The organism is Xanthomonas melonis (assembly GCF_020783655.1).
Classification (GTDB): domain Bacteria; phylum Pseudomonadota; class Gammaproteobacteria; order Xanthomonadales; family Xanthomonadaceae; genus Xanthomonas; species Xanthomonas melonis.
Map to the genome: position 1 here is coordinate 57,672 of NZ_JAJGQH010000016.1, position 56,182 is coordinate 113,853.

At 66.4% G+C, this 56,182-nt stretch carries 55 protein-coding genes and 1 pseudogene (2 of these 56 only partly in view); 18 read left to right on the forward strand and 38 right to left on the reverse strand.

The features are described 5' to 3' along the window. The 4 genes from miaA to rlmE form a co-directional block, all read right to left on the reverse strand. Positions 1-650 carry the 5' portion of a tRNA (adenosine(37)-N6)-dimethylallyltransferase MiaA gene (gene miaA / locus LL964_RS16190; RefSeq protein WP_104588317.1) on the reverse strand. Its footprint begins 334 nt before the window's first position, so 650 of the gene's 984 nt are visible here — the first part of the coding sequence; it begins with the start codon at positions 648-650; the stop codon falls past the left edge of the window. Further along, positions 650-1,552, reverse strand: a complete 903-nt coding sequence (gene folP / locus LL964_RS16195) for a dihydropteroate synthase (protein WP_104588316.1) — start codon at positions 1,550-1,552, stop codon at positions 650-652. Before folP ends, miaA begins: the two co-directional genes overlap by 1 nt. 345 nt (positions 1,553-1,897) lie before the next feature. Then, positions 1,898-3,838, reverse strand: a complete 1,941-nt coding sequence (gene ftsH, locus LL964_RS16200; RefSeq protein ID WP_167395399.1) for an ATP-dependent zinc metalloprotease FtsH — start codon at positions 3,836-3,838, stop codon at positions 1,898-1,900. 60 nt (positions 3,839-3,898) lie between these two features. After that, positions 3,899-4,531 (reverse strand): 23S rRNA (uridine(2552)-2'-O)-methyltransferase RlmE, encoded by a 633-nt coding sequence (rlmE, locus tag LL964_RS16205; RefSeq protein ID WP_104588314.1) that lies wholly within the window; start codon positions 4,529-4,531, stop codon positions 3,899-3,901. Positions 4,532-4,596: 65 nt separating this feature from the next. Between rlmE and yhbY the strand changes: the two genes are divergently transcribed. Next, a complete protein-coding gene (yhbY, locus tag LL964_RS16210) occupies positions 4,597-4,902 on the forward strand; it encodes a ribosome assembly RNA-binding protein YhbY (protein ID WP_104588313.1) in 306 nt (101 codons plus the stop codon). A 16-nt stretch (positions 4,903-4,918) separates the two neighbouring features. Then, positions 4,919-5,299 (forward strand): Mth938-like domain-containing protein, encoded by a 381-nt coding sequence (locus LL964_RS16215; RefSeq protein WP_104588312.1) that lies wholly within the window; start codon positions 4,919-4,921, stop codon positions 5,297-5,299. Between the two features lie 150 nt (positions 5,300-5,449). Here LL964_RS16215 and LL964_RS16220 read toward each other — a convergent pair whose 3' ends face one another. The 4 genes from LL964_RS16220 to surE are packed head-to-tail and all read right to left on the reverse strand — an operon-like array spanning position 5,450 to position 8,309. Continuing rightward, complete coding sequence (locus LL964_RS16220) at positions 5,450-6,226, reverse strand: peptidoglycan DD-metalloendopeptidase family protein (protein ID WP_167395398.1); 777 nt, start codon at positions 6,224-6,226, stop codon at positions 5,450-5,452. Then, positions 6,223-6,837: a YqaA family protein gene (locus LL964_RS16225; RefSeq protein ID WP_104588310.1), complete on the reverse strand. Its 615-nt coding sequence runs from the start codon at positions 6,835-6,837 to the stop codon at positions 6,223-6,225. Before LL964_RS16225 ends, LL964_RS16220 begins: the two co-directional genes overlap by 4 nt. A gap of 18 nt (positions 6,838-6,855) precedes the next feature. Next, a complete protein-coding gene (locus LL964_RS16230; protein WP_104588309.1) occupies positions 6,856-7,533 on the reverse strand; it encodes a protein-L-isoaspartate(D-aspartate) O-methyltransferase in 678 nt (225 codons plus the stop codon). After that, entirely contained in the window at positions 7,530-8,309 is a 780-nt protein-coding gene (surE, locus tag LL964_RS16235) for a 5'/3'-nucleotidase SurE (RefSeq protein WP_104588308.1), read from the reverse strand. The genes LL964_RS16230 and surE overlap by 4 nt, the downstream gene beginning before the upstream one ends. Before the next feature lie 99 nt (positions 8,310-8,408). Between surE and LL964_RS16240 the strand changes: the two genes are divergently transcribed. Then, complete coding sequence (locus LL964_RS16240) at positions 8,409-8,948, forward strand: Smr/MutS family protein (protein ID WP_104588307.1); 540 nt, start codon at positions 8,409-8,411, stop codon at positions 8,946-8,948. 267 nt (positions 8,949-9,215) lie between these two features. Here the strand turns inward: LL964_RS16240 and truD are convergent, their stop codons facing one another. The 9 genes from truD to LL964_RS16285 all read right to left on the reverse strand — a co-directional run bounded on the left by truD (position 9,216) and on the right by LL964_RS16285 (position 17,048). Beyond that, positions 9,216-10,319 carry a tRNA pseudouridine(13) synthase TruD gene (gene truD / locus LL964_RS16245; protein WP_104588306.1) on the reverse strand — a complete coding sequence of 368 codons (1,104 nt, stop codon included), beginning with the start codon at positions 10,317-10,319 and terminating at the stop codon, positions 9,216-9,218. Between the two features lie 117 nt (positions 10,320-10,436). After that, the gene (gene ispF / locus LL964_RS16250; protein ID WP_104588305.1) at positions 10,437-10,928 is read right to left on the reverse strand and encodes a 2-C-methyl-D-erythritol 2,4-cyclodiphosphate synthase; all 492 of its coding nucleotides are present in this window, start codon (positions 10,926-10,928) and stop codon (positions 10,437-10,439) included. A gap of 3 nt (positions 10,929-10,931) precedes the next feature. Continuing rightward, on the reverse strand, positions 10,932-11,732 hold the full coding sequence (gene ispD, locus LL964_RS16255; protein ID WP_104588304.1) for a 2-C-methyl-D-erythritol 4-phosphate cytidylyltransferase: 801 nt from the start codon (positions 11,730-11,732) through the stop codon (positions 10,932-10,934). Beyond that, complete coding sequence (gene ftsB, locus LL964_RS16260; RefSeq protein ID WP_104588303.1) at positions 11,729-12,091, reverse strand: cell division protein FtsB; 363 nt, start codon at positions 12,089-12,091, stop codon at positions 11,729-11,731. Before ftsB ends, ispD begins: the two co-directional genes overlap by 4 nt. Before the next feature lie 3 nt (positions 12,092-12,094). Continuing rightward, on the reverse strand, positions 12,095-13,387 hold the full coding sequence (eno, locus tag LL964_RS16265; protein ID WP_104588302.1) for a phosphopyruvate hydratase: 1,293 nt from the start codon (positions 13,385-13,387) through the stop codon (positions 12,095-12,097). Between the two features lie 111 nt (positions 13,388-13,498). Further along, on the reverse strand, positions 13,499-13,786 hold the full coding sequence (locus tag LL964_RS16270) for a hypothetical protein (protein WP_323132952.1): 288 nt from the start codon (positions 13,784-13,786) through the stop codon (positions 13,499-13,501). Positions 13,787-13,833: 47 nt separating this feature from the next. Next, positions 13,834-14,664, reverse strand: a complete 831-nt coding sequence (gene kdsA / locus LL964_RS16275; protein ID WP_104588300.1) for a 3-deoxy-8-phosphooctulonate synthase — start codon at positions 14,662-14,664, stop codon at positions 13,834-13,836. 304 nt (positions 14,665-14,968) lie between these two features. Next, entirely contained in the window at positions 14,969-16,633 is a 1,665-nt protein-coding gene (pyrG, locus tag LL964_RS16280; RefSeq protein WP_104588299.1) for a CTP synthase, read from the reverse strand. 172 nt (positions 16,634-16,805) lie between these two features. Further along, positions 16,806-17,048: a hypothetical protein gene (locus tag LL964_RS16285; protein ID WP_104588361.1), complete on the reverse strand. Its 243-nt coding sequence runs from the start codon at positions 17,046-17,048 to the stop codon at positions 16,806-16,808. A 161-nt stretch (positions 17,049-17,209) separates the two neighbouring features. Between LL964_RS16285 and parE the strand changes: the two genes are divergently transcribed. Together parE and LL964_RS16295 are read left to right on the forward strand one after the other, a co-directional pair. After that, entirely contained in the window at positions 17,210-19,099 is a 1,890-nt protein-coding gene (gene parE / locus LL964_RS16290) for a DNA topoisomerase IV subunit B (protein WP_104588298.1), read from the forward strand. Positions 19,100-19,458: 359 nt separating this feature from the next. Next, positions 19,459-20,970, forward strand: coding sequence for a S10 family peptidase (locus tag LL964_RS16295; RefSeq protein ID WP_104588297.1), 1,512 nt, complete (start codon positions 19,459-19,461; stop codon positions 20,968-20,970). A 194-nt stretch (positions 20,971-21,164) separates the two neighbouring features. Here LL964_RS16295 and LL964_RS16300 read toward each other — a convergent pair whose 3' ends face one another. The 3 genes from LL964_RS16300 to LL964_RS16310 all read right to left on the reverse strand — a co-directional run bounded on the left by LL964_RS16300 (position 21,165) and on the right by LL964_RS16310 (position 23,799). After that, positions 21,165-21,926, reverse strand: coding sequence for a YdcF family protein (locus LL964_RS16300; protein WP_104588296.1), 762 nt, complete (start codon positions 21,924-21,926; stop codon positions 21,165-21,167). Between the two features lie 109 nt (positions 21,927-22,035). Then, positions 22,036-23,163, reverse strand: a complete 1,128-nt coding sequence (locus LL964_RS16305) for an inorganic phosphate transporter (RefSeq protein WP_104588295.1) — start codon at positions 23,161-23,163, stop codon at positions 22,036-22,038. A 9-nt stretch (positions 23,164-23,172) separates the two neighbouring features. Next, positions 23,173-23,799 (reverse strand): DUF47 domain-containing protein, encoded by a 627-nt coding sequence (locus LL964_RS16310; protein WP_104588294.1) that lies wholly within the window; start codon positions 23,797-23,799, stop codon positions 23,173-23,175. Between the two features lie 272 nt (positions 23,800-24,071). Here LL964_RS16310 and LL964_RS16315 point away from each other — a divergent pair, with 272 nt between their 5' ends. Further along, entirely contained in the window at positions 24,072-25,412 is a 1,341-nt protein-coding gene (locus LL964_RS16315; RefSeq protein ID WP_104588293.1) for a hemolysin family protein, read from the forward strand. Beyond that, entirely contained in the window at positions 25,396-26,067 is a 672-nt protein-coding gene (locus LL964_RS16320; protein WP_167395397.1) for an exopolysaccharide biosynthesis protein, read from the forward strand. Before LL964_RS16315 ends, LL964_RS16320 begins: the two co-directional genes overlap by 17 nt. Before the next feature lie 307 nt (positions 26,068-26,374). Here the strand turns inward: LL964_RS16320 and LL964_RS16325 are convergent, their stop codons facing one another. Together LL964_RS16325 and LL964_RS16330 are read right to left on the reverse strand one after the other, a co-directional pair. Next, complete coding sequence (locus LL964_RS16325; protein WP_104588291.1) at positions 26,375-26,875, reverse strand: pyridoxamine 5'-phosphate oxidase family protein; 501 nt, start codon at positions 26,873-26,875, stop codon at positions 26,375-26,377. A 60-nt stretch (positions 26,876-26,935) separates the two neighbouring features. After that, complete coding sequence (locus LL964_RS16330) at positions 26,936-27,937, reverse strand: LLM class flavin-dependent oxidoreductase (protein WP_104588290.1); 1,002 nt, start codon at positions 27,935-27,937, stop codon at positions 26,936-26,938. 288 nt (positions 27,938-28,225) lie between these two features. Between LL964_RS16330 and LL964_RS16335 the strand changes: the two genes are divergently transcribed. Beyond that, positions 28,226-29,635, forward strand: a complete 1,410-nt coding sequence (locus LL964_RS16335) for an MFS transporter (RefSeq protein ID WP_146092411.1) — start codon at positions 28,226-28,228, stop codon at positions 29,633-29,635. Between the two features lie 24 nt (positions 29,636-29,659). On the opposite strand, the gene LL964_RS16340 is transcribed toward LL964_RS16335, so the two are convergent. Together LL964_RS16340 and LL964_RS16345 are read right to left on the reverse strand one after the other, a co-directional pair. Then, positions 29,660-31,384: an ATP-binding cassette domain-containing protein gene (locus tag LL964_RS16340; RefSeq protein ID WP_104588289.1), complete on the reverse strand. Its 1,725-nt coding sequence runs from the start codon at positions 31,382-31,384 to the stop codon at positions 29,660-29,662. A gap of 58 nt (positions 31,385-31,442) precedes the next feature. Next, positions 31,443-32,498 carry a phosphoenolpyruvate carboxykinase (ATP) gene (locus LL964_RS16345; RefSeq protein ID WP_104588288.1) on the reverse strand — a complete coding sequence of 352 codons (1,056 nt, stop codon included), beginning with the start codon at positions 32,496-32,498 and terminating at the stop codon, positions 31,443-31,445. A gap of 155 nt (positions 32,499-32,653) precedes the next feature. Here LL964_RS16345 and LL964_RS16350 point away from each other — a divergent pair. Further along, positions 32,654-34,205: pseudogene (locus LL964_RS16350) on the forward strand (B12-binding domain-containing radical SAM protein). A gap of 106 nt (positions 34,206-34,311) precedes the next feature. Then, complete coding sequence (locus LL964_RS16355) at positions 34,312-35,526, forward strand: nucleotidyltransferase family protein (protein WP_104588286.1); 1,215 nt, start codon at positions 34,312-34,314, stop codon at positions 35,524-35,526. Between the two features lie 294 nt (positions 35,527-35,820). On the opposite strand, the gene LL964_RS16360 is transcribed toward LL964_RS16355, so the two are convergent. The 14 genes from LL964_RS16360 to LL964_RS16425 form a co-directional block, all read right to left on the reverse strand. After that, complete coding sequence (locus tag LL964_RS16360) at positions 35,821-36,933, reverse strand: glycosyltransferase family 4 protein (RefSeq protein WP_104588285.1); 1,113 nt, start codon at positions 36,931-36,933, stop codon at positions 35,821-35,823. Further along, positions 36,930-38,060: a glycosyltransferase family 4 protein gene (locus LL964_RS16365; RefSeq protein WP_104588358.1), complete on the reverse strand. Its 1,131-nt coding sequence runs from the start codon at positions 38,058-38,060 to the stop codon at positions 36,930-36,932. Before LL964_RS16365 ends, LL964_RS16360 begins: the two co-directional genes overlap by 4 nt. 127 nt (positions 38,061-38,187) lie before the next feature. Further along, positions 38,188-38,886 (reverse strand): class I SAM-dependent methyltransferase, encoded by a 699-nt coding sequence (locus LL964_RS16370; RefSeq protein ID WP_167395395.1) that lies wholly within the window; start codon positions 38,884-38,886, stop codon positions 38,188-38,190. Continuing rightward, a complete protein-coding gene (locus tag LL964_RS16375; protein ID WP_104588284.1) occupies positions 38,883-40,103 on the reverse strand; it encodes an amidohydrolase family protein in 1,221 nt (406 codons plus the stop codon). Before LL964_RS16375 ends, LL964_RS16370 begins: the two co-directional genes overlap by 4 nt. Before the next feature lie 11 nt (positions 40,104-40,114). Continuing rightward, a complete protein-coding gene (locus LL964_RS16380) occupies positions 40,115-40,957 on the reverse strand; it encodes a class I SAM-dependent methyltransferase (RefSeq protein WP_104588283.1) in 843 nt (280 codons plus the stop codon). A gap of 266 nt (positions 40,958-41,223) precedes the next feature. After that, complete coding sequence (locus LL964_RS16385; RefSeq protein WP_104588282.1) at positions 41,224-42,075, reverse strand: Wzz/FepE/Etk N-terminal domain-containing protein; 852 nt, start codon at positions 42,073-42,075, stop codon at positions 41,224-41,226. 40 nt (positions 42,076-42,115) lie between these two features. Continuing rightward, complete coding sequence (locus LL964_RS16390) at positions 42,116-43,249, reverse strand: hypothetical protein (RefSeq protein WP_104588281.1); 1,134 nt, start codon at positions 43,247-43,249, stop codon at positions 42,116-42,118. Beyond that, complete coding sequence (locus tag LL964_RS16395; RefSeq protein WP_104588280.1) at positions 43,246-44,196, reverse strand: glycosyltransferase; 951 nt, start codon at positions 44,194-44,196, stop codon at positions 43,246-43,248. Before LL964_RS16395 ends, LL964_RS16390 begins: the two co-directional genes overlap by 4 nt. Then, positions 44,193-45,446, reverse strand: coding sequence for an O-antigen translocase (locus LL964_RS16400; protein ID WP_104588279.1), 1,254 nt, complete (start codon positions 45,444-45,446; stop codon positions 44,193-44,195). The genes LL964_RS16395 and LL964_RS16400 overlap by 4 nt, the downstream gene beginning before the upstream one ends. Next, positions 45,443-46,555 carry a DegT/DnrJ/EryC1/StrS family aminotransferase gene (locus LL964_RS16405; protein WP_104588356.1) on the reverse strand — a complete coding sequence of 371 codons (1,113 nt, stop codon included), beginning with the start codon at positions 46,553-46,555 and terminating at the stop codon, positions 45,443-45,445. The genes LL964_RS16400 and LL964_RS16405 overlap by 4 nt, the downstream gene beginning before the upstream one ends. Next, complete coding sequence (locus LL964_RS16410; RefSeq protein ID WP_104588278.1) at positions 46,555-47,487, reverse strand: GNAT family N-acetyltransferase; 933 nt, start codon at positions 47,485-47,487, stop codon at positions 46,555-46,557. Before LL964_RS16410 ends, LL964_RS16405 begins: the two co-directional genes overlap by 1 nt. Next, the gene (locus tag LL964_RS16415) at positions 47,474-48,427 is read right to left on the reverse strand and encodes a glycoside hydrolase family protein (RefSeq protein ID WP_104588277.1); all 954 of its coding nucleotides are present in this window, start codon (positions 48,425-48,427) and stop codon (positions 47,474-47,476) included. The genes LL964_RS16410 and LL964_RS16415 overlap by 14 nt, the downstream gene beginning before the upstream one ends. Positions 48,428-48,431: 4 nt before the next feature. Next, entirely contained in the window at positions 48,432-49,103 is a 672-nt protein-coding gene (locus LL964_RS16420) for an acetyltransferase (RefSeq protein ID WP_104588276.1), read from the reverse strand. Next, the gene (locus LL964_RS16425) at positions 49,100-49,537 is read right to left on the reverse strand and encodes a sugar 3,4-ketoisomerase (protein ID WP_104588275.1); all 438 of its coding nucleotides are present in this window, start codon (positions 49,535-49,537) and stop codon (positions 49,100-49,102) included. The genes LL964_RS16420 and LL964_RS16425 overlap by 4 nt, the downstream gene beginning before the upstream one ends. Before the next feature lie 308 nt (positions 49,538-49,845). Here LL964_RS16425 and LL964_RS16430 point away from each other — a divergent pair, with 308 nt between their 5' ends. From LL964_RS16430 to LL964_RS16465, 8 genes are all read left to right on the forward strand, one after another. Then, entirely contained in the window at positions 49,846-50,466 is a 621-nt protein-coding gene (locus LL964_RS16430; protein ID WP_146092410.1) for a cytochrome b, read from the forward strand. Positions 50,467-50,528: 62 nt separating this feature from the next. Then, positions 50,529-51,875, forward strand: coding sequence for a cytochrome C (locus LL964_RS16435; protein ID WP_104588273.1), 1,347 nt, complete (start codon positions 50,529-50,531; stop codon positions 51,873-51,875). A gap of 25 nt (positions 51,876-51,900) precedes the next feature. Continuing rightward, positions 51,901-52,290: a c-type cytochrome gene (locus LL964_RS16440; protein ID WP_167395394.1), complete on the forward strand. Its 390-nt coding sequence runs from the start codon at positions 51,901-51,903 to the stop codon at positions 52,288-52,290. Positions 52,291-52,641: 351 nt separating this feature from the next. Next, on the forward strand, positions 52,642-53,361 hold the full coding sequence (locus LL964_RS16445) for a hypothetical protein (RefSeq protein ID WP_425478188.1): 720 nt from the start codon (positions 52,642-52,644) through the stop codon (positions 53,359-53,361). Positions 53,362-53,425: 64 nt separating this feature from the next. Beyond that, the gene (locus LL964_RS16450; protein WP_104588353.1) at positions 53,426-54,007 is read left to right on the forward strand and encodes an RNA polymerase sigma factor; all 582 of its coding nucleotides are present in this window, start codon (positions 53,426-53,428) and stop codon (positions 54,005-54,007) included. Beyond that, a complete protein-coding gene (locus LL964_RS16455; RefSeq protein ID WP_104588272.1) occupies positions 54,004-54,645 on the forward strand; it encodes an anti-sigma factor family protein in 642 nt (213 codons plus the stop codon). Before LL964_RS16450 ends, LL964_RS16455 begins: the two co-directional genes overlap by 4 nt. Continuing rightward, positions 54,642-55,961 carry a S8 family serine peptidase gene (locus tag LL964_RS16460; protein ID WP_104588271.1) on the forward strand — a complete coding sequence of 440 codons (1,320 nt, stop codon included), beginning with the start codon at positions 54,642-54,644 and terminating at the stop codon, positions 55,959-55,961. The genes LL964_RS16455 and LL964_RS16460 overlap by 4 nt, the downstream gene beginning before the upstream one ends. A gap of 10 nt (positions 55,962-55,971) precedes the next feature. Then, on the forward strand, positions 55,972-56,182 hold the 5' portion of the coding sequence (locus LL964_RS16465) for a heme ABC transporter permease (protein ID WP_104588270.1). It continues 548 nt past the right edge of the window; the window shows 211 of its 759 coding nt (coding positions 1-211); it begins with the start codon at positions 55,972-55,974; its stop codon lies off the right edge, out of view.

Genomic DNA, 56,182 nt, shown 5'->3' on the forward strand with positions numbered 1-56,182 from the left:
TCCAACCGCTGTGCGATGCGCGCGTGCAGCACCGCCCGATCCTGCGGGGCCAGGATCAGTTTCATCACCCGCAACGGCAGCCTGGGCTGCGGCGGCAGGCCCTGCCAGTAGCTGATCGGCCGGCCGCTGATGCGGTGTACTTCCAACGCGCGCTGGATGCGCTGTGGGTCGGTGGCATGGATGCGCGCGGCCGCCACCGGATCGATCCGGGCCAGCTGCGCATGCAGGCCGGCCCAACCCACCTGTTCGGCCTCTGCGGCAAGCTCGGCGCGCACCGTCGGATCGGCCTGGGGCAATTGCGACAGGCCCTCGAGCAGCGCCCGGAAGTACAGGCCGGTGCCGCCAGCCAGGATCGGCAGCTTGCCGCGTGCAAGAATGCCATCGATCGCCACGCGCGCGTCGGCGGCGAAGTCGGCGGCCGAGTAGACCTGCCAGGGCTCGCGCAGATCGATCAGATGATGCGGAACCGCCGCGCGCATGGCGGCATCCGGCTTGGCCGCGCCGATGTCCAGTCCCCGATAGACCAACGCGGAGTCGACGCTGACGATTTCGCCGTTCCAGCGCTGCGCCGCCTCCAGCGCCAGCGCGGTCTTGCCGCTGGCGGTCGGCCCCATCACCGCGATCGCCAGCGGACGTCGATCGGCCGGCATCAGTCCTCGTCCGGCCAGCGGAAGGCGGGAGCGGCAGCTGCGGCGACGCGCGGCACCGGGATCGCGGCCATCGCGCTCCAGACCCGCACCGCATCCAGGGTCGCCGCCACGTCATGCACGCGCAGCAGCAGTGCGCCATGCTGGGCGGCAATCAGATGGGCGGCCACCGAACCATGCACGCGCTCGGCGGCGCGCTCGCGTCCGGTCAGCTCGCCGATGCTGCGCTTGCGCGACAGCCCGGCCAGCACCGGCAGGCCAAACTCCTGCAAGCGCTGCAACTGTGCCAGCAAGGTCAGGTTGTGCACGGTGGTCTTGTCGAAGCCGAAGCCCGGATCGAGGATCAGGCGTCGCTTGGCGATGCCGGCCATTTCCGCGGCGAAGATGCGCTCGGCCAGAAACCGGTGCACCTCGCCCACCACATCGTCGTAATGCGGCGCGTCCTGCATCGCGTGCGGCGCGTTGCGCGCATGCATCAGCACCACCGGCACCTGCAGCTCGGCAGCAGCCTGCAACGCGCCCGGCGAACGCAATGCATGGACATCGTTGATCATGCCGGCACCCGCGGCCACTGCCGCGCGCATCACTTCGGGCTTGGAGGTGTCCACGCTGATCGGTATCGCGGTCTGTTGCGCCAGCGCCTGGATCACCGGGATCACGCGCTGCAGTTCGTCTTCCAGCGACACCGGCATCGCCCCCGGGCGGGTCGATTCGCCACCGATGTCCAACACCGCCGCGCCCTCCGCCGCCAGACGCAATCCGTGGGCGATGGCTGCTTCGCAGGTGGCGTGCTGCCCGCCGTCCGAAAACGAGTCCGGCGTGACATTGACGATGCCCATCGCCTGCGGCGCATCCAGCCGCAGCGGGCGACCGGCGCAATCCAGCGTGAGGGCGGTGTCGAACATCGGGAGATCTCCTGGCCAGGTTGCAATGAGTGCGGCATCCGGTTGACGGCGCCTGGGTTGCCGACAGGTGTGCCGCGTAGCCACCGTCGTGACGTGGCGAGCCCACGCGCATCCGGCCACTGCGCAGATCGCCTGCCGGCGCCGCACATTGTCGCCCAGTGCGCATCGTCACGCATCCGATGCGTCCCTGCGCGTCGCTTGCATGCGCGCGACGGGGCGACTGTCCTGCAGTGCAGTCACCACAGCCTTGGCCGATTCACCGTGCACAGTTCCGTACAACGCACCGGGGCCAGGAATCACTTCCTGGCCCCGGTGGAGAGCGCCGCCTGCCATTGTCAATCGGGCTTACAGCTGCTCGGCTGGTCCTGCGATCGGCGGCAGTGGACGCGGGCTACCCTTGTCGTTGTTGTTGCCGCCGTCCTTGTCCGACTTCCCCCAGCCTGCTGGCGGTGGCGGTTCGCGGCCTTCCATGATGGCGTCGATCTGCGGCACATCGATGGTTTCGTACTGCAGCAGCAACTGCGACATGGCGTGCAGCTTGTCCAGATTCTCGGTCAGGATGGTCTTGGTCTTGCTGTAGGCCTTGTCCAGGATCGAGCGCACCACTTCGTCGATCTTGCGCGCGGTCTCGTCGGACACGTTCTTGTGCTGGGTCACCGAACGGCCCAGGAACACCTCGTCTTCCTCTTCGCCGTACGCAACCGGGCCCAGTTCGTCGGACAGGCCCCACTTGGTGACCATGTTGCGAGCCATCTTGGTCGCACGCTCGATATCGTTCGACGCGCCGGTGGTGACCTTGTCGCCGCCGAAGATCAGCTCCTCGGCAACACGACCACCGTAGAGCGAGCACAGCTGCGATTCGATCGCAACGCGATTCATCGAGTAGCGGTCGCCTTCCGGCAGATACATGGTGACACCCAGCGCGCGACCGCGCGGAATGATCGTGACCTTGTAGACCGGGTCGTGCTCCGGCACCAGGCGACCGACGATTGCATGACCCGCCTCGTGGTACGCGGTCAGGGTCTTCTCGTCCTCGCTCATGGCCATCGAACGGCGTTCGGCGCCCATCAGGATCTTGTCGCGGGCACGGTCGAAGTGATCCATGCGCACTTCCTTCTCGCCGCCGCGCGCGGCGAACAGCGCTGCCTCGTTGCACAGGTTGGCCAGATCCGCACCCGAGAAGCCGGGGGTTCCGCGCGCGATCACCATCGGCACCACGTCCTCGGCCAGCGGCAGCTTGCGCATGTGCACGCGCAGGATCTGCTCGCGGCCCTTGACGTCGGGCAGGCCCACCACAACCTGGCGGTCGAAGCGGCCCGGGCGCAGCAAGGCCGGATCCAGCACGTCGGGACGGTTGGTGGCCGCGATCACGATCACCCCTTCGCCGCCCTCGAAACCGTCCATCTCCACCAGCAGCTGGTTCAAGGTCTGCTCGCGCTCGTCATGCCCGCCGCCCAGACCGGCGCCACGGTGACGGCCCACCGCATCGATTTCGTCGATGAAGATGATGCACGGCGCATGCTTCTTGGCCTGTTCGAACATGTCGCGCACGCGGCTGGCGCCCACGCCGACGAACATTTCCACGAAATCGGAGCCGGAGATGCTGAAGAACGGCACCTTGGCTTCGCCGGCAATGGCCTTGGCCAGCAGCGTCTTGCCGGTACCCGGAGGACCCACCATCAACACGCCGCGCGGAATCTTGCCGCCCAGCTTGGTGAACTTGGTGGGGTCGCGCAGGAAGTCGACGAGCTCGCCGACCTCTTCCTTGGCCTCGTCGCAACCTGCCACGTCGGCAAAGGTGATCTTGATCTGGTCCTCGCCCTGCAGCTTGGCGCGCGATTTGCCGAAACTCATCGCACCCTTCGCGCCGCCACCACCACCCTGCATCTGGCGCATGATGAACAGCCAGAAGCCGATGATCAGGATGACGGGGAGGAAATTCAGTACCAACGACCAGAAGCCAGGGCCGGTGGATGGCTTCTGGCGGGTCATTTCGATGTTCTTGCTGTACAGCACGTCGACCAGCTTGTCGTCGCGCGGACCGTAGACGGTCGCCTCGGTGCCATCGGTCCGCTTGAAGCGGATCGCGTTGACGGCCAGGTTGGTCTCATCGGTGTAATCCACCGACTTGACCCGACCGCTGTCCACTTCCTTCAGGAACTGGGTGTAGGTGATCGAGTCGGAGCCGACGCCGCCTGCCATCCGCGGCGAGAAGCTCTGGAAGACGACCATCAGCACAACCGCGACGACCACCCACAGCAGCAAATTCTTGGTCAAGTCGTTCATCCTCATTGGCTCCGGTGCCCTCTACTCTTCTATTCTTGATACACGACGGTCATTGGCAGCTTACTTGATCTGGACCCGCTTGCCCTGACCGAGTGCATAAACTTCCGGGGAGCGCTTGCGCGAGGCCGCCGGCTTGCGAATCGTCACCTTCTCATAGCGGCGGCGCAGCTCGCGGATGTAGTCGTCCGACCCCACACCCTGAAATAGTTTGATCAGGAATGCGCCACCCGGCTTGAGGTGGTGGTCGGCGAACTCCATCGCCAGCTCGGCCAGATGCATCATCCGCGGCTGGTCGACCGCATCCATGCCACTCTTATTGGGGGCCATATCCGACAGCACAAGGTCTACCGGCACATCGCCCAGCATCGCCTCGAACTGCGATAGGACGTCCTGCTCCCTGAAGTCGCCGTGAAGGAATTCCACGCCCGCCAGTGCCGGCATGTCCAGGATGTCCAGGGCCAGTACCCGGCCGCTGTCGCCCAGCGACTTGCGCACCTGCTGCGACCAGCCGCCCGGGGCGGCGCCCAGATCGACCACCACCATGCCGGGTTTGAGCAGACGATCGCGCTGCAGCAACTCCTCCAGCTTGTAGGCCGCGCGCGAGCGCATGCCCTCGGCCTGGGCCTTTTTCACGTAAGGGTCGGCGAAGTGTTCCTTGAGCCAGCGCTGGCTGCTTTTACTGCGGGAAGGCATTGGCGAAGGGGTCCGAACGGGCCGCCATGATACCCTGAACACCCTTTGCTGCCCCTCGATCCTGCATGTCCATTGTCCTCACCTCCGCCCAGAACCGTTTCCTGCGCGGCCAGGCCCACGATCTCAAGGCGCTGCTGCAGACCGGCGGCAAGGGGGTCACGCCGGCGTTCCTGGCCGAACTCGAGGAAGTGCTCGAACGCCACGAACTGGTCAAGGTGAAGGTGACCTCCGAGGACCGTGAGACCCGCGATGCGTTGATCGCCGAACTGGTCGAGCAGACCGGCTGCGCCCTGGTGCAGCGGATCGGCCATGTCGCCATCCTGTACCGCCCGAGCAAGGAAAAGCGCCAGATCGTGCTGCCGCGCGGCTGACCCAACGAGTCCCTTCATGCCTTTGAGCCAGGAACATCCCGATTACGCGTACGCCTTGCGGGCGGCCGATGGCCATCATGCCAAGGTGAACGAGCAGATTCTGCAGCAGAGTTTCATCCTGACGCCGGACGAGCTGGTGGAGGGCTGGCCGGTGCAGGACCTGGCGCAGCTGCAGGCCGGGCACATGGACGCGGTGCTGGCGCTGGCCCCGGCGGTGATCCTGCTGGGCACCGGCGACCGCCAGCAGTTCCCCGATGCACAGGTACTGGCCGCCTGCCTGACCCGGGGCATCGGGCTGGAAGCGATGACCAACGCCGCTGCCGCACGCACCTTCAACGTGCTGGCGAGCGAAGGCCGGCGGGTGGCGTTGGCGATGATTTTGCCGGGACGGGATTAGGGAGTCGGGATTAGGGATTCGTAAGAGCGGGCTGCCGCAGCGTTTCCCGCTCAAGCGTGCAGCAAGGCCGACTGCCGATGACTCACGCTGATCGGCCGAACACCGCACGGAGCGCCAGACCCAGCGCTATTGCGAATCCCGAATCCCGAATCACTTCCTCGGCAAGTACAACAACGGATCCACCGGCTTGCCGTTGTAGCGGATCTCGAAGTGCAGCATGTCGCGGGCGGCGCCGCTGCGGCCCATCTCGGCGATCTGTTGACCGGCCTTGACGCTCTGGCCTTCGTTGAGCAGCCGCTTGCGGTTGTGTCCGTAGGCCGACAGCCACTGGTCGTTGTGCTTGATGATGATCAGTTCGCCATAGCCCACCAGCCCGGCACCCGAATACACCACCACGCCGTCGGCCGCCGCGCGAACCGCCTGCCCGCTGGCGCCGGCGATATCCACGCCCTGCTTGGTGGTCTCGCCGCTCACGAACGTCCCCACCACCACGCCATCGGCGGGCCAGCGCCATGCGAAGCCGCTGCTGACCGGGGCGGCCACCGGTGCGGCCGGACGCGCCGGCGCGGCGTTACCTGCCACCGGTGCGCTGGCGCCGGGCTTGCTCGCACTTCCTGGGTACAGCTTGAGCGTTTGGCCGGGATAGATCGTGTTCGGCGAGGACAGGCCGTTCCAGGCTGCCAGGTCCGCTGCGGTGATGTTGGTGCGGCGCGAGATCGCATACAGGGTATCGCCGCGCTGCACGGTCACCGTTGCACCGGGGCGCGGCACCGATGGCCGCGGCGCTGCGGCGGGTCGCGAAGACGCGGAACCGCCACCGGCGCCAGGCGAGCGCACCACCGTGGCACTGCTGCAGGCGGTCAGCCCAATGGCGACCATGAGCACGACTGCTGTCTTGCGTACCGAATTCATCTGCGCCCTGCTCATCCGTTCGTTGTCTTCCACAGCAACCAGGCCGCGCCTGCCGCCAATACCGCCATCGCCACCCAGCCCAGCGGCTCGATCCACTTGTGCAGGGCGGCCTCGGCACGCGCCCCGCCCAGGCGGATCGCACCGGCGACCAGATAGACGCGCTTGCCGCGCCCGACCAGCATGCTGGCGAGGAAGGGCAGCAACGGCACGCCGACCACGCCGGAGGCCCAGGTGAAGATCTTCAGTGGGATCGGCGTGAAGCCCACCAGCACCAATGCCCAGAATGCCTTCCACGGCGACTCCGCCACCAGCACGCGCAGGGTCTCGATCTGGGCCTGGATCTTCGCGCTCCAGCCCAGCCATTCGATCAGCGGCTGCAGGGCGGCGAAGGCGAAATGCCCCAGCAGATATCCGACCATTGCACCGCACAGCGAGCCGATCAGGCTCAAGGTCGCGAACCAGAGCGCGCGCTTGGGCGCGGCCAACGACATCGGCGCCAGCATCACTTCCGGCGGCACCGGAAAGATGAAGCCCTCCACGAAGCTGAGGCCGGTCAACAACGCAGGTGCGCGGCGGTGGCGCGACCAACGGATGGCCACGTCGTACAACGGCCCGAAAATCTTCATCGAGACACTCTCATGGGATCAATCCAGCATGCCCGACAACAGCGGGACGAACGTGACCGGCGCCAGAACCTGATGATCGATCGCACCGTCGGCGTCACGGGTGAGCTGCACCAGCGACTGCGAAGACGCGCCACCGACCGGTGCGACCAGGCGCCCGCCGGCTGCCAGCTGATCGACCAGCGCATCGACCAGCGCCGGCGCGGCCGCGGTGACCACGATGGCGTCGTAGGGGCCGTGTTCGGGCCAGCCGATGCGGCCGTCGTCGTGCTTGCTGCGCACGTTCATGCCCAGATGCCGAAAACGCTTGCGTGCCTGCCGCAGCAGGTCGCCGATGCGTTCGACGGTGTAGACCTCCAGCCCCAGCGCGGCCAGGATCGCGCCCTGGTAGCCGGAGCCGGTGCCCACCTCCAGCACCTTGGTCGGCGCCACCTGCAGCACCGCCTCGGTCATGCGCGCCACCACCCATGGCTGGGAGATGGTCTGGCCATGGCCGATCGGCAGTGCGGTGTCTTCGTAGGCGCGCGAAGCCAGCGCCTCGTCGATGAACAGATGCCGCGGCACGGTGCGCATCGCATTGAGCGTGGCTTCGTCCTGGATGCCGGCCTCGCGCAGACGTTCGACCAGGCGGTCGCGCACGCGTTGGGAGGTCATGCCGATCCCCACCGATTCCGGTTGCAGGCGCAGCCTCGGCGTCATGCCGGCCCGTCCAGCGCAGCGGTCAGCCCGCCCACCCAACCGGCCACCGTCTCCAGCGCCTGATAGCGGGTGAGATCGACATGGATCGGGGTGATCGAAATCCGCCCGGTGCGCACGGCATGAAAATCGGTACCGGGGCCGGCGTCCTGCTCGGGACCGGCCGGTCCGATCCAGTACACGGTGCGGCCGCGCGGGTCGCGCTGCGGCACACAGGGTTCGGAGCGGTGCCGGTTGCCCAGCCGGGTGACCTCGAAACCGAGCACATCCGACCAGGCCAGATCCGGCACGTTGACGTTGAGGATGGTGTCGGCAGGCAACGGGTCGGCCTTCAGCCGCGCCACGATTTCCACCGCCGCGCGTGCGGCGGTCTGGTAGTTGTGCGCCTCGTGGTGATGGGTGACCAGCGAGACCGCAACGGCGGGCAAGCCCAGGAAACGGCCTTCCATCGCAGCGGAGACGGTGCCCGAATAGATCACGTCGTCGCCCAGGTTGGCCGAGTTGTTGATGCCTGAGACCACGATGTCCGGGTCGTAGTCCAGCATGCCGGTGAGCGCCAGATGCACGCAGTCGGTAGGGGTACCAGCCACCGCGCAGGTCTGCGCGTCGATGCGGCGGGTGCGGATGGGCACGTCCAGCGTCAGCGAATTGCTGGCGCCGGAGCGATCGCGATCGGGCGCGACCACCATCACTTCGTGACCGGCATCGCGCAGCGCATCGGCCAGGATCTGGATGCCGGGGGCGTCGACACCATCGTCGTTGCTAACCAGTACGCGCATGGGACTCCTCGGAAAACCCGGCCATGATACCGGATGCGTCCACAGGCTTCGCGCTTGATCTTCGCGTGCGTCTGCGCTTGGACCGGTTACCCTGTCCGCATGTCGCATCCCGAACACGAAGACGACGGCGCGCTGTTTCGCGCAGCGATCGGTGCGGTCACGCCGCTGCGTGAGGTCGCGCCCCCGGCCAACGCCAAGCCGCGTCCGAAACCGCGCGCGCGCATGGCCGAACGCGACGACGCCGAAGCGCACACCGAATTCGCCCGCCTGTTACGCGACAGCGCCCCACTGGAGGCCGGCGATACCGCCAGCTATCGGCGCGAGAATCTGCCCCCACGGCTGTTTCAACGGCTCAAGCGCGGCCAGTTTTCGATCCAGGACGAACTGGACCTGCACGGTGCCACTGCGGCGCAGGCAGAAGCGCTGCTACGCCAGTTCCTGAGCGAGGCGCATGCGCACGAACATGGCTGCGTGCGCATCATCCACGGCAAGGGACTGCAATCGGACACCGGCGCTCCGGTGTTGAAGAACCTGATGGACCGCCTGCTGCGCCAGCGCAACGACGTGCTGGCGTTTCATTCCGCGCCGCCCACGCAAGGCGGGACCGGTGCGTTGCTGGTGCTGCTGGCGCCGCGCTGACACGCTGCAGTGGGTTGCCACGCGGCGCCATGGACGCGCACGAACAGGAGCGGTGCGGATGCCTTGAGCAGGGATTCGCCATTGCAGGGCGCTGTCGACGCAACCGGACCCCACACCAGGACAGCAGCATGCGGCACGGCGACCCGGGACGTACGCCGGTGCGGGACGGACAATCGCGCGACTGCAGCACCGCGTTCGCCGCCGGGAAGGCGGCAATCCGCATCGCTCCCGGATCGATCGCCAGCGCGCTGCGGCGATGACCGCACGTCACTCGGCAGGCGTCGCCCCGGATTGGGCGGCATCGGTGACCTCGCCCAGCTCCCACAACACGGCGGTCGCATAGCAGCCCGGCGGCAATGCGAATTCCACCCGCAGCGTGTGCGGGTCGTGCCAGGCATGGACGAGATTATGCGGACGCAGCCGCAAGGCACGGCGCTCCTGCTTCAGCCCAGCGGCCTCCAGCCCCTGCCGCAAGGCCTGCGATTGCGGATCCGATAGTGCGCCCTGCTCCAGCGCAGCTGCGTGGCCGGTCGGACGCGGCTCGCCAGCGCCCCACAGCGGGCCACTGGGATGGATGTCGAAACGCGCCAGGCGCTCGGCCAGCACCTCGCTCCACGACTCGGGACCGAACACGCTGCGCGAGCCATCCAGCATCCAGGCTTCGCCCTCCAGCGCGCTGTCCCAACTACCCTGCTGCACGCGCGCGGCCAGCACACGATTGAACAGCGCCGAACGCGCTGCCGACAGCAGGATCGAGCGCTGATCGTTGCGCAGGCGCCGCTTCGATGGCGGCACCTGCGCCAGCGTGCCGTCGGCCTGTTGCACATGGCCGAACATCGCCAGCGCCGCCGCCACGTTGCCGCCATCGCGTCCGAAGCGCTGCTCGCCGAACCAGTTGGGAATGCCGCGCGTGGCGATCGCATGCAGGCGCCGGTCGATCGCCTCGCGCTCGCCCTGCACATCGCGCAGCGTCAGCACGAACCGGTTGCCCAGCAACGCGCCGCGCTGCAGTTTGCGGTTGTGCCAGGTACTGTCGATCACCTGCAGTTGCGCATCGTCGAGCGTGGCCAGGTCCGGGGCGACGCGCTTGGGCAGATGCACGCTGAAACGTTGCGTGGTCACTGCATGGCGATCCTTCAGCCCGGCGTAGCTGACGCCCATGTCAGCGATGCCGGCCCAGCGCGCCAGCATCCTGGCGACATAGGCCGTGTTCTGACCACGCTTGCGGATGGTGAGCAGCAGATGCTCGCCTTCGCCGGAGGGCTCGAAGGCCGGCAACTCTTCGACCTGGAAGTCCTCCGGCGTGCAACGCATCGCCGCGCGTAGCACCGAATCGCCGTGCGCGCGTGAAAGAACCGGGGATTCGCTCATGGTGTCGCTTGCCTTCGCGCCGACGCATCGTGCGCTGTATGCCGACGCTACGGCGCCGAATGTGATGTCGCAGGATGCGATCTTGCAGGCGGACCGATCCGGCCCGAGGGTGGCGTTCTAGGCGGAAATCCTGCCCAGCAGCACCGCCGCCTGCGCGGCGATGCCTTCGCCACGCCCGGTGAACCCGAGTCTTTCGCTGGTGGTGGCCTTGACGCTGACCGCGTCGAGCTCGATCGCCAGCAGGCTGGCGATGCGTTCGCGCATCGCCAGCGCGTGCGGGCCGACCTTGGGCCGCTCGCAGATCACGGTGATGTCGGCATTGCCGACCCGCCAGCCGCGCTCGCGCAGCAATTGATCACAGTGCTGCAGGAATTGCGCGCTATCGGCGTCCTTCCAGCGTGCATCGCTGGGCGGGAAATGCTGGCCGATATCGCCCAGCGCCAGCGCACCGAGCATGGCATCGCACAGCGCGTGCAGCACCACGTCGCCGTCGCTGTGCGCGAGCACGCCATGGCTATGCGCCACGCGCACGCCGCCGAGCATCACATGATCGCCAGCACCGAACGCGTGCACGTCGTACCCCTGGCCGATGCGGAAATCGATGGACATGAATCAAACCTCTTCGGGACCGGGGACCCGGGACCCGGGACTGGGGGAAACCGAGGCCAGAACGGACGACTGGGGATGTGCGCTTTCCGGGTCCCGGGTCCCGGGTACCGGGCCCCGGCTGGCCAGTTCGAACTGGAAACGCGCCAGATCCGCCGGCGTGGTGACCTTGAAGTTGTCCTCGGCCCCTTCCACCAGCAAGGGGCGCAAGCCCATCCGCTCCATCGCCATCGCCTCGTCGGTCACCTCGACGCCGGCCGCCGATGCTTCGGTGAGGCCGCGGATCAGTTGATGCCGCCGGAACAGTTGCGGAGTGAGCGCGCGCCACAGGCGTTCGCGCGGTTCGGTACCGTCGATGCCGCCATCGTCGCCGGCACGCTTGAGCGTGTCGCGCACCGGCGCCGCCAGGATCGCGCCCACCGGATCGCCGCGACCGATCTCCAGCAGCCGATCCAGATCGACCAGCGCCAGGTTCGGGCGCGCGGCATCGTGCACCAGCACGAAATCGTCGGCGCGCACGCTGTCTGGCAAGGCCAGCAGGCCCGCAAGCACGGATGCGGCGCGCGTAGCGCCCCCCACGCACGTGAGTATCGGCTTGGACTGCACCGCGCTCCAGCCCGGCCAATCGGCATCGTCGGCAGCGATCGCCACCAGGATGCCGGCCACTGCCGGGTGCGCCGCAAGCGCCGCCAGGGTGTAGGCCATCAACGGCTGCCCGGCCGCATGCAGATACTGCTTGGGCGTGTGCCCGCCGAATCGCGTGCCACGGCCAGCGGCCGGCACGATCGCCCAGACCGAACCGGTCATGGATGATCCACGGGGTCGGTGGATGCGGGCGCTTGCGGCGCCGGTGCCGCAACCTCACTCGATCCAGGCGGCAGCGACGCATCCTCGACCACGCGGTAGAACGTTTCGCCCGGCTTGATCATGCCCAGCTCGCTGCGCGCGCGTTCCTCGATTGCCGCTTCGCCATCCTTCAAATCCTTCACCTCTGCGGCCAACGCCTGGTTACGCTGGCGCAGGCCCTCGTTGTCCTGTGTCTGATGCGCGACCTGGGCCTCCAGCATCATCACCTCGCCGGAATTCCCAGGCCCGAACCAGAAGCGGTACTGCAGCCAAGCCAGCAGCACCGCCAGCACCAGCAGTAGCCAGCGCCAGTTGCGCACGGCTTAGCGCTTGAGCGACACGAACGCGTCGCGGCCGGCGTAGCGCGCACCGGAACCCAACGCCTGTTCGATGCGCAGCAGCTGGTTGTACTTGGCCACGCGGTCGCTGCGGCACAGCGAGCCGGTCTTGATCTGCGTGGCGGTGGTGGCCACGGCGATGTCGGCAATGGTGGTGTCTTCGGTTTCGCCCGAACGGTGCGAGACGATGGAGGCGTAATTGGCTGCGTGCGCCATCGCGATGGCTTCCAGCGTTTCGGTCAGCGTGCCGATCTGGTTGACCTTGATCAGGATCGCGTTGGCGGTGCCCGAGTCGATGCCCTGCTTGAAGATCTTCGGGTTGGTGACGAAGAGGTCGTCGCCGACCAGCTGCACCTTCTTGCCGACGCGATCGGTCAGCAGCTTCCAGCCGGCCCAATCGTCCTCGGCCAGGCCGTCCTCGATGCTGATGATCGGGTACTGCGCCACCCAGTCGGCCAGGAAATCGACGAACTGCTCGCTGGTCAGGCGCTTGTTCTCACCGACCAGATTGTACTTGCCGTTGTCGTAGAACTCCGAGGAGGCCACGTCCAGGCCCAGCAGGATGTCTTCACCGGCGGTGTAGCCTGCCTTGCCGATCGCTTCGAGAATGGTGTCCAGCGCTTCGACATTGCTGCGGAAATCCGGCGCAAAGCCGCCTTCGTCGCCGACCGCGGTGCTCAGGCCGTGGCCCTTGAGCACCGACTTGAGCGAATGGAAGATCTCGGTGCCGGCGCGCAGCGCTTCGGAGAACGAGCCGCAGCCGACCGGCAGCACCATGAATTCCTGGAAGTCGACGTTGTTGTCGGCATGCGCACCGCCGTTGATGATGTTCATCATCGGCACCGGCAGCGCCACGTCCGACTCGGTGATGGTGGACAGGTACTGCCACAGCGGCTGCTTGCGCGAGGCCGCCACCGCATGCGCAGCGGCCAGCGAAACACCCAGCAGCGCATTGGCACCCAGGCGGCCCTTGTTCTCGGTGCCGTCCAGATCGATCAGGCGACGGTCCAGGCCCTGCTGATCGGCGGCGTCGAAGTTCTTCAGCGTCTCGGCGATGGTGCCGTTGACGTTGTCCACCGCGTGGCGCACGCCCTTGCCCAGGTAGCGGGTCTTGTCGCCGTCGCGCAGTTCCACCGCTTCCTTGGTGCCGGTCGAGGCGCCCGAGGGCACGGCCGCGCGGCCGAACGAGCCGTCTGCCAGCGTGACTTCCGCCTCCAGCGTGGGATTGCCGCGGGAGTCGAGGATTTCGCGGGCGAGGATCTTGGCGATAGTGGTCATAGGTCCGTTCGGTTACCAGTAAGGGGGGAAGTACACCGGAAACAAGCCGCCGGATTATCGCCGCACACTGCCCCATTGCCAAATCGCAGGGCCACGGCGTAAGCACCGGCGCTAGATGCGCAGGCCCAGCAGCGTCAGACCGAACAGCACGAGCACGCTCACCAGCAAGGCGAGCGCGATCGCTCCGGCCGCCGGCTGGCGCTGCCAGCGCAATGCGGCAGGACTGGCGATCAGACAACACAGCGTCGTCGTGGCGGCGACCGCCAGCACCAGCAGCCCCGCAGACCATGTGGATTGCAGCGCATGGCTGCCGTCGCCCGGCATGCCGATACTGGCGGTGAACACTACCGCCAGCAGTGCCGCGCAGACCCACGTCGCCAGCGACGACCCCAGCGCCATCCAACCCCAGGGCCAGTGATGCCAGTGGCGACGCACCGCCGCAGGCCTCATGCGAAGCGCGCGAACCCGTGTTTCTTGGTCACCGCATCCAGTTCCATCAACGTTTCCAGCAGCTCTTCCATGCGATCCAGCGGCCACGCATTGGGACCATCGGACAGGGCCTTGGAGGGATCGGGATGGGTTTCGGCGAACAAACCGGAGATACCGACCGCCACCGCTGCGCGCGCCAGTACCGGCACGAACTCACGCTGGCCGCCGGAGCTGCTGCCCTGCCCGCCCGGCAACTGCACCGAGTGGGTGGCATCGAACACCACCGGGCAGCCGGTATCGCGCATGACGCTCAGCGAGCGCATGTCGCTGACCAGGTTGTTGTAGCCGAACGAGGCACCACGTTCGCAGACCATGATCTGCTCGTTGCCGGTGGACTTGGCCTTGTCCACCACCGGCTTCATGTCCCACGGCGCCAGGAACTGGCCCTTCTTGATGTTGACCGGCTTGCCGGCGGCGCAGACGTTCTTGATGAAGTCGGTCTGGCGCACCAGAAAGGCCGGGGTCTGCAGCACGTCGACGACGGCGGCGACCTCGTTCATCGGCGTGTATTCATGCACGTCGGTGAGCACCGGCACGCCGATCTGCCGCTTCACCGCATCCAGCACCTTCAGGCCTTCTTCCAGGCCCGGACCGCGGAAACTGGTGCCGGAGGTGCGGTTGGCCTTGTCGAAGCTGGACTTGAAGATGAAGTTGATCCCCAGCCTGCCGGTGATTTCCTTGAGCTTGCCGGCGACATCGAGCTGCAGCTGCATCGACTCGATCACGCAGGGCCCGGCAATCAGGAACAGCGGCTGGTCGAGGCCGACGTCGAAGTCACACAGTTTCATCAGGTCACCTAATTGAGTAAGCCCCTCTCCCACCGGAAGAGGGGTTGGGGTGAGGGTAAGGTTTGCAAGCGCTTATAAGGCCAGATGGTTTGCCCTGGCTGGCGCGTGGCGACGCGTTCATCATGACTTCAATCTTTTCAATGTGTCGCGGCGCCCCTCATCCGCCCCTACGGGGCGCCTTCTCCCGGTGGGAGAAGGGAGTTAACCACGAGCGACGCGTTCGTCATGGCTGCCATCTTCCAATGTGTTGCGGCGCCCCCAAATCCGCCCATTCAGGGCACCTTTTTCCGACGGGAAAAGGAACTCACGCACGCGCTTCCTTGAGCAACTTGCCGCCTGCCTTCTTCTCGCGCGCAGCGCGCAAGAAGCCGATGAACAGCGGATGCCCGTCGCGCGGAGTGGACAGGAACTCCGGGTGCGCCTGGCAGGCCAGGAACCACGGATGCGCATCGCGCGGCAACTCCACCACTTCCACCAGCGTGTCGTCCATCGACTTGCCGGAAATCACCAGGCCGGCATCTTCCAGCTGGGTGCGGTAGCGGTTGTTGAACTCGTAGCGGTGACGGTGACGCTCGGCCACCACGTCCTTGCCGTAGACCTCGCGCGCCAGCGTGCCCGGCTTCAGCCGCTGCTCCTGCAGGCCCAGACGCATGGTGCCGCCCAGGTCGGACTTCTCGTCGCGTTTTTCGACTTCGCCGGTGGCGGTGCGCCACTCGGTGATCAGGCCGATCACCGGATGCGGCGACTGGCGGTCGTTCTCGGTGCTGTTGGCCGCGTCCAGCTCGGCCACGTGGCGCGCGTAGTCCACCACGGCGGCCTGCATGCCGTAGCAGATGCCGAAATACGGCACCTTGTGCTCACGCGCATATTTGGAGGTGAGCACCTTGCCTTCGAAGCCACGGTCGCCGAAGCCGCCCGGCACCAGAATGCCGTCGACATCCTGCAGGGCAGCCATGTCGCTGCCTTCCAGGTCCTGCGCTTCCAGCCACTTCAGGTTGACCTTGGTGCGCTGGCGCAGACCGCCATGACGCAGCGCTTCGGCCACCGACTTGTAGGCATCCTGGTGATCGACGTACTTGCCGACCACCGCGATGGTGACTTCGTCCAGCGGGTGCTTGACCGCGTCCACCACCGCCGCCCATTCGGACAGATCGGCCGCGGCGACCTTGTCGCGCAACTTGAACTGCTCGATGACCACCTCGTCCAGACCCTGGCGCAGCAGTTCCAGCGGCATGCCATAGAGCACGTCGATGTCCGGGCAGCTGATCACCGCGCGCTCGGAAACATTGGTGAACAGCGCGATCTTGCGCCGCTCCGAATCCGGCACGGCCTGTTCGGAACGGCACAGCAGCACGTCTGGCTGGATGCCGATCGAGCGCAGTTCCTTGACCGAATGTTGGGTCGGCTTGGTCTTCAGCTCACCGGCCGCGGCGATGTACGGCACCAGGGTGAGGTGCATGAACATCGCCTTCTCGGCGCCGCGCTCGGTACGCACCTGGCGAATGGCTTCCAGGAACGGCAACGATTCGATGTCGCCCACCGTGCCGCCGATCTCGATCAGCGCTACGTCGAAGCCGGCCGTGGCCTCATCGATGCAACGGCGGATCTCGTCGGTGATATGCGGGATCACCTGCACGGTGGCGCCCAGGTAGTCGCCACGACGCTCCTTGCGGATCACGTTCTCGTAGATCCGGCCGGTGGTGACCGAGTTCTTGCGCGATAGCCGCGTGCGCACGTAGCGCTCGTAGTGGCCAAGGTCCAGGTCGGTTTCGGCGCCGTCGTCAGTGACGTAGACCTCGCCATGCTGGAACGGGCTCATCGTGCCCGGGTCCACATTGATGTACGGGTCCAGCTTCATCATCGTGACCTTCAGGCCACGCGCTTCGAGAATGGACGCAAGCGAAGCAGCGGCGATGCCCTTGCCTAGCGAGGACACTACACCGCCTGTTACGAAAATCAGGGGAGTCATGGGGCTCAAGGCCTCCCGGAAAGCCATAGTTTAACGGGTGACGGGCGAATGCCCAAGGGCTGCGTGATGACGAGGTCATCCCGCGCGGCAAAAGTGGCTGCAACCATGCGCAAATGCAGACGCCCCGGCCTGAGCCGGGGCGTCCATGGTGCGAGGTGCCAGTGCGCGAGGATCAGCGCGCCGGCTTTTCCTCTTCTTCTTCCTCGCGCGGGGCGCTGTCGGCCTTGGGCTTCTGCGCGGCTGCGGCAGCGCGGCGTTCGGCCTTGCGCTCGGCTTCGGTCTTGGCCTTGGCATCGTCGGCCTTTTGCGCGGTGGCGCCCTGCCCGGACTGCTGCGGGGCGGCCTGGGCCAGCGCCGGCAATGCCGCCACGGCGGCCGCACCCAGGGTGAGCATCAGAATGTGTTTGAACTTCATGGTGTCCTCCGGTTCGGTCACATCCTCAGGTGGGGACGTTCGGTTCCGAAACCAACGCTAGGGTAGCCAGGCGCACCCAGCCCTGCACTGAACGCCTGCCGCGTGCAAAAAGTCGCCCCAGCCCGCACACTTGCGCGTCGTTTCACGTGCCAACGAGATGCATGAACACCCGTTATAACGCCGCCGATATTGAAGTGCTGTCGGGCCTGGACCCGGTCAAACGCCGCCCTGGCATGTACACCGACACCGCGCGCCCGAACCATCTGGCGCAGGAAGTGATCGACAACTCCGTCGACGAGGCGCTGGCTGGCCACGCCAGGCAAGTGGAAGTCACCTTATACAAGGATGGCAGCTGCGAGGTGTCCGACGACGGCCGCGGCATGCCGGTGGACATCCATCCGGAAGAGAAGATTCCAGGTGTGGAACTGATCCTGACCCGGCTGCATGCCGGCGGCAAATTCAGCAACCGCAACTACACCTTCTCCGGCGGCCTGCACGGCGTAGGCGTGAGCGTGGTCAACGCGCTCTCGACCAAGGTCGAGCTGTTCATCAAGCGCGAAGGCAGCGAGCACCGCATGGAGTTCCGCGACGGCAACGCCGCCTCCAAGCTGGAAGTGGTGGGCACGGTGGGCAAGAAGAACACCGGCACGCGGCTGCGCTTCTGGGCCGACCCAAAGTATTTCGACACGCCCAAGTTCAATGTGCGTGCATTGCGCCATCTGCTGCGCGCCAAGGCCGTGCTGTGCCCGGGGTTGACCGTCAAGCTGCACGACGAGGCCACCGGCGAACAGGACAGCTGGTATTTCGAGAACGGCCTGCGCGACTATCTCAAGGGCGAGATGGCCCAGCACGAGCTGCTGCCGGCCGAGCTGTTCGTCGGCGGCCTGAAGAAGGATACCGAGGTCGTCGACTGGGCCGCGGCCTGGGTACCGGAAGGCGAGCTGGTGCAGGAAAGCTACGTCAACCTGATCCCCACCGCGCAGCACGGCACCCACGTCAACGGCCTGCGTTCGGGCCTGACCGATGCGCTGCGCGAGTTCTGCGATTTCCGCAATCTGCTGCCGCGCGGGGTCAAGCTGGCGCCGGAAGACGTGTGGGACCGGGTCACCTTCGTGCTCAGTCTGAAGATGACCGACCCGCAATTCTCCGGGCAGACCAAGGAGCGGCTGTCCTCGCGCCAGGCCGCCGGCTTCATCGAAGGCGCCGCGCACGATGCCTTCAGCCTGTATCTCAACCAGAACGTGGAGATCGGCGAGAAGATCGCGCAGATCGCCATCGACCGCGCCAGCGCGCGGCTGAAGACCGAAAAGCAGATCGTCCGCAAGAAGGTCACCCAGGGCCCGGCCCTGCCCGGCAAGCTGGCCGACTGCATCAGCCAGGATCTGTCGCGCACCGAACTGTTCCTGGTGGAAGGCGATTCGGCCGGCGGCTCGGCCAAGCAGGCGCGCGACAAGGATTTCCAGGCGATCCTGCCGTTGCGCGGCAAGATCCTCAATACCTGGGAAGTGGCTTCCGGCAGCGTGCTGGCCTCCGAAGAAGTGCATAACCTGGCGATCGCGATCGGCTGCGACCCGGGCAAGGACGACATCACCGGTCTGCGCTACGGCAAGGTGGTGATCCTGGCCGACGCCGACTCCGATGGCCTGCATATCGCCACGCTGCTGACCGCGCTGTTCCTGCAGCATTTCCCCGCATTGGTCGCTGCCGGCCACGTGTTCGTGGCGATGCCGCCGCTGTTCCGCGTGGACGTGGGCAAGCAGGTGTTCTACGCGCTGGACGAAGAAGAAAAGACCACGCTGCTGGACAAGATCGCGCGCGAGAAGATGAAGGGCCAGATCAGCGTCACCCGGTTCAAGGGCCTGGGCGAGATGAATCCGCAGCAGCTACGCGAATCCACCATCCATCCGGATACGCGCCGGCTGGTGCAGCTGACCATCGACGACGGCGAGCAGACGCGTTCGCTGATGGACATGCTGCTGGCCAAGAAGCGCGCAAGCGACCGCAAACAGTGGCTGGAGACCAAGGGCGACCTGGCTTCGCTGGAAGTTTGAAAACCCGGACGCTTCGAAAGCCCCTCTCCCCTAGGGAGAGGGGTTGGGGTGAGGTTACGGGCGAAGCCTCGTGCAGTGAACATTGCGAGAGCTTCGCCTGCATCCTCATCCGCCCCTACGGGGCACCTTCTCCCGAGGGGAGAAGGAACCAAACTCGATTTTCCGGCGTAAGCTTCAAGATGCGAAAGCAACAGTTGTCCGGTGAATCACTCAAAGCCACCTGCCCACCGCACACGCACCGCACAAGCAAGCAAGCGCGCGACCCGCATCGGTCAGCGCGACATCCGTGCCTTCCTGCACATTCACCGGGCTCTGCAGAAGCCTAGCATCGGCACTCTCCTGTTCCGGCGTCGACGCTCATGCCCTTGTTTTTCCGTGCCAGCCTATTGGCCTGCCTCCTGCTAAGCGGCGCGGCGCTGGCAGCTGCATCAGACAAAGACGACCGTAAAAGCGACTCCAACGGCGATGCGAAACCCGATGCGGCCGCGGCCAGGCAGGCGCCGTTACCGGGCGATGTCAGCGTGCGTCAGAGCACGCGCGTTGCCGGCCGCTCGCTCAGTTACACCGCCACCGTCGGCACGCTGCCGGTGCGCGATGCGCAGGGCAAGACCACCGGCGAGGTGGTATTCACCGCCTATACCGTCGATGGCAAGGAGCGCCCGGTGACGTTCGCATTGAACGGCGGCCCGGGCGCGGCATCGGTGTATCTCAACCTGGGCGCGATCGGGCCGAAGGTGGTCAGCTTCGGCGCCGAAGGCGACAGTGCGTCGGCACCGGCCACCCTGCGCGACAATCCGGGCACCTGGCTGGACTTCACCGACCTGGTGTTCATCGACCCTGTGGGCACCGGCTTCAGCCGTTCGCTGATCGAAGACGACGAGGCCAAGAAGCAGTTCTATAACCCACAGGCGGACGTGGAGTATCTCTCGCGCGTGATCTACGACTGGCTGCTCAAGAACCGTCGGCTGCAGGCGCGCAAGTATCTGGTGGGCGAGAGCTACGGCGGCTTCCGCGGGCCGCGCATCACCCAGTTCCTGCAGACCCGGCTCGGAGTGGCGATGAATGGCGTGGTGCTGGTGTCGCCGTTTCTGAATCCGACCCTGGACGACAATGCCGATGTGTCGCCGCTGGCGTGGATGATGACGCTACCGTCGATCGCTGCCGCGCACCTGGAACGCCAGGGTCAGCTCAATGAACCGGCAATGCGCCAGGTCATCGACTACACGCGCGGCGACTATGCGGTGGCGCTGATGAAGGGCCGCTCCGATCCGAAGGCCCAGGAGGCCATGTTGCAGCAGGTCACCCGCATGACGGGGCTGGATCCGGCCTACGTGCGCCGCTCCGGCGGCCGGCTGGAGACCCAGGCCTACCTGCGAGAAGTGTTTCGCGACAAGGGTGAGCTGGGCAGCCGCTACGATTCCAACGTGACCGCGTTCGACCCGTTTCCCAACGATCCGGCGCAGCGCGCCAACGACCCGCTGCTGGACAGCATCATCGCGCCCACCACCACGGCGATGGTGGATTTCGTCACCCGGATCGTGGGCTGGAGGGTCGATGCCCGCTATCAGGCAATCAATTACGAGGTCAACACGGCCTGGGACTGGGGCGATGAACTGCGCAAGGGCGCGGTGACGCAGTTACACCAGTCGGTGGCGATCGACCCCAAGCTGCGCGTGCTGATCGCGCACGGCTGGAACGACCTCTCCTGCCCGTTCATGGGTTCGGTGCTCACGGTGGACCAGATGCCGGCGATGGGTGATCCCACCCGCGTGCAGGTGCGCGAGTATCCAGGCGGCCACATGTTCTACAACCGTGCCGACAGCCAGGCCGCGTTCCGCAACGACGTCAAGGCCATGTACGAAACGCGCTGAGCGCAGCCATCGCCGGCCTCCCGCAGCGGCTGGCGATGCATCACCCACCCCAACGGCGCGCAAGCACGCCGCGAACGCCACGCAGATGCGTGGCTGCCATCCATCTGGAAGTGGCAGGCATTATCGGAAGCAGATCAGCCGTGCAACTCAGGAGGTGCATCAGCTGTTGCGAATCCCGAATCCCGACTCCCGACTCACACCGCCCCAGGCTCGCTGGCCTTCACGTTCCAGCCCAGCCATTGGTAGAGCTCGTAGCGCGCGATGCCCAGGTATTCGTGCAGGGCCAGATCGGCCAGGGTGAAGTTGTAGCTCTGCGGCAGGACCGACCACGAGGCGGTCAGCCAGTCGGCGCGCACCGGGACGGCATCGATGCCGAAGTGGCGGAAATACAGTTCGGCACGGCGCAGATGCGTGGCCGAAGACACCAGCACGATGCGCTCGGGCCGATAGGCGCGCAGCAACGGCTGACTGAACTGCGCGTTCTGCCAAGTGTTCATGCTGGACGGCTCCATGATCAGATCCGCGCGCCCGATGCCCAGCCCGATCAGCACGCGCTGGTAGACCACCGCCTCGGACAGGCCCAGACCGCGCGCGTCGCCGCCGCTGATTTCGATCTTGCACTCGCCGCCGCTGCGACGGCACTGCTGGTACAGCCGTGCCGCCTCGACAATGCGGCCATAGGCGAACATGTTGGCCTCGGCCACTGCATCCCTGCCCTCCGGACGCACGGTGCCGGCGCCCAGCAAGACGATGACGTTGCGCGCGCCCCATCCATCGAAGTCGTTGTGCCCGGTGCGCTGCAGGTGCTGCAGCATCCACGACGGCAACGGCCCGCAGCCCACCGCCAGCACCAGCGCCAGGCTGATCGCACCCAGGGTGCGGGAAAATCGCCGTAGGCCGCGGCGGTCGATCAGCCAGGCGAACCCGAACAACACGCACACCAGTGCCAGCATCATCGAAGAAGAGTCTCGCTCAGGATGCGCCGACCGCCGCGCTGCATGCGAACGGCCAAACGCCAGTGGCATTGCATCGTGATCACGGTGCGTGACCGCACCGCGACACCGCTCATGTCCAGCCGAACAGTTCGAAGGCGCGCAGGATCAGATACGCCACGCCACCGGCAGCCGGAATGGTCAGGATCCACGCCCAGACGATGCGCTCGATCACTCCGATCCGCAGCGAGCGCGGATTCTTCGCAAAGCCCACGCCCATGATGGCGGTGGAGATGCTGTGGGTGGTGGAGACCGGCATACCGAAGTGCGCGGCCAGGGTCAGTACGGTGGCCGAACTGGTTTCAGCAGCGAAGCCGTGGATGGGATGCAGCTTGACCATCTTGTGACCGAGCGTCTTGATGATCTTCCAGCCGCCAGAGGCCGTACCGGCCGCCATCACCACCGCGCAGGTCAGCACGATCCACATCGGGATGCCGTCGCCGGCCGCCAGCCCGGTGCCCGGATGCAGGAAGGCCAGCCAGCCAGGCAGATCGTCCAGCGCGCCGGCCGACTGCGCGCCGATCAGGGTCATGGCGATGATGCCCATGGTCTTCTGCGCGTCGTTGTGCCCGTGCGCATAGCCCATGTACGCGGCCGAGGCGATCTGCGCCTTGCCGAAGAAGGCATTGACCCAACGCGGCCGCGCCAGCCGACCGATCCGGCCGCCGAGCCGCGACATGCCGGCGATGAGTGCCCACAGCAGCACCATCACCACGATGCCGAGCAGGAAACCGGCGATCGGCGAGGTGATCATCGGCACGAATACCTTCCACAACAGGCCCTTGTTCTTGGCCCAGTTGCCGATGTTCTCCGACCAGATCAAGGCGTCCCAGTTGTTGTGCGCGGCAGCCAGGCCGGCGCCGCACAGCCCGCCGATCAACGCATGCGACGAGGAGGACGGCAGGCCCTTCCACCAGGTGATCAGGTTCCAGATGATGCCGCCCAGCAAGGCGCACAGGATCACCTGCGGGGTGACATCCACCACGTCGGTATTGAGCAGACCCGAGGCGATGGTCAGCGCCACCGCCGTGCCGGTGAGTGCGCCGATCAGGTTCATGCCGGCGGCCAGCATCACCGCCCAACCCGGTGAGAGCACCTTGGTGGCGACGACGGTGGCGATGGAGTTGGCGGTGTCGTGGAAGCCGTTGATGAACTCGAACACCAACGCAGCCAGGATCACCACCAGAACAAGGGTAAGCACGCGGCGGCCTCAGCTGTTCTTCAACACGATCTGGTACACCACCACGCCCGCCTCGCGGCAGCGGTCAATGGCTTTTTCCAGGATCTCGAAGAACTCCTTGAGCAGAAACATCTGCAGCGTATCCAGGCGGCCGGAATAGATATCGCGGTACAGTTCCAGCATCAGCCGGTCGGCTTCGTTCTCGAGCATGCGCAGCTTGTCGTTGAGCGCGGTCATGCGATCGATGTTCATGCGCGGCAGCTCGTCGACCATTTCCACCACCACGGCCGCGGCCTGTTCCAGCATCGCCGCGCGCGGGGCGAAGTCGATGTGTTCCAGGTGCTTGGTCGCCAGCGAATAGCGATCGGCGAATTTCTCCACCTGCTTGGGAATCTTGTACAGCGCCGAGCCCAGCGCCTCGATGTCTTCGCGCTCGATCGGGGTCATGAAGCTGTCCACCAGTGCCTGGCCGATCTTGTCGGAGGCGGCGCGTTCGCGCAGGCGGGCGAGCTTGAAGGCGTCCAGCGCGGGCTGCCGATCGGACTCGCGCATCATGGCGTGCAAGGCCTTGGTGCTGTCGTAGGCGGCCTGCGCCGCTTCGTTCAGGAGCGAATAGAACTGCTTGCCGGAACCGAAGATGGTCTGCAACGAGAACATGGGTGAAGAACTTCCTGCCGTCGAGGGAGAGACGGCACCAGGGGCGAATTATGACCGCTCCATGACCTGTCTGGGTATATGGACGCTGCCGGGGCCTTCACATCGGCATTTCCCGGCTCGAACCACCCTGTGGTTTGCTACCATGCCCCCGCGCCTTCGGGCGCACCCTATGGAAGACGACCCTATCTCCCCCGCCTGCCGTCCCGCCTCTGCGCGCGTCGGCCATCGCTGCGCAACCCCGCCCTCCCCTTCACTGACCGGGGAAGACGCCCGTGGTTGAGTTTCTGATCGTCATTGCCCTGATCGTATTGAACGGCTTCTTCGCGATGTCGGAGATGTCGTTGATGACCTCGCGCAAGAGCCGCTTGAAGCAGATGGCTGGCTCCAGCAAGCGCGCGGCCCGGGCGCTGGCCCTGGCCGAGAGTCCCGAGAACTTCCTGTCCACGGTCCAGATCGGTATTACCCTGATCGGCATCCTGACCGGCGTGTTCGGCGGCGAGGCGATCGGCGAGGCGATCAGCAACTGGCTGCAGCAGCTGTTTCCGGCACTCTCGGCCTCGTTCGAACTGGTCGGAACGCCCCGGCCCTATTCGGTGGTGATCGGCAATACCCTCGCAGTGGCACTGATCACCTTCCTGACGCTGATTTTCGGCGAACTGGTACCGAAGCGGCTGGCCTTGCGCAACTCCGAGCACATCGCCGGCTTCGTCGCCGTGCCGATGACCTGGCTGGCGAAGATCGCCGCGCCCGGCGTGTGGGTACTGGCGCGCTCCACCCGCCTGGTCCTGCGCGTGCTGGGCATGGGCAAGGACGAATCGGCATCGGTGACCGAAGAGGAGATCCGCATGCTGGTGGCCGAGAGCCACGAGGCCGGGGTGATCGATGCGCACGAACGCGACATGATGAACCGGGTGATGCGGCTGGGCGACCGCACCGCCGACAGCCTGATGACGCCGCGCAATCGCATCGCCTGGCTGGACGCCAATGCCGAGCCGGAACGCAATCTGGCGATCATGCGCGAGCACGAATTCTCGCGGTACCCGGTGTACCGCGGCAGCGACCAGGACATCGCCGGCGTGCTGGAGGTCAAATCGCTGGTCACCCGCATGGATGGGCACGGCGCGCAGCTGTTCCAGGCCCTGCGCGACACGGTGTTCGTGTCCGAATCCACCCATGCGATGAAGCTGCTGGAGATCTTCCGCGAAGAACAGCAGTCGATGGCGCTGGTGGTGGACGAGTACGGCGAGATCCGCGGGCTGGTGACCATCAGTGACCTGATGGGCGCGGTGGTGGGCCGCCTGCAGGCAGTGGAAAACACCGACGAAGATGCGCTGGTGGTGACGCGCGCCGATGGTTCGTTGCTGATCGACGGTTCGCTGCCGGTGGAAGAACTGCGCGAAGTGCTGGGCGCCGAATTGCCGGATGCCGACGAAGGCGATTACCACACCCTGGCCGGGCTGTGCATCTACTATTTCGGGCGGATTCCGCAGGCTGGCGAATTCTTCGACTGGGCCGGCTGGCGCATCGAGATCGTGGACCTGGACGGCGCGCGCGTGGACAAGCTGTTGCTGCGCCGGGTCGGCGACGAGGACAGCGATGACACCGTCGGCTGAGGGCGGGCCACCACCCGGCGAGGCGGACGAGGAGCGGATGCGCTATCGCAACGAAGGCATCCGCAGCCTGCTGGCGGCCTTCAGCGATGGCGACCCGGAGCAGGTGCTGCGTGTGCGCGATATCCTGGCCGACCTGCAGCAGAGCGCGTTCGGGGTCTTTCTATTCCTGGCGATCCTGCCTTCGTTCATTCCGATTCCGGGCGTGGCCGGCGGCATCAGTGGTCCGCTAACGGTGCTGATCGGGCTGCAGATGATGTGCTGCCTGCGCAAGCCGTGGGTACCGGCCTTCATCGGCGAGCGCGGGCCACGGCGGCGCACCAGCCAGCGCTTCGTCGCCAAGCTTGGGCCGACCCTGCGGCGACTGGATCGACTGCTCAAGCCACGTCTGCATGTGCTGCTGGATCGCCTTCCGGCACAGGTGTTCACCGGCGTGTTGCTGGTGCTGGTCGGAATCCTGCTGACGCTGCCGATCCCGTTCACCAACTACATTTTCGGGCTGATCCTGCTGCTGTTTGCGTTGGCCTTGCTGGAACGCGATGGTGCGCTATTGCTGGCAGGCTGGGCGGCCGCGCTGATCTCGGTGGCCGTGTTCGGCGTCACTTCGGATCAGTTGGTGGACCTGATTCGCGGCTGGTGGCCGGCGGCTTGGCGGTAGGGCCGAAGGGCGCGTGGTTGTAGCGTCCTTGCCTGCGCGCCTCTCGGCGCCGCGCGGGTTTAGGTTACCTGGTCCTGAGCTGTATGCGGGGGATAGTAGTGGCGCGTCGTTGCAACAGGTCTAGCTCGCATTGAAGCAATGCAATTCGCGGTTTGTGGCAGCTCCGTACCCTCACCCCAGCCCCTCTCCCGCTGGGAGAGGGGCTAGGTGGCGAAGGTGATGGGCCAATCCCGCAGGCAGAGGGGCTTATGCGCTGTGCCGCACTGGCAGCCGATTCTGTACTGACTACCGGTGGCCGATCGGGGCTTCACTTCAGATCGACCACGCGATTGTCGGACAGGCTGCCCGGATCGTCGGTCACCGCCGTCATCACGAAGTACAGCGCCTTGCCGAGCAGGCCGCTGGGGCCGTCCCAGTATTCGGCCGACTCGGCGCGTACATGGATCAGGCGCAAGTTCGGATCGTCCTTGCCGCCGGGAAAGAACACCTTCATCGCCGGCGACCACAGTTGCTCGATCTTGGCCCGGTCGTGTACTACCTGCGCGGTGCCGGCCACCGACACATAGGTGTTCTTCGATGCCGACGCGTAGGCCACGTTGACGCGCGGGTCGGCGGCGATTTCCGCCACCTTCGGGCTGTCGGCAGCGGTGGCGAACCACAGGTCGCCGTCGAACTCGACTTCCTGCGTCCCCAGCGGCCGGCTCACCAGCCGGCCGTCGGCCGAGACGGTGGTGAACATGGCGATGTCCACCCCGCGGATCAACTCGGCCAGTTGCTTGATGTTCTCGCTGCGTTCGTGAAGTTGCATGCCTGCCTTCCCAATGGATGTGCACGCATCTGAGCGGATCGCCACGCAAAGCGACGTGAATCACACGGTGGTCACGTCCAATTCGCGTACCGCCGCTGCGGCGATCTCGAACGAGCGCAAACGCGCGCTGTGATCGTAGATGTTGGCGGTGAACAGCAACTCATCCGGCGCATGGCGCTCGATGAACTCTGCGACGCCACGCGCAACCTGCTCGGCATCGCCCAGCACCGTGCATGCGAGGGCGCGCTCCACACCTGCGCGCTCGTGCGGTTGCCAGAAGCTGTCGATGTCGTCGATCGGCGCAGGAATCTTGCCCGGCTTGCCGCGCCGCAGATTCACGAAGCTCTGCTGCTGGGTGGTGAACAGGCGGCGCGCCTGCGCCTGCGTTTCGGCGGCTACCACGTTCAGTGCCAGCATCACGTAGGGCTTGGCCAACTGCGCAGACGGGCGGAATTCGCGGCGATAGATCGCCACCGCTTCATCCATCGCATCGGGCGCGAAATGCGAGGCAAAGGCGAACGACAGGCCCATGGCCGCCGCCAGCCGTGCACTGAACAGGCTGGAGCCCAGCAGCCACACCGGCACGTCGAGGCCGGCACCGGGCACGGCCTGCACCAATTGTCCCGGCACTGCGGGTGCGAAATAGCGCAGCAACTCGGCCACGTCCTGGGGGAACTGGTCGGCGCTGTCAAAGTAACGGCGCAGGGCGCGCGCGGTGGGCTGGTCGGTGCCAGGCGCGCGGCCCAGACCCAGGTCGATACGCTGCGGATACAGCGAGGCCAGCGTGCCGAACTGTTCGGCCACCTGCAGCGGCGCATGATTGGGCAACATGATGCCACCGGCGCCGACACGGATGGTGCTGGTGCCGCCGGCCACGTGCCCGATCAACACCGCGGTGGCAGCGCTGGCGATCCCGGGCATGTTGTGGTGTTCGGCCAGCCAGTAGCGCTGGTAGCCCCAGCGCTCGGCGTGCTGCGCCAGATCCAGCATGTTCGCGAAGGCGTGGGTGGTGTCGCTGCCTTCGCAGACCGGCGCCAGATCGAGCACGGAGATAGGGGTCATCGATGACTCCGGAACCAGAGAATGTTCAGGAGATGGGGCCGACCTGCCGCTTTGCCAGCCATCTGCGGGCCGCCGGACAGGATTACAGCATTCCAGCAATCGAACACCGAGGCAGGCAGTCAGCGGCCTCGGCCACGCATGGATGGATCGCGCATGCACCTGCGTTCTCTTCGATGGCGGGCACGCGGCCAGCCCGCGTGCGGGGACGAAAGCCTAGGGCGCTCAACGAAGCACCGGCCGGTTCGAGAGCGGCCGCTGGCTACGATCACGATTCGTTGGCTGCAAGGCATGACCATGGCCTCTCCTGCCGTATCCACCCGCGGCTCAGACGTTGCACAGATCGCTGCGCGTATCGACCGGTTACCTGCCAGCGCAACCCTGTGGCGGCTGGTCGGCCTGTTGGCATTGGGCGGCTTTTTCGAGCTGTACGACCTGTTCCAGACCGCCTACGTCAGCCCAGGCCTGACCGCCGACGGCATCTTTGCCCATGGCAATGACGGTGCGTTCGGCGTATCCGATCAGGCCGCGTTTGCTGCGGCCACTTTTCTGGGACTATTCGTGGGCGCTGCATTCCTGAGTCCGCTCGCCGACCGCTTCGGTCGACGCATGGTGTTCACCTTCGCGCTGGTCTGGTACACCGCAGCCACTGTGGCGATGGGGCTGCAAAGCACTGCCACCGGGGTGATCGTGCTGCGCCTGGTGGTCGGCATTGGGTTGGGCATCGAGCTGGTGACCATCGACACTTATCTGTCGGAACTGGTCCCCCGGCATATGCGCGGCGCGGCGTTTGCATTTGCGTTCCTGGTGCAGTTTCTGGCGGTACCGGCAGTGGCGCTGAGCGCGTGGCTGCTGGTACCGCACGCGCCGCTGGGTGTCAGCGGCTGGCGCTGGGTGGTGCTGCTGAGCGGCGTGTTCGCACTGGCGATCTGGTGGCTGCGCAGCCGCTTGCCCGAATCGGCGCGCTGGCTCGCCGCCCAGGGCCGCTATGCCGAGGCCGACACGGTACTGACGCACCTGGAGGCACGCTGCGAGCGCGACATCCAAGGGCCTTTGCCGACACCGGTGGTTGCCGATGCGACGCCCGCCGGCCCGGGGCAGGTCTGCCTGCTATGGCGCGCGCCCTACCGCGGGCGTATCGGCATGCTGGTGGTGTTCCATGTGTTCCAGGCGATCGGCTTCTTCGGCTTCGGCAACTGGTTGCCGGCCTTGATCGCCGCGCAAGGCACCGGGGTGACCAAGAGCCTGGGATATGCGTTTGCGATTTCGCTGGCCTACCCGCTGGCGCCGTTGTTGCTGCTGCGCTTTGCGCAGCGCTGGGAAAACAAATGGCAGATCACCGCATCGGCACTGGGCGCGGTGCTGTTCGGCGTGCTGTTTTCGCTGCAGCATCAGGCCATCGGCATGGTGCTATGCGGGGCGATGATCGCATTCTGCAATGCCTGGATGAGCTTTGCCTATCACGGCTATCAGGCCGAGCTATTTCCCACCGTCCTGCGCGCGCGGGCGGTGGGGTTCTGCTACTCGTTCAGTCGCCTGTCGACGGCAATGAGCAGTGTGCTGATCGGCTGGCTGCTGGCCCAGGTGGGCAGTCATGGTGTACTGAGCTTCATCGTGATCAGCATGTCGATCGTAGCGAGCGTGATCGCCTGTTTCGGGCCGAAGACGCGCAATCGAGCGCTGGAAGATATCGCTGGCTGACCGCAGCGCGCCGAGACGGCGCGATCATGCGCCGCGAGCCGCTGCCAGTGCCGCGACGTTGCTCGGAGACGGCGCGGCAGGTGCGCTGCCCAGCGCAACCGTACGATCGGCCACTGCGGCCAGGCTGGTGCGGTGTGACACCACCACCAAGGCAGTCTGCGGCAACCGCTGCCGCAACATCAGCAGCACCTGCTGTTCGGCCTCCGCATCGAGTGCGCTGGTGGCTTCGTCCAGCACTGCCAGACTTGGCGCGCGCAACAACACCTGCGCCAGCAGCAGCCGCTGCAATTCACCGCCGGACAGGCGCCCTTCCTGGCCATGGATGACGGTGTCCAGCCCCTGCCCGTCGCGTTGCAGGCGGGCACCCAGCCCGACATCGCGCAGCACGTCCCACATCCGCGAATCGGACGCGCCCGGCAGCACCCATTGCAGACAATCGCGCACGCTGCGCTGCCAGGGGCGCACGGCCTGGCTGACGTAGGCGCTGTGGCGGATCAACTGGCGGTAGGCCGCAAAATCCAGCCGACGCCCCTCCACATGCGCCTCGAACAGCAACGGCGGCGTCTGCCCGGAGAGAACGTCCATCAGGCTGCTCTTGCCGATGCCGGACGGGCCGATGACCAGCGTCATCTCGCCTGGGACCAGCAACAGCCCATCGATCGCCAGCGCCGGCAGCGGCGGCGCCAGACCGATGTGCTCCAGGTGCAGCACACCCGGCAGCCGTTCGCCCGCCTCGCACGACACGGGCGTGCACGCCGTGTCCAGCTCCACGTAGCGCCGCCACAGCTGCAATGCCGGCCAGGCCGATCGCAGCTGCTGCACGCTTTGCCGCGTGGTGACCAGATACGGCAGCAGGCGGCCGAGCAGCAGGCCGACCGCGATCAGTGCAGCGCGGTCGGCACCCTGCCACAGGTTGGCCAGCACCAGGATGCCGGCGATGACAGCCACCGCAGTGAGTTCCAGCACCATCCGGCTGCCGGCCACCAGTTCCTGCTGACGCGCATAGCCCTGCCCCAGGCGGTTGGACATGCGCTCGTAATGCCGGAGTTCCACCGCTTCGCGCTGAAACGAACGCACATGGCGCAGGCGGCGTGGGAAGTCCTCGCTCAACCAGAACAACTGGGTCATGTCGGCCACGTAGTCGCGGCTGATGCGCGCCTGTGTCTCGCTGCCGGAGATGCGCAGGCCCAGCCAGGCCAGCAGCGCGAGCAATGGCACGGCGAGCAGCAGCGCCGGAACGATCAGGACCGCCACGCACATGCTGACCAAGGCCGTGATGCCGGCCACCAGCAGCTGCAACACCGCACTGAACCCCTGCGTGGCGATTTCGACGTTGTAGGTGAGCACGTTGGCGATTTCTGCCGAACTGGCGCCCGACAGGGCCGGTAACGGCGCGCCCATCAGTGCGCCATGGACGCGGCGGCGCAGGCCGATCGCATAGCGGCTGGTCAGGCGTGCGGCCAGCCGTGCGCCATGCCAACGCGCCAGCGCGAACACCATGCTGACGACCACGAACAGTCCTGCCTGCACCGCCAAGCCACCTGGCAAGATCAGCAGATGGCCGGCCAGCTGCACGCTGTGCCCGGGCTGCACCAACGGCAACAGACACACTGCCGCGATGCTGCCGACGCATGCAGCCGCCAGCGACACCGCGACGTACATCGCGACGGCCAGCCGGTCTGCCCGCTCCAACGTATCGACGAAGCTGCACAGCGCGGCCCGGATCCGATCATGCGCACCGCGAACCATCAGTCGCACGCATCGCCGCTGGTGCCGGCCTGTGCTTGCCGCCGGTGCTGCAGTGTCCTCATTGCAGCAGGTCCAGCAAGGCGTCCAGCGAGGCTTGCGGGTGCGGGCCGCGGTGCAGGGTGAACATGCCGATGCGCTGTACCTGCGCCACGAAACGTTGCCAGCCCGGCTGGCCGGCGGCATAGGGTTGGTCGCGCTGCAGGCACTGCGCAATCTGCGCGGACGGCACCGCCGCCAAGCCATTGGCCGATGTGCGGGACGGCAGTGGCGAGAGCATCACCACCGCGCATAGCTGCAAGGGCGCCGGCGCAAGCGTGGCATGCCCGTGGCGGATGTCGACTTCAAACTTTTCCACGCCGCTGCGGCGGCGGATGACGGGCGAGGCGCCGATCCATGCGCGCGTTTGCGCATCGACCAGCGCCAAGGCCTCCGGCCGCAGATGCAGGAAGTTGGCGACACCGGTGGTCAGCAGGCTGTCCGGCGCCACGAACACGCCGTCTTCGGCGATGAAGTCCAGCCCGTGCAGCAGGCTGTGCAGCGCCAGCGTGGACTTGCCCGCCCCGCTGGCACCGAGCAGCAGCACGCCGCGGCCGCGCCGCCCTACGCAGGCGCCATGCAGCGGCACCAACCCCATGCCGCGCGCCGCCAGCAGGAACACCGCAAACTCGATCAGCTCGTAGCGCACGTGATACGCATGCGCCAGCATGTCCTCGGAGACCACCAGCATGGCGCGGCGCTGCGGTACCGACAGCATCAGATAGTTGCAGGCATCCATGACGCCACAGACCAGGCCGCCCGCCGCGTGCGTACGCACCGGCGGCGGCTCGCCGGCGACGCTGGCCTGCGCTGCGGGCACCAGATCCAGCGTGATCTGGAACTGCGGCGCATCGGGCAGACGATGCGCGGGAAGCCCGGCGTAGGCGGTTTCGACCAGGGCCAGCAGCGCGGGGCTGTCGCTGTGGAAGTGAAACCGCGCACCGAGAATCTGCCGCTGCACGCTGAAAGCGCGCGGGCGTTGTTCGCCGAACGGGTCTGCCGCCACGGCCGCCTGCGCCGCGTCGCGTGCGCGCTCTTCCAGCGGCTGGTATTGCGCCAACGCAGCCGACTGCGGCATGCCTGTCATCCAATGCACCGATCAGCCGGTGTGTGCCGGCTGCACGCGCAAAGGTTGCATCGCTGTAGGCACTGAACAGGGGTCACCGGTTGCCACCTCACGCAGCGCAGCAGCGCAACCAAAGACGCCTGTGCGCGCACCTACTGCCGAGCCGAATGCCGGTATCTGCGCAGCCCGTTGCGCGTTCCCCGGCGTCAGAACGAGAGCCGCGTGCAGATGCTAAAGATTCAGGTCAGTCATTCGTATTTCCTGCGTTACGACCCAAAACAATGGGAGCGCGGCAAGCCGTATCCGCCGCTGGCCACCCTGCAGATCGCCGCATTGCTGCGCGAGCGCGGACACAGCCTGAGCCTGTTCGACGCGATGCTGGCCGACGATGTCGAGGACTACACCAAGGCCTTACACGATGCGCAGCCGGAGTTGGTGGTCTTCTACGAAGACAATTTCAACTTCCTCACCAAGATGTGCCTGAGCCGCATGCGCGAGGCGGCTTGCCGCATGATCGGGCAGGCGCGCGCGGCCGGCTGCCGGGTCTTGGTGGCCGGCTCGGATGCCTCCGACAACCCGGACGTGTTCCTGGCCGCCGGCGCGCATGCGGTATTGATCGGCGAAGGCATCGCCCCGTTGATCGCACTGCTCGAACGCTTGGAAGCCGATGCGCAGCTGGACACCACAACCTGGCTGACGGGCGTGCAGCGCATCGCCACCGGGCAGCCTTCCGGGGCGTTGCTGCATCCAGGCGCGCAACCACCGGACGCGCGCCTGAGCGGGCTGCCTGCCTGGGACCTGGTCGACATGCCGCGCTATCAACGGTTCTGGCGGCAACGGCACGGATATTTCAGTCTGAACATGGCCGCCTCGCGCGGTTGTCCGTTCCGCTGCAACTGGTGCGCCAAGCCGATCTGGGGCAACCACTATGCCCGGCGCGGCGCAGAGGACGTGGCGGCCGAAGTGATCCACCTCAAACGCAACTTCCAGCCCGACCATCTGTGGATGGCCGACGACATCTTCGGCTTCCATATCGACTGGGTGGAGACATTCGCGCAGCGGCTGAGCGAAGCCGATGGTGTCGTGCCGTTCACCATCCAGACCCGCGCCGATCTGACCAGCGACCGCATGGCAGCCGCCCTGGCGCGCGCCGGGTGTTCCGAAGCCTGGATCGGCGCGGAGAGCGGCAGCCAGCGCATTCTGGACAAGATGACCAAGGGCACGCAGGTGGCCGAGGTGATCGCGGCCCGCCAACGACTGGCTGCACACGGCATCCGCGTGGGCTTCTTCATCCAGCTTGGCTACCTGGGCGAGGAACTGGACGACATCCTGGCCACGCGCGCCCTGGTGACCCAGGCCGATCCGGACATCATCGGCGTCAGCGTGTCCTATCCACTGCCGGGCACCAAGTTCTATGAGGAAGTGAAGAATCAACTGGGCGGCAAGACGCATTGGCAGGACAGCGACGACCTGGCGATGATGTTCCGTGGCGCCTACGACACCGAGTTCTACCGCAGTGTGCGCGATCTGCTGCACACGCAGGTGGACCTGCAGCAGGCGCGTACGCGCATGGACGCCGCTGCGCTCGCGCAGGCGTCCGAGCAGTTGGAAGCGCGTTGGTCCGCGCTGATCGCCTCCGAACATCTGCACCGCAACGTACCGCTGAGCGAGGTTGCCGCACGCGCGCGGCGGCCACTGGCTGCGGTGCTGGTGGGCTGAGCGCGTCGCACGCAAGCCGGGCCGACGCCGCTCACCGGCATCACCGTCCGATCCTCATCAGGCAAGCATCGTTCTGCCGATCTTCTTCCGATTCTCCGGGATACCCATGCAGCCTTCGCTACGCACCATCAGACACGGCCTGCGCACCGCCACCGAGCGTCTTGCGCAGGAGCTGGCCCAACCCGGCAACGACGCGCCGCAGTGGAGCCGGCTGCAGTGGCAGCTGGCCGCCGCCGCCGCCGCTGCGCACGGGATCTCGCCACTACTGCAGCGACGCTCGCTGTGGCAGAACGCCGACTGGACGCATTTCCTGAGCGAACAGCGCCTGCATGTCGAGGACCGGCATCGGCGTATCGCGCTGCTGCTGACCCAGATCGACAGCGCCGCGCGTAGCGCCGGCATCGCACTGGTGGGGTTGAAGGGCACTGCACTGCACCGGCTTGGGGTGTATCTGCCGGGCGACCGCCCGATGGCCGATATCGACCTGCTGGTGGAACCGGACGATGCGCCGGCCGCAGCGGCACTGTTGTGCGCGCTCGGCTACAAGAGCGCGTTCGAACAGTGGAAACACCAGGTGTTCACGCCAACGCACGGCGCTGCGATCGCCGGCCTGGGCGAGCACCGCGATGCGCCGATCAATATCGAGTTGCACACCCGCATCCAGGAACGTCTGCCGCTGCGCAGCGTGGACATCACCGCACGCATCCGGCCCGAGCGCCCGCAACCGGGGTTGAATCCCTACCCCGGCGTCGGTGCGCTCATGTGCCATCTGCTGCTGCATGCCGCCGGCGGCATCTGCCATCGCAGCATCCGGCTGATGCATCTGCACGATCTCGCCCTGCTGGCCACGCGCATGGGCCCGCGCGACTGGGACGTCCTATGGGAAGACCCGGAAGTGACGCCCTGGTGGGCATTGCCGCCGCTGCTGTTGCTGCAACGGTACTACCGTACCGTGGTGCCGACGCAGGTGATGACACGGCTGCATGCGCACTGCCCGCGCCTGCTGCGCCTGCGTGTCGCGCAGCAGACGCTGACCACCGCGTCCTGCTCCAACCTGTGGCTGTCCGCACTGCCAGGCATCGCATGGTGCGCCTCGCTGGAGGAGGCGCGCCGGTATCTGCACAATCGGGTGGCACCATCGGCAGAAAGCCGCAAGGAACGCGCGGACATGTTGCGGACCCAGCTGTGGCTGCAGGACCGCCCGTGGGTCCGCCAGACCCAGACCCAGCGCCTGCTGACACGCCTGACCCGGCCGGTGCCGCGCACCGATATGCTGTATGTGGTGCGCGCCGCGCTTGACGGGTATCTGCGGCCGGCGTAGCGCCCAGCGCCGCGCGTTGTTCGATCGCGGCAGAGCGAGCATCGTCGTGATTCGACGAGCCAAGACGTCATGAACGCCGTGGTGCAGGCGCCATCGTGCAGGAACGCGGCCACGCGCGAAGACCTTATCGGTCACGCCTGTCGCGCCCGCGTGCGCTCCTACGCACGATGCGTTGTTTCTCGCAATGCTCGGCGCGTACCGGATGGCATCATGCATCGCCCGATCACGCTGCGTGCCTGGCGGACTGGCCGCGACATATCCTCGGTCGACGGGCGGCGCACGCAGGATACGTCCTCAGGACAGCGGGCGCTGTTCGCACAATCGGCGATGGATCTGCTCGAAGGCACGCGTGGTGAAGCCTGCGTCTTCGCGCACGGCGCGGCACTGCGCAGCCCAGGCCAGGCGCAGGCGCAGCTCGTCGTCGGCGAGCACCTGACGGATGGCCTCGGCCAAGCCGGCCCAGTCGCCCGGTGGCACCGCCAGCGCGGCGGTCGGTGCCCATTCGAGCAGGTGCCCGACCCCGGTGCCTACCGTCGGAACGCCGGCGACCGCCGCTTCCAGCAGCACCATCGGCCCGGCTTCGTGCAGCGACGAGTGCACCAGCAGATCGGCCGCCAGCATCAGCGGGCGCAGCTCCCGCTGCGTCTTGAAGCCGACGAAACGCACCTGCTCGTGCAGGCCCAGCTGCCGCGCCAGACCTTGTATCGCCCCGTCCAGCGTATCGACGCCGACCACCTCGAGCACGAAGGCCACGCCGGCGCGCTTGAGCGCAGCCATCGCGTGCAGCAGGGTGGTCTGGTCCTTGACGGGATTGAGGCTGGCCACATGCAATAGCCGGGCAACGCCGCTGGTGCGTGCGCGCGGCGGCGCGACCGGCCAGGCGCGCAGATCCACCCCCAGCGGCACCCGCTGCGCGGCGATCCCCAGGGCCTGCAGCGACGCGATGATCGGCGCACTGGCGGCGGTGACGCAGCCTGCCCTGCGCAGGATCACCGCCTCGCGCAGACGCCCACGCCATCTGCGACGACCGCCGTAGCCGATGGCATGCAACGCAACCAGTTCGCCGCCGGCGATATGCACCACGCTGGGCCGCCGCAGCAGCGTTGCCGCAGCCACGGCGATCAGGCTGCAGTGGCCGGAGAAGATCGCCTGAATCACATCGAATGGTGCACGTCGGTGTTCGTCGCGGATGGCGGCGATGGCCCGCAGCCGCGTACACGTCGCGCCGATGTTGTGGATGGTGGCGCCTCGCAAGGTCCAACTGCCCGGCAGCGGTTCCTGATGCAGCACGAACACATGTACCTGGTGATTGCGCGCCAGCCATTCGATCAAGGTCAGCACCACCGGGATCACCCGCCTGTCGCCACTGCGGTCCACGCCCCCCGGCACCACCAGGGCCAGCTTCATGCGCCCTCCCCCGGCACGCGCGACAACAGCCGTGCATACGCCTGCGCCCAGCGCTGGCCCACCGCGGCAAACGACAGGCGCGCATCGAAATGAGCCCGTACCTGTACCCGTCTGGGCGGTTGCCGGGCGATGCGCAACAGCAGGGCTGCCAACGCCGCGGCATCGCCCACCGGCCATAGTTCGCCCATCGTGCCGCTGTCGCTGAGCGCGCGAAAGGCCGGAATATCGGTGAGCAGCGGCAGGGTGCCGCAGGCATAGGCTTCCATCGCAGCGTAGCCGCAACTCTCGCGATGGCTGGCGGAAACGAACAGGTCGCTGGCACGCAGCAGCTCCTGCACGTGCGCATGCGCTGCCTTGCCGAGCAGATGCACGCGCTCGGCCAACAGCGGATCCTCGCGCAGACGCTGCTGGATCTGTTCCAGCAAGGGCGCCTGGTCGAACACGCACCATAGCTGCGCCTGTGGCAGCTCGCGCACGACGATCGCCATCGCATCGAGAACGCACAGCGGATCCTTCTCCGCGCTCAGGTGTCCGACCCACAGCACGCAGGGCTCGCCATGCAGCTGCGTTCGCGCGCGCGCACTCACCCGATCGCCAGGGGTGAAGCGGCTACTGCACTCGGGAATCGCAAAGAGCGGCATGTCGGCGCGAAACAACTGCGCACGCTGGAATGGCCGTGCCAGTTCCAGCGAGGTGAAGGCGATGGCGGCGACGGCGCGGTAACGCACACGCCACCGCCACCGGCTCCACCAGCGCGGTGGCGGGTTGGCATGGTCCTGCAGCAGGATCGGCCGCGTCGGCAGCAACCGTGCAAGCCGCTTCGCGTCGGCGGCGAATTCCAGCCCATGCACATGGATCACCTCGCAGCCGAGCTGTTGCAGCAGCGCGGCCAGCGTTGCGGCGCGCGCGGCGCTGCCGCGCATGCCCAGATCGACGAAGCGGTAATGCACGCCCTCGCGCACGATGTCCTGCGCGAGCAGGGACGCCTGAATCACGGTGACGCGTACCCCGGCACTGGCCACGGCTTCGGCGATGTCGGCCAGCGATGGCCACTGCGCAAACACCTGCTCGACGCTTGCCCCTTCGGGGGTGGGGACCAGATTGAGCTGTGCGACATGCAGACTCATCCGGCCCGCCTCGCAGATGTTGTTCGCGCGCAACCGAGATATCCGCGTTGCGAATGCGCAATAGCATCGTCGCACCAGCCTGCACCCCGCGCGCGGCGACCGTGCATGCTGGATGACCCCACGATGGTCATGCAGTGCGCCGCAGCCGCAACACCAACGCCACCGGCACCCGCAACGCAGCCGGATCGAAGCGCGCACCGGCGGGAATGTCGGCCGGATCCAGCATTGGCTCGGCCACGGCCTCGATCGCAAAGCCCAGGGCAGCGCATGCAGCATGCCAATGGCTGTACAGATGCTGGGTGTGGCGTACGGCGTAATGCCCGCCGCCGGCCTTGAAGTCGCGGCGCCAACCCAGCGCATGGCCGATCGGATGCACGTCGCTGCACAACACGATGCCATTGCTGCGCGTGATGCGATACAGCGCTTCCAGTGCCGGGCATAGCCGCTCCAGATGCCCGACCACCAGCCCGCAGATGCTCAGATCGGCAATGCCCTCGGCCAACGGCAGCCGTTCCAGGCTGCCCTGGCACAAGCTGACGCACGCAGCCGGCCACTGCTGCTCCAGTTCCATCTGCGCGCGCCGCAGCATGGGGAGCGACAGATCCACCCCGGTGACGTGCCGGGCGCCGCGGTGCAAGGCGTGCAGCATGTAGCGGCCGCTGCCGCAGCCGACATCCACCACGTGTTGGCCCTGCAGGTCGGCCGGCAACAGACCGAGCATGGCGCGTTGTTCGGCCTGCATCACCGGATTGTGCGCGTGCGGAGGATAGCTCTGTGCCCACAGCGCATAGGCGGCTGCGGGATCCAGCAGCGGTGGCGCGCTCACGATATCGCTCCGATGCGTGTGGTATCCGGTAGCGACGCGCGCCTCATGGCCGACACTGGCTCGATACCCGGCTCCAGCGCCAGCACGGCTGGATCTGCCAATGTCGCCTCGAGCAACTTGGGGCGCCCATCCAGCAACACCGGCACGGTCTGCAGCCCTGCAGCCTCGAACCAGGGGGCGAAATCCGGATCGGCGATGCGTGGCTTGCCGTCGCGGATCACCGCACGCAACTCGCTGCGCGCGCAGCCGACGATGCTTGCCGCCGGCTCACCGCCGCGGTCGGGCGCGATCACCAGATCGGCCACCGCACCCGGCGCGATGCGCCCGCGTTCCGGCAGGCGCAGGATGCGTGCCCCGTGGTGGGTGACCAGCCCAAGCAGCAGATCCGCAGCCAGCCCGCTGTCGGTGGCGATACGCAACTCCTCCAGCAGATCGCGTGCGCCGCTGAGGCGCGAATCGCTGCCGAGCGTCAGCCGCCCGGCCATGCACAGGCGCCATGGATCGAGCGTGCGTCCCAGCAGCGCGAGATTGCTGGACGGGCACCACACCACCGCTGCACCGCATGCGATGACGCGTTCGATATCCCGCTCCCCCATCCCCACGCCGTGGATCAGCACGGTGTTGGACGCAAGACAGCCCAGCCGATCCAGGGCGTCCAGCTCGGCCGACGCCACTGCATCGGTGCCTTCGGCCAGATGGATCATCCACGGGGAGTCCGAAGCGGTAGCGGCAAAGCTGCCTTGCACGGGAGGGCCGTAGCCGGTCCAGCCCAGCGCATAGCTCCATCCGAAATCACGCAGCAGGCCGACCGGAAAGTCAGCTGCGTCCAAGGCAGCATGCCAGGGATCGTGCTGCGCAACGCAGGTGACCCCTGCCAGCAAGTTCTTCAGCCCCCCGTGGCGTAGCCGCACTGCCTTGGGCACACGCAGCGCCGCCGCGACGGCCGGATGCCCGAAATGGGTCTGAAACGCCTCGATCCACGCATAGCTGTTGGGAAACGGCGCAACCTGCGGCAACGGCGGCACGCAGTTCACCTGCAAATGATCGTGGGCGTTGATCAACCCCGGCACCAGCACATGCCCGCGCAGGTCCAGTCGCAGGGTGCCGATGCCGAGCGTGCCGCCGAAACGGCCCCCACGCAGGTGCAGCGGCGCGTGCGACGGGCCGGCCAAGGTGAGCGTGCGTGCGCCCTGCAGGCAGACGTCGGCCATGGACATCGCCATCCCCCTCAGCGCTTGCGCAGCACGATCAGGAAGTGATCGCCCATCTCGCGCAGCAACGGCAATCCACCAAGGCGGTCATCCAGGCGACCCAGGCCTGCAGACAGCCGCGGATTCCGCTCGCAGAACTCCACCAGGTAGGGCGGCGGCAGGAACAGACTCAACGCGCGATAGCTGTGCAACGCGAAGTGCGGCTCGAACGCGCGGTAGAACTCGCGCGGCAGGTGGTACCAGGTCCAGATGGTGTGACCGTTCATACCGACGGCCGTAGCCCCTCTGGCTGCGCGTACCGCCGCGCGCCTGAAACGCCCGCGCAGCGCATAGTGGCCGATTTCCCACGGGCAGATGCGCCCGATCACCGAGAACACCAGGCAGCCGTCCGCACGCAGCAGGCGCGCGCATTGCGCAGCCACCGCCGGCAGATCCGGCGCACAGTTGAGCGGGCCGAAATTGGAGTACATGCCATCGAACGGGCCTGCGAGCTGATCCAGCTGCTGGATGCCCACATGCGCGGCGGCCAGTCGCGTTTCCAACCCCTGGGCGGCGGCGCGCTGACGGGTTCGCTCGACCATGGCCGGCGACCAGTCGGTTGCCAGCACGCGGTAACCACGACGCGCGAATTCGCCGGCATCCAGGCCCGTGCCGCACCCCAGATCCACCAACGATGCCCCCACCGGCAGCTGCGCCGCCACCGTGTCCCACAAGGTGGTACGCATGCGCTGGATCAGCGCATTGTTCCCACGCGGGCCGTCGTAGTCCGGCGCCACGCTGTCGAAGGCGCGCTGAGTGTCCAGCAACTGCTCGGGCGCGACCGTGCCGCCGCGCGCCGCATGCTCACTGGCCAACGCCATGCGCCACCTCCCTCGCCTGTCCTGCTGACTTCACTGAACTCTCCACATGCGCGATGCCTTCGCGGCATCGTCGATAGATCGGTAGGTGCCGCCCGCTGCTGGTTTGGTTGCAGCTGCGTGGGGCGCTGTCCACCCCGGGGCGGACAGCGCCAACATCCGGCGGGCACCCGGCCGGCGTGCACGGACAGTGCGGCGCCAGATCGGCGATATCGTCCACAAGGGCTGCGGCCATCGCGCCACCGGCTGCACCGGGCCAATCGTGGGACTCAGGCGGTGACGCCTGCGCCCACCTGCCTGCGGCGGCGCCAGGCATTGCGCACCACCGCCATCAGCATGCCCAGCCCTGCTCCGGCCAGCAGACCGACCGCCCACACCATGATCGCGTTCGGAAACGCCCGCTGTTCGGGCACGTACAGCGGCCACGCCAGCGAGGTCTGATAGGTATAGCGTGCGGTCAGCCGGGCGACCAGATCGTCGCGCTCGCCCTTGATCGCGCGAATGGTGGTGTTGCTGTCGGTCAGCAGCACCCCGGCCAGTATCTGCCCAGGTGTGGCAGCGGCGGCATCGTCTGCAGCCTGCAGTTGCCGCTGCAGCTGCGCACGATTGAGCAGAGCCACGCGCAGGTCCTCGTTCAGCCCCTGCAGACGCGTGCGCGCCAGCGCCAGCGCCGAGGCATTGGTCTGGCCATGCAGGGTCTGCAGTTGGGCCAGCGTTGCCTCCGCCAGTGCCCGCGCCTGCTGCTGCGACGCGGCGCGGATCGTGATGCCGATCAGGTTGGCGTACGGGTCCGGATCCGGTTTCAGGCTGCTGCGGTACATCTGCGCGGCACGGCTCCTGAGCGGCACCCCGGCCTGGCGCAGGACCGCATCCTGGAACAACCGCGTCTTCATGCGATCGATCACCCGCTGGAAGGGTTCGACCTTGGGATCGCGCCCGGCTGGAGTCGGCCCGATTTCGCCCACCTGGATCCAGGCCGTGGCTTCCCACTGCGGCTGGGCCACGCGCAGGAAAGCGAACGTGATGCCCAGCACCAACACCAGGGCGGCCAGTGCCCAACGCCACTCACGGCGCAGGATGCGCCACAGGTCGATCAGATAGATTTCGTCGTGCTGGGTCATGGTGCGCTGGCTCGAAACGGAAGAAACGGAGAAGCCGCGGTCACGCCGCGGATGGAAGCGCTGCGTTGCGATTGGGCAGCAGCAGCGTGCAGACATGCAGCAGCAGGCACAGCGCGATGAAGCCGAAGTTGGTCCAGGTGAATGCCTGCGGTGCGAATGGCGACATCAGGCAGGCATAGGCCAGGCGCAGGAAGATCAGCACATGGAAGATCGACACCGAATCATTGAGGCGGCGCACGCTCCACACCAGCCCGGCATACAACGCCAGCAGCGCGGCCACCGCACCCGGTGCGCCCCAGGCCATCAGGAACGGAAAGAACTCGGTCCCCACGTTGATGTTGGGCGCATCCAGCGGGATGCTGGTGCCGGCCGTGGCGACGGACCCACTGAACGGCACGATCTGATTGATCAGGAAATTCGCATTGACGTAGCCCTTGGCCAGAATCGCGCTGAAGTTGTAGGGACCGGCACTGATGTACAACAGCAGCCATTGCACGCCCTGCGGCATTGCTCGATAGAACGCACCGAACGGCAGCGCCACGCTGGCCAACGAACCGGAGCGCAGCGCGCCAAGCAGCGAAAACACGCCGCCACCGGCCACCGCCAGCAGGCAGATCCGCTTCCACGGCAGCCGCTGCGCCGGGTCGCGCCGCAACAGCATCACCAGCACGAACGAGAACAGGCCGGCAAAGATGCGGTTGCGGTCGATCACCATGATCGGGAACACGAACCCCAGCGTCACCATCGCCACGCGCAGCCCGCGGTGACGCACGCAGAGCAGCGCGATCGGCGGCAGGATCCAGCACATGTTGGAGACATGCCGCACATGCGAGCGCAACGGACTCAAGGTCGCATACGAGGACGGATCGCTGAACAACGGAATCGGAAACAACACCACGTCCACGATGCAGAACGCAGTCACCCCCGCCGCCAGCGCCAGCGCAAGGAATGCATCGCGCGTGCCGGTGTAGCGATAGTCGCGGAACCGCTCGGCGCCAGGCAGCCGCGTTCCCAGGGCCGCATCCAACAGCATGGCCGACGCCGCGGCAATCGCCAGCAAGGCGACACCTGCGATGTAGTCGCCGGGCAAGCTGTAGGTCAACAGCGTCAGCGCACAGGCGAGCAACATTGGCAACGCCAGATAGCTGGCAGGCCGGCGCAGCAACGCCTTCATGCCGGCTCCGAGGCGCCGCGCACCGACCCGGCACGACGCGAAAAAGGCGATGACAGCCAGGCAAAAGCCGCCAGATGGCCGACCACGTGATGAGGTCGGCGACGCAGGAACGCCACCTTGGCTGCGATGTAACGTGCCTGGGCGCGCAGCAGCGTGCGTTCGGGCTCATCGAACAATGCCACGCAGCGCAGCGCAACCTGACGCGATTCATCGAGGTTGGCAATGCGCGAAGCGACGTCTGCCGTCTTGCTCAGATTGCTCCCATGCAGGCGATAGGCGCATACCGGCATGTCGATGAATCCCAAGGCGTTGCGTGCCGCCAGCCTCAGGAAGAAATCCCAGTCTTCGATACGTAGTGATTCGTCCCAGCCATTGCGTACATCGAACGCGGAGCGCCGCAGCATCGCGACCGCACCGCTGACCGCCCAGTGACGGATCACCGCGCGTGCGATAGTGGACGTGGAACGATACAGATCGACATCCACCCCGTGCAGGTCACGCATGGCACTGGCATGCAACAGCTGCCCATCCGGATCGACCACACAGGCATCGCCGATTACCGCCAGCGCCTGCGGGTGCCCGCGCAGATAACGCACCTGCGCGTCCAACCCACCTGCCAGCAGATAGTCGTCGCTGGCGCCAAGGCGCAGGTACTCGCCGTTCGCACGCAAGGCCAGCTCGTTGAGCGTCGCCGCAACCCCGCGGTTCTCGCGCCGGACGAATTGCACCGGAAGCCGATCCCCGTGCATGGCGACCCATTGCGCGATCTTCTCTGCGGTCGCATCGCTGGAGCCGTCGTCGACGATGACGATCTCCTTGCTCGGGTAGGGATCCTCCAGCACGCTGTCCAGGCAGCGCTGCACGAAACGCGCGTGATTGAACGCCGGGATCAGCACCGACACCAGCGGCCAGCGCGCGCGCGCGGATGGTTGCGCCTGATCGCTCATACCGGCCGTACCAGATATCGCCGCACTACCAGCACATTGAACAGCAGATAGAGAGCATAGTTGGCGACGAAGGCGTACATCGCGCCGATCAGCCCGAACCATGCGCTGAACAGATACACCAGTGCCAGGTAACTGGCGGCGAATACGCACTCCGACACCACGAACAGCCGTGTCATCGCCTTGGCCAACATCACATAGGACAGCACGAAGGCGGCGATCTTGATCACATCGCCCACCAATTGTGGCGCGTACAGAGGGACAGCGTCCGCGAAATTGGTATCGAACAGGAGCCATGTGATCCAACCGCGGCAGGCATACACGCCCAATGCCATCGCGACCACGGCTGGCATCACGTGGCGATACGCGCTGCGCAGTTCGCGCGCCAGGTCGCCGCGCTCGTGCAGGGAGGCGAGCTTGGGCAAGTAGTACACATTGATGGCGGTGGTGAAGAACAGCAGATACGCATCCGACACCCGGCTGACGGCTTGCCAGTAACCGACCTGCTGCCATCCGAATTGCGTGACCAGATGATCGCGCACCAGGATGATCGACAGCTGCGGCACCAGCGTGGACGTCAGCGTCATCAGCGAGAACGCGGCCAGTCTGCGGGTCATCGCCGCGTCGAACCGTATCCGAAACATCTCGCGGCGGAAGTACGGGCTGCAACGCACCGTCGGCACTCCGGCCAACAGCCATAACACCTGTCCCAAGATCAGGCCCAGCAAGGCGCCCTGCAACTGGGCACGGCTTGACAACCAGGTCACCAACGCCACGCTCATCGCCGCTCCGCTCACCTGCACGAAGGCAAGGCGCCGCACATCCATGAAGCCGTTCATCACTGCCAACCCATAGTTGACTGCGGCGATTCCCAGTTGGGCGATCGCCAGCACGCAGATCAGCGGTCGGTAGCTGGCATCTCCCAACAGGCGTTCGGCGATCGCTGCACTGAACAGCAGCGTCAACGCTGCCATCAGGCAGGCGGCCCAGAACGCGTACCACAACGCCGCCCCGAACAGGCGCGCCAGTGCCTGAGGATCGTCGCGATACTGCGCCACATACTTGACGACCCCAGCGCTGATGCCGCCGCCCGCCACGACCGCCAGCACCGACATCAGATTGAGGAACTGGCCCAGCCGGCCGATGCCTTGCGGCCCGGCATGCACCGCCACCAGCTTCACGACCACCAGTGCAGCCAGGAGCTTGGCCAGGGTGGCGATACCGGTATAGACGCTGCTGCGAACGACATTCATGCGCTGCCTTCGAACGCCTGGCATGCGGCAATCACGCGACCGACCGACGCCGCGTCCAGGGTCGGACCCATCGGCAGACTCAACACTTCCTCGTGCAGGCGTTCGCTGATCGGAAGGTAGGCGTCGCCCAACGTGGCGTAAGCTGGCTGGCGATGTGCGGGGACTGGATAGTGGATCTGGGTCTGCACGCCATGCTGTAGCAAATGTGCCTGCAAGGCGTCGCGCCGTGGGCTGCGTACCACGAAGAGGTGCCAGACGTGCTGCTCATCGGACACCACGCTGGGCAGGGCGATCATGGGGTGATCGATCTCGCGCAGATAGCGCTGCGCCACGGCACGTCGCAGTGCTACCTCCTCGTCCAGATGCCGGAGCTTGACCCGCAGCATCGCCGCCTGCAGTTCGTCCAGTCGTGAGTTGACCCCCTGGCACAGGTGGTGATACTTCACCTCCGAACCATAGTTACGCAAGGCGCGAATGCGCTCAGCCAATCGTGCATCGGACGTCAGCACGGCCCCGCCATCGCCCAGCGCTCCGAGATTCTTGGTCGGGAAAAAACTGAAGGCGGCTGCATCCCCGAAGGCACCCGCACGTACCCCGTGTGCGGCAGCGCCGTGCGCCTGCGCGGCATCCTCGATCAGCAACAGCCCGTACCGGTGCGCCAGCGTGCGCAGCGATGCCATGTCCGCCAGCTGTCCGTAGAGATGCACCGCCATGATCGCGCGCGTGCGTGGGCCGATCGCTCTTTCCACGCTGTTCGGATCCATGTTGAAGGTTGCCGGATCCGGCTCCACCGGCACCAGCACCAGCTGGTTCTGACTGATCGCCAGATACGTGGCGATGAAGGTATTGGCCGGCACGATGATCTCGTCGCCTTCGCGTAGCACGCCTAGCTCGCGATATCCACGCAGGATCAACGACAACGCATCCAGGCCATTGCCCACGCCCACCGCATGGGCAGCGCCGCAATAGCGGGCAAACTCCATTTCGAACGCGGCCAGCTCCTGGCCGAGTACGTACCAGCCGGCATCGATCACCCGCGCGGCGGCGGCCTTCAGCTCATCCGCATAGCGCGCGTTGACCGAGCGCAGATCCAGGAACGGCACGGTTATCACAAGGTCCACCGATAGGAATCCTGCACCACCGCACGCGCGCCAAAGCGCTCCTTCTGTTCGACCAGGCCCTCATTGAGCACCTGCCCGCCTTGTTCGGTGGAGATCCCGAAGCTGAAGCATTCGCGCTGCGCATAGACCCGGGTGATCAGCTCCGACAGCAGCAGGCTCAGCGCATCGAGTCGGCGTCCGTGCTCGGACACAGCCAGATACTGGGTGTGCACGCTACGGCCGAAATCCAGCACCAATGCTGCCGCGAGCAACTGCCCCTGCGCATGCGCCTCGTGCAGCACGATGTGATGCGGAAAGCGCCGCTGCAGCAGCTGCAGCTCGTCCAATCGGTGCGTGGGCACCACGCCGTGCCTGAGCAGGACCTCGCTCAGCAATGCGTGAAACGCCTCCAATGTGGTGCCGATCTGCACCTGTATCCCCGCCTTGCGTGCCTTGCCGATCGACCGCCGCCGCTCGGCACTGAACGTGAACGGCTGGCGCAGCGCAATCACCGAGGACAGGTCGCGCCGGTACAACTGCGCACCGACCCGATGCAATGCATACAACTCCTCTTCTGCCGGGTAGGTGTGGAAGACATGCGGCACCGGCTTGTACACGATCTCGTTCACGCCACGCGCGCGGTAGTGTTCCGCGATCTGCTCGAACACCTGCAAGGTAGCCCCGGCGCGAAGCGCCATCGACGACAGCAGCCCGGCGTAGGTCAGCCCGGCATGACTGCTGACGCGGTCGCCGCAGACATTTGCGGGAAACGCCGCGACCGGCTCACCGCCCCGCTCGATCAGCAGGGACGCATCCACGAAGCGATCGGCGTGGTAGTCCATGTAGCCGCGTCGGTGCAACAGATTGCCATTGCGCGAACACGCCACCAACGCATCCCAGGCGGCCGCATCGCTGGGGAGATAAGGTCTAACCGAGTACATGGCCGCCCTGCAGCTCCCTTGGCATCGCGGCGTCGGCCAGGCCGAAGCCGGCATGGCCCATGGCATTGCCGTTGTAGAACATCAACACGCGCTCGCCCTGCTGGATCAGTGCCGGATAGCACAGCGCCTGCGCATCCCAGCCCGTGTCGGACAGCTCCACGCCAAGCTGGCAATCGTCGCGTTTCCAATGCAGGCCGTCGTCACTGAAGGCGATGCCAGGAAAATAGCCACCCCTGACATCCCCGCGGGTGAAGTACATCAGGTAGCGGTCGCCAAACCGGTACACGCGTGGACGTCCGATACGGTATTCGTCGCCGAGCGGCAGCAGGCAGGCGATGTCGTCGCTGGAGATGCTGTGCAGGTCGTCGGTCTCGACGTAGCGGATGTGATACCGCGGATACGGCTGGCCATGGATGTACTCCCAGTCGTTCCCTGCCGCATACCACAGCCGCCAACGGCCATCTTCGTAGCGCACCGAATGCACGGCAGCGATCGTGCTACGGCCGGAAGCACGGTCCAGCAGCGGTGTCTCCTGACGACGCTGGAAGGTCCCACCCCCATCGTGCGACACCGCCAGGCCGGTGAAGGCAAGAAACTTGGCCTTGGCCACGCGCTGAAATCCCACGTAGAACATGTAGAGCCCATCCGGCCCGGTCACCACGTCGCCCAGGATCATGCCGTTGTCGTCGAAACAACCGTCGCGCCCGATCTCCAGAACCGGCTGCCGGCTCACTCCGACGACCCGGGTGGGCGCGTCGGCGCATACGTCCACATAGCCGATCCGGCTTACCCCTTGGGTGTCGCGGAAACCCGCATAGATCCGCAGCACCTCAGCCGAGAGCCGGTACGGCGTCGGGGTCAGTGCCGCATGCTGCATCCAACCGCCCACTCCGTCGCGCGCGACATCGAATACCAGGCCTCGCTTGCGCCAGACGAACATGCCGTCAAAGCTCCACATCGAAACTGGACTTGCCCGCCACCGCGCGCGCCGGCGAACCGACGTAGACCCGTCCGGCTTCGGTATGCCGTGTGACCAGCGCGCCGGCGCCGATGATGTTGTCCGCAGCGATGCATACCTTGTCGCTCAATGTGGCGTTGACGCCGATGAAGCTGCCACGGCCGATTTCGCAGTAACCGGAGATCACCGCATGCGAGGCGATGAACACGTGATCCTGAACGACCGTGCGATGGCCAATGTGATTACCGCTCCACAGGATGCAGTTATCGCCAATACGGGTGAAGGGCTGGATGACATTGCCTTCGAAGACGAAGCAATTGGCACCGAGCTGCGCATTGCGCCAGACGAATGCGTGCGAACTGACGTAGCTGGCACAGCGATACCCTCGCCGCAAGACGTCATCGTAGAAGCGCATCCGCAGGCGATTCAATCGCGTCGCAGGAATCGCAACGAACACTTCATGCTCATCGGGACGATAGCGCCGCTCCAGCTCTTCGTAGGCGACTACCGGCAACTCTACCAAAGTGGGGCGGATCAGGTAATCGCGTTCCACGCTGAAGGCGACCACTTCATAGTCGCTGTCGTGTCGAAAATATTCGCAGGCGATCTGCGCGAATTCTCCTGCGCCAACGATCACCAGCCGCTTGCGTGCGCTCATGCTTCCAGCCTGCACGCTTCGAGTCGACGTTCGCCACGCACCTCGCTGAGGAACTGATCGTAATCCAGGATGTAATCCGTCGGATCGTAAAGCTGATCGGCCAGCACCATCAGGACGCAATCGGGGGTGAACCGATACAGATCGCGCCATACCAGGCGGCCGAGCAACAGGCCTTGCGATGGATCGTCCAGCACCACTTCGGTTGGCCCGTCACCCTTGCCTTCGTCCACCAGGATGGTCACCGAACCGTGCAGGGCCACCGCCAGCTGGGTGAGCTGGCGATGCGCGTGCTGCCCGCGGTGCACGCCGGGGCGGGTTCCGAACAGGTAATACACGCGACGTATGTCGAACGGGACATTACGCGCCTGCTCCAGGGAAATGAGCAGGCCACGATCGTCGCCGTGGGTGTGCAACTGGATGCGTTCGATAGCCATGATCGGTGGGCGTAAGCGCTGACTGCACGTGGTGCGACATGCCTGAGTGCGTCGGGGTGCGTGAAAGGTTGCGCCCCGTCGCGGCCCACGAAACGATGCGCGCGAACGCGTAGCTGCGAACCAGCAGTCCTCCTGATGCGAACCTGCGACAAGACGCCCGTATCGCAGCCATGCAACCTTTCGTCGGCATCGCCGCACATATCCGTGCACGTTCACCTGGCCGCAGTCCGGCCGGCGTGGGGAGCCAGGCCTGGTCGCGCAGCGCGCGTCCGGAACCAACGACCACCACCGGTGAGGACACCGACCCAATGCATTCTTCTCACCAGGCGCCCGAGCTCGCCGCCGCCGACAACGCCACGGCGCTGCCATTGCCCGAAAACGCGTCATCGCCTGGGCGCGTACTCCCCCTGCCCAAGCCGATGCGTGTGCTGCACTGGCTGACCGTGGCCTGCCTGATCATGGCCGCAAGCCTGATCCTGCTGCGAGCGGAGCTGGACGGGCGCGCCCTGCGCCAATGGCTGCTGGAAGGGCATCGCCACTTCGGCCTGATGGTGTTGCTGCTGTTCTTCCTGCGCGTCGGGCTGCGTCTACGCCTGCGCAGGCTGCCTCCCGGCCCGCCATCGCCGCTGCTGCTGCGGCTGGCCGCCGGCGGTACCCACGTTGCCATGTACGGACTGATGCTGGCCCTGCCGCTGATCGGCTGGTCGCTCAGCAATGCCTTCGGAAAGCCGGTCTACCTGTTCGGATTGACGCTGCCGTCGCTGGTCGCGCCGGATGCGGATCTGGGCGACACCCTGGGCAGCTGGCACTTGAATGCCGCCTGGGTACTGCTGGCGCTGGTCGTCCTGCATATCGTCGCTGCGCTCTGGCACCACCTGGTGCTGCGCGACGGCCTGCTGCACCGCGTGCTGCCGCGCAGGCAGCCGTGATGCCCGGCTCTCTCTTTGATTCCCTCACCGTCGAATCCCGCACCGTCGAACAAGGACTTTCCATGCCTACGCCCTCGCCCGCTTCGCGCCGCTCCGCCCGGACCCGCACCGCGCCCCTGACCTCGCTGCTCTGCATGTCCGGTCCCTTGCTGTTGCTGGCCAGTACGCAGGCGCAGGCGATTCCGTCGTTCGCACGCCAGACCGGCTCGTCCTGTGCGGATTGCCACGTCGGCTCCTATGGCCCGTCGCTCACGCCGTATGGCATGCGCTTCAAGCTCGGTGGCTTCACCGACACCGACGGCAACGGCACCAAGATTCCGGCCTCCGGCCAGCTCACCTGGTCCAGGCGCAATCCAAGCCGAGGCGACAGCACCGCACGGCTCACCCAGGCCGACCTGTACCTGGCCGGCCGGGTCAACGACAACATCGGCGGCTATTCCAAGATCCGCTCCAACAACAGCGGCAATGCCACCTTCACCACGCAGCTGGACGATGTCGACCTGCGCTTCGTCAGCAAACCGTTCCAGCTCGCCGGCAAGGACGCCATGCTCGGCGTCAGCGTCAACAACAATCCCGGCATCTCCGATCCGATCCACGTGCTGCCGAATGCGTCCACCTTCACCCCGGCCGCAGTGAGCAATGCCTCCACCATGCTGAGCTCGTCCGCGCTCTCCAACCGCGTGATCGGTGCCAGCGTGTACGGGCTGTACGATCGCAACTGGTATGGCGAAGTGGGCAGCTACAGCGCGCTGTCGGTCGATGCCCAGGATCACCTGGGCTGGCAGCCCAATGGCGACCCTGGCAAGCTGAGCGACACAGGCTATGCACGCCTGGCCTACATGAAAGACATGAAGCGGCAGTTCTTCTCGGTCGGCCTGAGCGCCATGACCACCCGCCGCCAGCGCCCGCGCATCGGCCCCAGCGACGAATTCACCGATCTGGGCTACGACCTGACCTACCAGTTCCTGGGCACCCGCGAGCATGTGCTGTCGCTGGCCTACGTCAACATCTACGAGCGCCGCAGGTACGGCAGCCCGCTGCTACCGAGCGACCCGACCCTGGCCCCGCTCAGCCGCGGCAGCGTCCGCGATCAGACCATCAGCATGAACTACGCCTTCAAGCAGACCTACGGCGTGCTGGCGGCGCACATGATGAACACCGGCTCGTTCGACGCTGCACGCTACCTGCCTTACGGCCTGCCGGACACCACCAGCAACCTGATCCTGCTGTACTGGACCCCCTTCGGCAAGGAGGGCACCTACACCTCCAACGCCAACGTGCGCGTATCGGCCAGTTGGTTCCGCTTCGACAAGTTCAACGGCAGCGCCACCAATGTGTTCCGCAGTACTCCGATCACCAATGCGCGCGATCTCGACAGCTTCGCGCTGTCGCTGAACGTGTCGTTCTGATCCCCCAGCACGCCCAAGGACCTACATGAAGTCACCCATCCCCCGCTTGTTGTGCGCGCCACTGGCCGGCCTGTTGCTGGCCGGCGCGCTGACGGCCCCGTCGGTACACGCAGCCGACGGCAAGAGCACCTTTCTCGCCGAATGCGCCGAGTGCCACAGCGCCGCCCAGGGCAAGAACAAGAAAGGCCCCTCCATGTTCGGTGTGGCCGGGCGCACCGCTGCCAGCCTGCCGGACTACAGCAACTACTCCGATGCGCTCAAGGCCAGCAAGTGGCAGTGGACGCCGGCCCAGTTGAAGACCTATCTGTCGCAACCTTCGTCCAAGGCGCTGCCGGGCACCAAGATGAAGTACGACGGCCTGGACGATCCGCAGGAACTCGATGCACTCATCGCCTATCTCAATACCTTGCGTTGACCGATGGGTAGCGATCACACGACCGGGTTCGCGGGGGCAGGTCGTCTGGCCGTGCCGGCGGCCGTCATCAGATGGAGCCAGCGTTAACTGAATGGGCACCTTCGCGTTTACGAACGGAACCTCCGCAACGGCGGTTCCGTTCTGCGGGAAGGGCCATTATCGTCTCCAGCTTCGCGTTCATGTTCCACGCCCTTGCCAATCGCCCTCTTCGCCAGGCCAGTCCGACTTCGCCCGCCGCGCCTTGATGCGCGCGGAGCGGCGACGTGGCGGGCGACGGAGGCCGCCGAGGGGGCGTTCGGGCCTGCGATCAAGCCCGCTGCTCTGCGCGACCGGCGGGCGGGAAACCGGCCGCTGCGACCCACAACCTGCCCTGGGCCGATACCCCGCTGGCTGTTGCTGGCCCTGATCCTGCCCCCGGGCGGCAGTGCACTGGCCGACAACGTCGGCGGTGCGGTGGCGGTGGCCTCGAGCCTGATCGACCGCGGCATCTCCATCGCCCCCGACCGCGTCACCCTGCAGGCGGCCGGCTACTGGTTGCCATCGCCGGGCTGGTCGGTATCGGCGTCTGCGGCAGTGCAATCGCCTTCGCTGAGCAAGCCGGTGGCGCTGACCGCACAGGCCGCACGTGCCTGGATGCTGGGCGATCGCTGGCAGCTGCAGGCCAGCGTGCTGTATTACGCCTACCCGGCGGATCGCCAGTCGCGCAGCTTCGACCGCCAGGAAGCCAGCCTGGCCTGGTCGTACCGGGATGTGCTCACGCTCTCGCTGTCCACCTTCAACTTCCCACGTGCGCAGCGCTCGCCGTGGGAGACGGCGATCGACGTCACGGCCAACCTGCCGCTTTCGGCAGAGTTCAGCGTTTCCGGCGGAGCCGGGGTGTCGGAATTTCCGGCGATGGCCTACGGCGCGGCCAGCGCTGGCCGCTATCACTACGGGCAGTTGGGCCTGAAGTGGAGTCGCGCCGGGTGGACGGTGAAACTGGAACGCATCTACACCAGCAACGACACCCCACGCGCTCAGGGCGGACCTGGCGAAACCCCGTGGCTGGGCATGATTTCCAGGACGTTCTGATTCCCAACGCAACCTTTTGCCCGCTTGCGGGCACTGACAGGCGTCCAATGCCATGCCCGATGCGATGACTACCTCCGACACCCTGGGTGATGCGACCGACCGGATGCTGCTGCGTCGCATGGCGGCCGGCGATCGCGATGCCCTGGCCAGCATGTACCACAGCTACCACGGCCGGCTGTGCCGGTTCCTGTCGCGGTTGACCCGTCGCCCCGACATCATCGAAGAGGCCATCAACGACTGTTTCTGGATCGCCTGGCAGAAGGCGGGCGACTTCCGCGGCGACTCCCAGGTCTCCACCTGGATCATGGGCATCGCCTACCGCTGCGGGCTCAAGTGCCTGCGCCAGCACGACGGCGACGGCATCGACGATACCGCACAGGTTGAGGATCACGCGCCAAGCGCCGACGACAACGACGACCGCGAACTACGTGACTGGCTGGACAAGGGCATGGAACGGCTGTCGCCGGATCAGCGACTGGTGATCGAACTGGTCTACGGCGTCGGCCACAAGCTCGAAGAAGTCGCCGACATCATGCAGTGCCCGCTGGGCACGATCAAAGCCCGGCTATTCCACGCCCGGGTCAAATTACGCAATGTGCTGCCCGGCCTGGCCGGTAGCGCCCCTTATTCGGAGACACTGCTATGAAGACCTTCTTCATCGCGCCGGGCAAGGAATGCTCGCACGCTTGGGAACTGATGCCAGCGGTGCTGCTGGATAACGCCACCGAGGAAGAAAACAGCTGGCTGATCGCGCACGTGGCCAAGTGCACCGCGTGCAGCGCAGAGTTCGCCCAGCAAAGCCGCTTGCGTCAGGCGCTCGCGCTGCCCTCGGCAGTGGCCGTGGACCCAGATGCCGGTCTGCAACGATTGCTCGGCCGGCTGGATACGGCCGAACGATCCGTCGCCGCAGCACCCACCGCGCGCCGCACCGGCAGTTGGACCGTGCGGGCGCTGGCTGCCGCGGCCCTGGTCCAGGCCATCGGCCTGGGCGTCATGGGCGTCAAGCTGGCCTCGCCCGCTCCAGCGCACGACTATCGCACGCTCAGCACCCCGGCTGCAGCGCCGGTGTCGCAAGGCGCCATCCGCGTGGTGCCCGATGCCGGGATGACCGTCGCCGACTGGGACCGCCTGCTGCATGCGCAGCAGTTGCAGGTGGTCGGCGGACCCAATGCGATGGGCGCCTACACCGTGGTGCCTGCCGCGCCGCAGTCGTCGCAGCAGACCCTGCAGCAGTTGCGCGCCACGCCGGGCATCCGGCTGGCGGAGATCGTCTCGGCGCCATGAAGCGGTCTCTCTTCCTCGGCGGCATTGCCGCGCTGATCGGCCTGTGCGCGCAGCTGGTTGCGCAGGCCACGACCACACCGCCGCCGTCAGCGCAGCCTGCCGACCGCACCGATGCGACGGCGGAAACGAACACGCCTGACAGCAGCCGCGACATCCTGCTGGCGGTGGCCAATCCGCTCAGCGCGCCGCCGGCGCGTGCCGGCTCCAGCCTGATCGGCTATGCCTCCAGTTACTACGGCGCCGGTCAGAAGGCCGCCGCGCGCATGCAGGCCATCAAACAGCGCTACCACCTGCGCGAAGTGTCCGGCTGGCCCATCACCTCGCTGGGCCTGTACTGCGCCGTGCTGCAGCCGCCACAAGGGGTTTCGCGCGACGAGCTGGTCAGCGCGTTGGCCGACGACGACGGCGTGGAACTGGTGCAGCCGGTCCAGGAATTCTCGGTGTTCTCCACCGATGCCTCCTACAGGCACACGCCGCTGTCCGGCTACAACGATCCATACGTGGACATGCAGCGCGGCTTCATCGCCACCGATGCGGCCAGCGCGCAGACCGTCACCCAGGGCCGTGGCGTGGTGGTGGCGGTGGTCGATACCGGCGTGGACACCAGCCATCCCGATCTGAAGGCGCGCATCCGCGAGGTGCACGACCTGGTCGGCGACACCCAAGCCGGCTCCAACACCGATTCGCATGGCACCGAAGTCGCGGGAATCATCGCTGCCGGCAGCAACAACCACCAGGGAATCGTCGGCATGGCACCCAAGGCCATGCTGAGCATCTACAAGGCGTGCTGGTATGCGCCCACGGTCGGCGCCACCGCACGTTGCAACACCTTCACCCTGGCCAAGGCGCTCGCGGCGATCAGCGACAGCTCCGCGCGCGTGGTCAACCTCAGCCTGGGCGGCCCGGCCGATCCGCTGCTGAGCAGGATGCTGCTGCGTCTGGTCAAACAGGGCCGCATCGTGATCGCGGCGATGCCGCCGAACGGGCGCCTGGATGGGTTTCCCAACGATGTGCCCGGCGTGTTGGTGGTGCGCAGCAGCGGCGCCGGCGCCGTCATGCCCGGGGTGCTGAGCGCGCCCGGCAACGACATCCTGACCACCCAGCCCAACGGCCGCTACGACTTCACGTCCGGCTCGTCGATGGCCACCGCGCACGTCAGCGGCACGGCCGCGCTGCTGTTGTCGATGTCGCCATCGATCGATGCCAGCGCGCTGCGCGAGCTCCTGCAGCGCACCAGCAAGGTCAGCGAAGGCCAGTTGCAGGTCAATGCCGGCGCCGCAGTCGATGCGCTGTCGCCTTCCAGACATTCCAACTGACGACACCGGCATGGCCAAGTGGATCCCGTTGTGGCTGCACAAGCTCGGCTCACCGCCGATCTTCTACCGCGTTGCCGGCAGCGTGCGGCCATGGGCGCTGGCGCTGGCGCTGCTGCTCGGCGCGGTGGCTGCCTACGGCGGGCTGGTGCTGGCGCCACCGGACTACCAGCAACGCGACGCCTACCGCATCATCTTCGTCCATGTGCCCAGCGCCTGGATGA

Bases quoted from the DNA above. Each gene is read 5' to 3' on its own strand.
- yhbY (WP_104588313.1), top strand. From the start codon at position 4,597: ATGTCCATTGTCCTCACCTCCGCCCAGAACCGTTTCCTGCGCGGCCAG.
- LL964_RS16360 (WP_104588285.1), bottom strand. From the start codon at position 36,933: ATGAAGCTGGCCCTGGTGGTGCCGGGGGGCGTGGACCGCAGTGGCGAC.
- LL964_RS16380 (WP_104588283.1), bottom strand. From the start codon at position 40,957: ATGGCGTTGGCCAGTGAGCATGCGGCGCGCGGCGGCACGGTCGCGCCC.
- LL964_RS16385 (WP_104588282.1), bottom strand. From the start codon at position 42,075: ATGACCCAGCACGACGAAATCTATCTGATCGACCTGTGGCGCATCCTG.
- parE (WP_104588298.1), top strand. From the start codon at position 17,210: ATGAACACCCGTTATAACGCCGCCGATATTGAAGTGCTGTCGGGCCTG.
- truD (WP_104588306.1), bottom strand. From the start codon at position 10,319: ATGAGCGAATCCCCGGTTCTTTCACGCGCGCACGGCGATTCGGTGCTA.
- LL964_RS16345 (WP_104588288.1), bottom strand. From the start codon at position 32,498: ATGCCGCAGTCGGCTGCGTTGGCGCAATACCAGCCGCTGGAAGAGCGC.
- LL964_RS16395 (WP_104588280.1), bottom strand. From the start codon at position 44,196: ATGAGCGATCAGGCGCAACCATCCGCGCGCGCGCGCTGGCCGCTGGTG.
- LL964_RS16410 (WP_104588278.1), bottom strand. From the start codon at position 47,487: ATGTACTCGGTTAGACCTTATCTCCCCAGCGATGCGGCCGCCTGGGAT.
- ftsH (WP_167395399.1), bottom strand. From the start codon at position 3,838: ATGAACGACTTGACCAAGAATTTGCTGCTGTGGGTGGTCGTCGCGGTT.
- LL964_RS16425 (WP_104588275.1), bottom strand. From the start codon at position 49,537: ATGGCTATCGAACGCATCCAGTTGCACACCCACGGCGACGATCGTGGC.
- LL964_RS16340 (WP_104588289.1), bottom strand. From the start codon at position 31,384: ATGGTTCGCGGTGCGCATGATCGGATCCGGGCCGCGCTGTGCAGCTTC.
- LL964_RS16325 (WP_104588291.1), bottom strand. From the start codon at position 26,875: ATGCAACTTCACGAACGCAGCGAGAACATCAAGCAACTGGCCGAGTTG.
- ispF (WP_104588305.1), bottom strand. From the start codon at position 10,928: ATGTCCATCGATTTCCGCATCGGCCAGGGGTACGACGTGCACGCGTTC.
- pyrG (WP_104588299.1), bottom strand. From the start codon at position 16,633: ATGACTCCCCTGATTTTCGTAACAGGCGGTGTAGTGTCCTCGCTAGGC.
- LL964_RS16415 (WP_104588277.1), bottom strand. From the start codon at position 48,427: ATGTTCGTCTGGCGCAAGCGAGGCCTGGTATTCGATGTCGCGCGCGAC.
- LL964_RS16215 (WP_104588312.1), top strand. From the start codon at position 4,919: ATGCCTTTGAGCCAGGAACATCCCGATTACGCGTACGCCTTGCGGGCG.
- LL964_RS16285 (WP_104588361.1), bottom strand. From the start codon at position 17,048: ATGAAGTTCAAACACATTCTGATGCTCACCCTGGGTGCGGCCGCCGTG.
- LL964_RS16230 (WP_104588309.1), bottom strand. From the start codon at position 7,533: ATGACGCCGAGGCTGCGCCTGCAACCGGAATCGGTGGGGATCGGCATG.
- kdsA (WP_104588300.1), bottom strand. From the start codon at position 14,664: ATGAAACTGTGTGACTTCGACGTCGGCCTCGACCAGCCGCTGTTCCTG.
- LL964_RS16460 (WP_104588271.1), top strand. From the start codon at position 54,642: ATGAAGCGGTCTCTCTTCCTCGGCGGCATTGCCGCGCTGATCGGCCTG.
- ispD (WP_104588304.1), bottom strand. From the start codon at position 11,732: ATGACCGGTTCGGTCTGGGCGATCGTGCCGGCCGCTGGCCGTGGCACG.
- LL964_RS16295 (WP_104588297.1), top strand. From the start codon at position 19,459: ATGCCCTTGTTTTTCCGTGCCAGCCTATTGGCCTGCCTCCTGCTAAGC.
- LL964_RS16240 (WP_104588307.1), top strand. From the start codon at position 8,409: ATGTCGCATCCCGAACACGAAGACGACGGCGCGCTGTTTCGCGCAGCG.
- LL964_RS16440 (WP_167395394.1), top strand. From the start codon at position 51,901: ATGAAGTCACCCATCCCCCGCTTGTTGTGCGCGCCACTGGCCGGCCTG.
- LL964_RS16430 (WP_146092410.1), top strand. From the start codon at position 49,846: ATGCATTCTTCTCACCAGGCGCCCGAGCTCGCCGCCGCCGACAACGCC.
- folP (WP_104588316.1), bottom strand. From the start codon at position 1,552: ATGTTCGACACCGCCCTCACGCTGGATTGCGCCGGTCGCCCGCTGCGG.
- LL964_RS16450 (WP_104588353.1), top strand. From the start codon at position 53,426: ATGACTACCTCCGACACCCTGGGTGATGCGACCGACCGGATGCTGCTG.
- LL964_RS16310 (WP_104588294.1), bottom strand. From the start codon at position 23,799: ATGTTCTCGTTGCAGACCATCTTCGGTTCCGGCAAGCAGTTCTATTCG.
- LL964_RS16335 (WP_146092411.1), top strand. From the start codon at position 28,226: ATGACCATGGCCTCTCCTGCCGTATCCACCCGCGGCTCAGACGTTGCA.
- LL964_RS16435 (WP_104588273.1), top strand. From the start codon at position 50,529: ATGCCTACGCCCTCGCCCGCTTCGCGCCGCTCCGCCCGGACCCGCACC.
- LL964_RS16455 (WP_104588272.1), top strand. From the start codon at position 54,004: ATGAAGACCTTCTTCATCGCGCCGGGCAAGGAATGCTCGCACGCTTGG.
- LL964_RS16375 (WP_104588284.1), bottom strand. From the start codon at position 40,103: ATGTCCATGGCCGACGTCTGCCTGCAGGGCGCACGCACGCTCACCTTG.
- LL964_RS16225 (WP_104588310.1), bottom strand. From the start codon at position 6,837: ATGAAGATTTTCGGGCCGTTGTACGACGTGGCCATCCGTTGGTCGCGC.
- LL964_RS16390 (WP_104588281.1), bottom strand. From the start codon at position 43,249: ATGAAGGCGTTGCTGCGCCGGCCTGCCAGCTATCTGGCGTTGCCAATG.
- LL964_RS16320 (WP_167395397.1), top strand. From the start codon at position 25,396: ATGACACCGTCGGCTGAGGGCGGGCCACCACCCGGCGAGGCGGACGAG.
- LL964_RS16355 (WP_104588286.1), top strand. From the start codon at position 34,312: ATGCAGCCTTCGCTACGCACCATCAGACACGGCCTGCGCACCGCCACC.
- LL964_RS16365 (WP_104588358.1), bottom strand. From the start codon at position 38,060: ATGAGTCTGCATGTCGCACAGCTCAATCTGGTCCCCACCCCCGAAGGG.
- LL964_RS16270 (WP_323132952.1), bottom strand. From the start codon at position 13,786: ATGGCGCTGGGGTCGTCGCTGGCGACGTGGGTCTGCGCGGCACTGCTG.
- surE (WP_104588308.1), bottom strand. From the start codon at position 8,309: ATGCGCGTACTGGTTAGCAACGACGATGGTGTCGACGCCCCCGGCATC.
- LL964_RS16420 (WP_104588276.1), bottom strand. From the start codon at position 49,103: ATGAGCGCACGCAAGCGGCTGGTGATCGTTGGCGCAGGAGAATTCGCG.
- rlmE (WP_104588314.1), bottom strand. From the start codon at position 4,531: ATGCCTTCCCGCAGTAAAAGCAGCCAGCGCTGGCTCAAGGAACACTTC.
- LL964_RS16300 (WP_104588296.1), bottom strand. From the start codon at position 21,926: ATGATGCTGGCACTGGTGTGCGTGTTGTTCGGGTTCGCCTGGCTGATC.
- eno (WP_104588302.1), bottom strand. From the start codon at position 13,387: ATGACCACTATCGCCAAGATCCTCGCCCGCGAAATCCTCGACTCCCGC.
- LL964_RS16220 (WP_167395398.1), bottom strand. From the start codon at position 6,226: ATGAGCAGGGCGCAGATGAATTCGGTACGCAAGACAGCAGTCGTGCTC.
- LL964_RS16330 (WP_104588290.1), bottom strand. From the start codon at position 27,937: ATGACCCCTATCTCCGTGCTCGATCTGGCGCCGGTCTGCGAAGGCAGC.
- LL964_RS16400 (WP_104588279.1), bottom strand. From the start codon at position 45,446: ATGAATGTCGTTCGCAGCAGCGTCTATACCGGTATCGCCACCCTGGCC.